The sequence below is a fragment of the Pseudomonas brassicacearum subsp. neoaurantiaca genome, assembly GCF_013608025.1.
In the GTDB taxonomy this organism is placed as follows: Bacteria; Pseudomonadota; Gammaproteobacteria; order Pseudomonadales; family Pseudomonadaceae; genus Aquipseudomonas.
This window is the reverse complement of the sequence record NZ_VDLV01000027.1, coordinates 10413-66533: the sequence shown is the minus strand read 5'-3', so window position 1 is coordinate 66533 and position 56121 is coordinate 10413. Positions and strand designations below refer to the sequence as shown.

Annotated in this window: 55 protein-coding genes (1 of these 55 cut by a window edge); 27 read left to right on the top strand and 28 right to left on the bottom strand. The window is 60.3% G+C overall.

All coding sequences use genetic code 11. The annotated features are described in order from the left end of the window. On the bottom strand, positions 1-977 hold the 5' portion of the coding sequence (locus FHK92_RS15960; protein WP_181288908.1) for an ammonium transporter. The gene continues 232 nt to the left of window position 1, outside the view; the window shows 977 of its 1209 coding nt (coding positions 1-977); the start codon lies at positions 975-977; the stop codon falls past the left edge of the window. A 339-nt stretch (positions 978-1316) separates the two neighbouring features. Between FHK92_RS15960 and FHK92_RS15955 the strand changes: the two genes are divergently transcribed. From FHK92_RS15955 to FHK92_RS15925, 7 genes are all read left to right on the top strand, one after another. Beyond that, on the top strand, positions 1317-1631 hold the full coding sequence (locus FHK92_RS15955) for a DUF883 family protein (RefSeq protein WP_030141900.1): 315 nt from the start codon (positions 1317-1319) through the stop codon (positions 1629-1631). 2 nt (positions 1632-1633) lie between these two features. Next, the gene (locus FHK92_RS15950) at positions 1634-2023 is read left to right on the top strand and encodes a phage holin family protein (RefSeq protein ID WP_181288907.1); all 390 of its coding nucleotides are present in this window, start codon (positions 1634-1636) and stop codon (positions 2021-2023) included. Further along, complete coding sequence (locus tag FHK92_RS15945) at positions 2020-2355, top strand: hypothetical protein (RefSeq protein ID WP_181288906.1); 336 nt, start codon at positions 2020-2022, stop codon at positions 2353-2355. The genes FHK92_RS15950 and FHK92_RS15945 overlap by 4 nt, the downstream gene beginning before the upstream one ends. 147 nt (positions 2356-2502) lie before the next feature. Further along, positions 2503-3831 carry a deoxyguanosinetriphosphate triphosphohydrolase gene (locus tag FHK92_RS15940; protein WP_030141897.1) on the top strand — a complete coding sequence of 443 codons (1329 nt, stop codon included), beginning with the start codon at positions 2503-2505 and terminating at the stop codon, positions 3829-3831. 363 nt (positions 3832-4194) lie between these two features. Continuing rightward, positions 4195-4821, top strand: coding sequence for a response regulator transcription factor (locus FHK92_RS15935; protein WP_181288905.1), 627 nt, complete (start codon positions 4195-4197; stop codon positions 4819-4821). Between the two features lie 11 nt (positions 4822-4832). Beyond that, on the top strand, positions 4833-8447 hold the full coding sequence (locus tag FHK92_RS15930; protein WP_181288904.1) for a transporter substrate-binding domain-containing protein: 3615 nt from the start codon (positions 4833-4835) through the stop codon (positions 8445-8447). A 74-nt stretch (positions 8448-8521) separates the two neighbouring features. Then, entirely contained in the window at positions 8522-11467 is a 2946-nt protein-coding gene (locus FHK92_RS15925) for an HD domain-containing phosphohydrolase (protein ID WP_181288903.1), read from the top strand. Here the strand turns inward: FHK92_RS15925 and FHK92_RS15920 are convergent, their stop codons facing one another. Both FHK92_RS15920 and FHK92_RS15915 read right to left on the bottom strand, forming a co-directional pair. Continuing rightward, positions 11468-11950: a GAF domain-containing protein gene (locus FHK92_RS15920; RefSeq protein WP_181288902.1), complete on the bottom strand. Its 483-nt coding sequence runs from the start codon at positions 11948-11950 to the stop codon at positions 11468-11470. Next, positions 11947-12837 carry an ATP-binding protein gene (locus FHK92_RS15915; RefSeq protein ID WP_181288901.1) on the bottom strand — a complete coding sequence of 297 codons (891 nt, stop codon included), beginning with the start codon at positions 12835-12837 and terminating at the stop codon, positions 11947-11949. The genes FHK92_RS15920 and FHK92_RS15915 overlap by 4 nt, the downstream gene beginning before the upstream one ends. Before the next feature lie 163 nt (positions 12838-13000). On the opposite strand from FHK92_RS15915, the gene FHK92_RS15910 reads away from it, so the two are divergent. Next, positions 13001-15322, top strand: coding sequence for a hybrid sensor histidine kinase/response regulator (locus FHK92_RS15910; protein WP_181288900.1), 2322 nt, complete (start codon positions 13001-13003; stop codon positions 15320-15322). On the opposite strand, the gene FHK92_RS15905 is transcribed toward FHK92_RS15910, so the two are convergent. From FHK92_RS15905 to msrB, 3 genes are all read right to left on the bottom strand, one after another. Then, positions 15306-15767: a MarR family winged helix-turn-helix transcriptional regulator gene (locus tag FHK92_RS15905; RefSeq protein ID WP_181288899.1), complete on the bottom strand. Its 462-nt coding sequence runs from the start codon at positions 15765-15767 to the stop codon at positions 15306-15308. The genes FHK92_RS15910 and FHK92_RS15905 overlap by 17 nt on opposite strands. Continuing rightward, entirely contained in the window at positions 15764-16249 is a 486-nt protein-coding gene (locus FHK92_RS15900) for a glutathione peroxidase (protein WP_181288898.1), read from the bottom strand. The genes FHK92_RS15905 and FHK92_RS15900 overlap by 4 nt, the downstream gene beginning before the upstream one ends. Before the next feature lie 248 nt (positions 16250-16497). After that, a complete protein-coding gene (gene msrB, locus FHK92_RS15895) occupies positions 16498-16893 on the bottom strand; it encodes a peptide-methionine (R)-S-oxide reductase MsrB (protein ID WP_181288897.1) in 396 nt (131 codons plus the stop codon). A 220-nt stretch (positions 16894-17113) separates the two neighbouring features. Here msrB and FHK92_RS15890 point away from each other — a divergent pair, with 220 nt between their 5' ends. Next, positions 17114-18325 carry a pyridoxal phosphate-dependent aminotransferase gene (locus tag FHK92_RS15890; protein ID WP_018603142.1) on the top strand — a complete coding sequence of 404 codons (1212 nt, stop codon included), beginning with the start codon at positions 17114-17116 and terminating at the stop codon, positions 18323-18325. 300 nt (positions 18326-18625) lie between these two features. Continuing rightward, positions 18626-19513 (top strand): protease HtpX, encoded by an 888-nt coding sequence (gene htpX, locus FHK92_RS15885; RefSeq protein ID WP_003199411.1) that lies wholly within the window; start codon positions 18626-18628, stop codon positions 19511-19513. Between the two features lie 92 nt (positions 19514-19605). Here htpX and FHK92_RS15880 read toward each other — a convergent pair whose 3' ends face one another. Next, a complete protein-coding gene (locus FHK92_RS15880) occupies positions 19606-20259 on the bottom strand; it encodes a thiopurine S-methyltransferase (RefSeq protein ID WP_181288896.1) in 654 nt (217 codons plus the stop codon). A gap of 103 nt (positions 20260-20362) precedes the next feature. Between FHK92_RS15880 and FHK92_RS15875 the strand changes: the two genes are divergently transcribed. Continuing rightward, entirely contained in the window at positions 20363-21130 is a 768-nt protein-coding gene (locus tag FHK92_RS15875) for a DODA-type extradiol aromatic ring-opening family dioxygenase (RefSeq protein WP_181288895.1), read from the top strand. 200 nt (positions 21131-21330) lie between these two features. Here FHK92_RS15875 and FHK92_RS15870 read toward each other — a convergent pair whose 3' ends face one another. Continuing rightward, positions 21331-23004 (bottom strand): DEAD/DEAH box helicase, encoded by a 1674-nt coding sequence (locus tag FHK92_RS15870; protein ID WP_181288894.1) that lies wholly within the window; start codon positions 23002-23004, stop codon positions 21331-21333. Between the two features lie 466 nt (positions 23005-23470). Further along, positions 23471-24226: a spermidine synthase gene (locus tag FHK92_RS15865; RefSeq protein WP_030141883.1), complete on the bottom strand. Its 756-nt coding sequence runs from the start codon at positions 24224-24226 to the stop codon at positions 23471-23473. 141 nt (positions 24227-24367) lie between these two features. Between FHK92_RS15865 and FHK92_RS15860 the strand changes: the two genes are divergently transcribed. Then, positions 24368-25714, top strand: coding sequence for a class II 3-deoxy-7-phosphoheptulonate synthase (locus tag FHK92_RS15860; RefSeq protein ID WP_181288893.1), 1347 nt, complete (start codon positions 24368-24370; stop codon positions 25712-25714). Positions 25715-25837: 123 nt separating this feature from the next. On the opposite strand, the gene FHK92_RS15855 is transcribed toward FHK92_RS15860, so the two are convergent. Together FHK92_RS15855 and FHK92_RS15850 are read right to left on the bottom strand one after the other, a co-directional pair. Then, positions 25838-27067 (bottom strand): winged helix-turn-helix domain-containing protein, encoded by a 1230-nt coding sequence (locus FHK92_RS15855; protein ID WP_181288892.1) that lies wholly within the window; start codon positions 27065-27067, stop codon positions 25838-25840. Between the two features lie 64 nt (positions 27068-27131). Further along, entirely contained in the window at positions 27132-27353 is a 222-nt protein-coding gene (locus tag FHK92_RS15850) for a DUF1127 domain-containing protein (RefSeq protein ID WP_181288891.1), read from the bottom strand. Between the two features lie 97 nt (positions 27354-27450). Here FHK92_RS15850 and FHK92_RS15845 point away from each other — a divergent pair, with 97 nt between their 5' ends. Continuing rightward, positions 27451-28305: a LysR substrate-binding domain-containing protein gene (locus tag FHK92_RS15845; RefSeq protein ID WP_181288943.1), complete on the top strand. Its 855-nt coding sequence runs from the start codon at positions 27451-27453 to the stop codon at positions 28303-28305. Here FHK92_RS15845 and FHK92_RS15840 read toward each other — a convergent pair. After that, positions 28295-29044 (bottom strand): sulfite exporter TauE/SafE family protein, encoded by a 750-nt coding sequence (locus FHK92_RS15840; protein ID WP_181288890.1) that lies wholly within the window; start codon positions 29042-29044, stop codon positions 28295-28297. The two genes, FHK92_RS15845 and FHK92_RS15840, sit on opposite strands and share 11 nt — an antisense overlap. A gap of 147 nt (positions 29045-29191) precedes the next feature. Here FHK92_RS15840 and FHK92_RS15835 point away from each other — a divergent pair, with 147 nt between their 5' ends. From FHK92_RS15835 to FHK92_RS15825, 3 genes are all read left to right on the top strand, one after another. Continuing rightward, entirely contained in the window at positions 29192-29653 is a 462-nt protein-coding gene (locus FHK92_RS15835; RefSeq protein ID WP_181288889.1) for a MarR family winged helix-turn-helix transcriptional regulator, read from the top strand. A gap of 526 nt (positions 29654-30179) precedes the next feature. Further along, positions 30180-30599: an organic hydroperoxide resistance protein gene (locus FHK92_RS15830; protein ID WP_181288888.1), complete on the top strand. Its 420-nt coding sequence runs from the start codon at positions 30180-30182 to the stop codon at positions 30597-30599. Between the two features lie 35 nt (positions 30600-30634). Next, a complete protein-coding gene (locus FHK92_RS15825) occupies positions 30635-31645 on the top strand; it encodes an alpha/beta hydrolase (protein ID WP_181288887.1) in 1011 nt (336 codons plus the stop codon). Positions 31646-31716: 71 nt separating this feature from the next. Here FHK92_RS15825 and FHK92_RS15820 read toward each other — a convergent pair whose 3' ends face one another. Beyond that, positions 31717-32286, bottom strand: coding sequence for an elongation factor P (locus FHK92_RS15820; protein ID WP_007955690.1), 570 nt, complete (start codon positions 32284-32286; stop codon positions 31717-31719). A 48-nt stretch (positions 32287-32334) separates the two neighbouring features. Then, a complete protein-coding gene (gene earP / locus FHK92_RS15815; protein WP_181288886.1) occupies positions 32335-33468 on the bottom strand; it encodes an elongation factor P maturation arginine rhamnosyltransferase EarP in 1134 nt (377 codons plus the stop codon). A gap of 121 nt (positions 33469-33589) precedes the next feature. On the opposite strand from earP, the gene FHK92_RS15810 reads away from it, so the two are divergent. Together FHK92_RS15810 and FHK92_RS15805 are read left to right on the top strand one after the other, a co-directional pair. Next, on the top strand, positions 33590-33973 hold the full coding sequence (locus FHK92_RS15810) for a hypothetical protein (RefSeq protein ID WP_181288885.1): 384 nt from the start codon (positions 33590-33592) through the stop codon (positions 33971-33973). A gap of 2 nt (positions 33974-33975) precedes the next feature. Next, a complete protein-coding gene (locus FHK92_RS15805; RefSeq protein WP_030141872.1) occupies positions 33976-34458 on the top strand; it encodes a GreA/GreB family elongation factor in 483 nt (160 codons plus the stop codon). Positions 34459-34465: 7 nt separating this feature from the next. On the opposite strand, the gene cysB is transcribed toward FHK92_RS15805, so the two are convergent. The 4 genes from cysB to FHK92_RS15785 all read right to left on the bottom strand — a co-directional run bounded on the left by cysB (position 34466) and on the right by FHK92_RS15785 (position 38026). Beyond that, on the bottom strand, positions 34466-35440 hold the full coding sequence (gene cysB / locus FHK92_RS15800; protein WP_003183769.1) for an HTH-type transcriptional regulator CysB: 975 nt from the start codon (positions 35438-35440) through the stop codon (positions 34466-34468). Positions 35441-35551: 111 nt separating this feature from the next. Next, positions 35552-36052: a universal stress protein gene (locus FHK92_RS15795; protein WP_181288884.1), complete on the bottom strand. Its 501-nt coding sequence runs from the start codon at positions 36050-36052 to the stop codon at positions 35552-35554. Positions 36053-36148: 96 nt separating this feature from the next. After that, the gene (locus tag FHK92_RS15790; RefSeq protein WP_181288883.1) at positions 36149-37054 is read right to left on the bottom strand and encodes a 5'-nucleotidase; all 906 of its coding nucleotides are present in this window, start codon (positions 37052-37054) and stop codon (positions 36149-36151) included. An 18-nt stretch (positions 37055-37072) separates the two neighbouring features. Next, complete coding sequence (locus FHK92_RS15785; protein ID WP_181288882.1) at positions 37073-38026, bottom strand: putative 2-dehydropantoate 2-reductase; 954 nt, start codon at positions 38024-38026, stop codon at positions 37073-37075. Between the two features lie 427 nt (positions 38027-38453). Here FHK92_RS15785 and FHK92_RS15780 point away from each other — a divergent pair, with 427 nt between their 5' ends. Continuing rightward, positions 38454-39530, top strand: coding sequence for a 3-deoxy-7-phosphoheptulonate synthase (locus FHK92_RS15780; RefSeq protein WP_030141868.1), 1077 nt, complete (start codon positions 38454-38456; stop codon positions 39528-39530). A gap of 161 nt (positions 39531-39691) precedes the next feature. On the opposite strand, the gene FHK92_RS15775 is transcribed toward FHK92_RS15780, so the two are convergent. Next, on the bottom strand, positions 39692-39973 hold the full coding sequence (locus FHK92_RS15775; protein ID WP_030141867.1) for a GNAT family N-acetyltransferase: 282 nt from the start codon (positions 39971-39973) through the stop codon (positions 39692-39694). Between the two features lie 636 nt (positions 39974-40609). On the opposite strand from FHK92_RS15775, the gene oprI reads away from it, so the two are divergent. Then, a complete protein-coding gene (gene oprI, locus FHK92_RS15770) occupies positions 40610-40861 on the top strand; it encodes an outer membrane lipoprotei OprI (RefSeq protein WP_011335311.1) in 252 nt (83 codons plus the stop codon). Between the two features lie 123 nt (positions 40862-40984). On the opposite strand, the gene FHK92_RS15765 is transcribed toward oprI, so the two are convergent. The 3 genes from FHK92_RS15765 to FHK92_RS15755 all read right to left on the bottom strand — a co-directional run bounded on the left by FHK92_RS15765 (position 40985) and on the right by FHK92_RS15755 (position 43154). After that, entirely contained in the window at positions 40985-41956 is a 972-nt protein-coding gene (locus tag FHK92_RS15765; protein WP_030141866.1) for a L,D-transpeptidase family protein, read from the bottom strand. A 242-nt stretch (positions 41957-42198) separates the two neighbouring features. After that, positions 42199-42492, bottom strand: coding sequence for a hypothetical protein (locus tag FHK92_RS15760; protein WP_003199347.1), 294 nt, complete (start codon positions 42490-42492; stop codon positions 42199-42201). A 56-nt stretch (positions 42493-42548) separates the two neighbouring features. Continuing rightward, positions 42549-43154: an arylesterase gene (locus FHK92_RS15755; RefSeq protein ID WP_181288881.1), complete on the bottom strand. Its 606-nt coding sequence runs from the start codon at positions 43152-43154 to the stop codon at positions 42549-42551. A gap of 10 nt (positions 43155-43164) precedes the next feature. Between FHK92_RS15755 and FHK92_RS15750 the strand changes: the two genes are divergently transcribed. From FHK92_RS15750 to greB, 3 genes are read left to right on the top strand one after another with little or no spacing between them, the layout of a single operon-like run. Next, a complete protein-coding gene (locus tag FHK92_RS15750; protein WP_030141863.1) occupies positions 43165-43848 on the top strand; it encodes an ABC transporter ATP-binding protein in 684 nt (227 codons plus the stop codon). Next, the gene (locus FHK92_RS15745) at positions 43848-46352 is read left to right on the top strand and encodes an ABC transporter permease (protein WP_181288880.1); all 2505 of its coding nucleotides are present in this window, start codon (positions 43848-43850) and stop codon (positions 46350-46352) included. Before FHK92_RS15750 ends, FHK92_RS15745 begins: the two co-directional genes overlap by 1 nt. A 34-nt stretch (positions 46353-46386) precedes the next feature. After that, positions 46387-46884 (top strand): transcription elongation factor GreB, encoded by a 498-nt coding sequence (greB, locus tag FHK92_RS15740; RefSeq protein WP_181288879.1) that lies wholly within the window; start codon positions 46387-46389, stop codon positions 46882-46884. Positions 46885-46895: 11 nt separating this feature from the next. Here greB and FHK92_RS15735 read toward each other — a convergent pair whose 3' ends face one another. The 3 genes from FHK92_RS15735 to FHK92_RS15725 form a co-directional block, all read right to left on the bottom strand. Then, positions 46896-47204 (bottom strand): class I SAM-dependent methyltransferase, encoded by a 309-nt coding sequence (locus FHK92_RS15735; protein ID WP_181288878.1) that lies wholly within the window; start codon positions 47202-47204, stop codon positions 46896-46898. Positions 47205-47454: 250 nt separating this feature from the next. Continuing rightward, positions 47455-47889, bottom strand: a complete 435-nt coding sequence (locus FHK92_RS15730) for a DoxX family protein (protein ID WP_181288877.1) — start codon at positions 47887-47889, stop codon at positions 47455-47457. Between the two features lie 99 nt (positions 47890-47988). After that, positions 47989-49410 carry an MltF family protein gene (locus tag FHK92_RS15725; protein ID WP_181288876.1) on the bottom strand — a complete coding sequence of 474 codons (1422 nt, stop codon included), beginning with the start codon at positions 49408-49410 and terminating at the stop codon, positions 47989-47991. A 236-nt stretch (positions 49411-49646) separates the two neighbouring features. Between FHK92_RS15725 and FHK92_RS15720 the strand changes: the two genes are divergently transcribed. The 3 genes from FHK92_RS15720 (at position 49647) to FHK92_RS15710 (ending at position 52619) form a co-directional block, all read left to right on the top strand. Continuing rightward, positions 49647-50456: a TatD family hydrolase gene (locus FHK92_RS15720; protein ID WP_181288875.1), complete on the top strand. Its 810-nt coding sequence runs from the start codon at positions 49647-49649 to the stop codon at positions 50454-50456. Between the two features lie 197 nt (positions 50457-50653). After that, positions 50654-51871: a methyl-accepting chemotaxis protein gene (locus FHK92_RS15715; protein WP_181288874.1), complete on the top strand. Its 1218-nt coding sequence runs from the start codon at positions 50654-50656 to the stop codon at positions 51869-51871. A gap of 385 nt (positions 51872-52256) precedes the next feature. Continuing rightward, on the top strand, positions 52257-52619 hold the full coding sequence (locus tag FHK92_RS15710) for an Mpo1-like protein (RefSeq protein WP_181288873.1): 363 nt from the start codon (positions 52257-52259) through the stop codon (positions 52617-52619). A 12-nt stretch (positions 52620-52631) separates the two neighbouring features. Here FHK92_RS15710 and FHK92_RS15705 read toward each other — a convergent pair whose 3' ends face one another. From FHK92_RS15705 to FHK92_RS15695, 3 genes are all read right to left on the bottom strand, one after another. Then, on the bottom strand, positions 52632-53429 hold the full coding sequence (locus FHK92_RS15705) for an acyl-CoA thioesterase (RefSeq protein WP_181288872.1): 798 nt from the start codon (positions 53427-53429) through the stop codon (positions 52632-52634). 260 nt (positions 53430-53689) lie between these two features. After that, positions 53690-54451: a CHAD domain-containing protein gene (locus FHK92_RS15700; protein ID WP_181288871.1), complete on the bottom strand. Its 762-nt coding sequence runs from the start codon at positions 54449-54451 to the stop codon at positions 53690-53692. Between the two features lie 108 nt (positions 54452-54559). Beyond that, positions 54560-54850 (bottom strand): hypothetical protein, encoded by a 291-nt coding sequence (locus FHK92_RS15695; RefSeq protein ID WP_030141851.1) that lies wholly within the window; start codon positions 54848-54850, stop codon positions 54560-54562. Positions 54851-55058: 208 nt separating this feature from the next. On the opposite strand from FHK92_RS15695, the gene FHK92_RS15690 reads away from it, so the two are divergent. Continuing rightward, positions 55059-56096, top strand: a complete 1038-nt coding sequence (locus FHK92_RS15690; RefSeq protein WP_181288870.1) for a patatin-like phospholipase family protein — start codon at positions 55059-55061, stop codon at positions 56094-56096. The last annotated feature ends 25 nt before the right edge of the window (positions 56097-56121 follow it).

The window sequence follows — 56121 nt, the reverse complement described above, 5'->3', positions numbered from 1 at the left end:
CAGACACCGCATAGGCCATGCAACGGCCAGACACCCAGTACATCATCGATTTTCCATTTGCCCTGGGCCGCCGTGAAACACCAGACAAACAGCGCGCCAGCAATCGCGCCGGTCGCCAGTGCTCCAATCGGATGCATCAAGTCGGAGCCCGCGCAAACCGCCACCAAGCCAGCCAACGGTCCGTTGTGCAAGAAGCCGGGGTCATTGCGTCCGACAATCAACGCCGCCACGGTCCCGCCCACCATCGCCATCAAGGAGTTGACCGCCACCAACCCGCTCACACCGGGCAAGGTCTGGGCGCTCATCACGTTGAAGCCGAACCAGCCGACAATCAGGATCCACGAACCCAACGCCAGGAACGGAATGCTCGACGGGGCGAACGCCACCAGGCGCCCGTCCCGGTAACGCCCGTTACGCGGTCCGAGCAGAAGGACGGCGGCCAACGCCAGCCAGCCACCCATGGCGTGGACCACCACGGAACCGGCAAAGTCGTGGAAACTGGCGTCGAAATGGCTCTGCAGCCAAGCTTGCAGGCCGAAGTTGCCGTTCCAGACCACGCCTTCGAAAAAGGGATAGACAAACGCCACGATCAGCACCGTGGCGCACAGTTGCGGCGCGAATCGAGCTCGCTCGGCGATACCACCGGAAATAATGGCCGGGATCGCAGCGGCAAATGTCAGCAGGAAGAAAAATTTCACCAGGCCATAGCCGTGGTCAGCGCCAAGGGCCGCCGCCGGCTGCACAAACGTCACGCCGTAGGAAACCCAATAGCCGATGAAAAAATAGGCCAGGGTCGAGACGGCAAAATCGCTGAGGATCTTTGATAGTGCGTTGACCTGGTTTTTTTGCCGGACCGTTCCGACTTCCAGGAACGCAAACCCGGCATGCATGGCCAAGACCATGACGGCACCGAGCAGGATGAACAGCGTGTTGGAACTATGGACCAGACTGTCCACGGCGCTTTGCATATTTTCCATGGTGATTGGCAGACCTGAAAAAGTTGAAAAAGCACCGAAGCGGTTCATTTCGCGTCGTCAGCGCACCAAATTTAAACAATCCGCCAGCCTGCCGGAGGCATTCGAACCGTCTTGGTGCAAGACAATTGGCAAACCGAGGTCCTGCTTCGTCGTGCTTTGCGTTTTTTGATTTTTTGGATCAAGGTTTTAGGGCACTCGCCCAGCTTCAGCGCACTGGCACGGGCTCACGCACCAGTACATGGCAAAAAGCCGAGCAAAAGTTGTACCAGCCAGTTTCACTGAACCTTCCTGCATGGCTCATACTCGAACGCTTCAGACGTCACCTACGGAGATCCACCCATGGCCAGAACCCAGGCAAAGACTGCTCAAGAAACGCTGATGGAAGACTTTCAGACGCTGGTCAGCGATACCGAGCGACTGCTGGATCACACCGCGACGCTGGCGGGCGACCAGGCTGACGAACTGCGCAGCCAGATCCACGAAACCCTGCTGCGCGCCCGCGAAACGCTCAAGCTGACCGAAGAATCCGTGCGCGAGCGCGGCCAGGCCGCCGTAATCGCCACCGAAGAATATGTACAGGCCAATCCTTGGCAATCGGTTGGCATTGCCGCGGGCGTTGGCTTTTTGATCGGATTGCTGGCGACACGGCGCTAATGATGGGTATCGACGAATCCGGCTCGTCCGAGACGGGCACAAAACCTACAGCACGACGCCTGGGCGCAGCATTCCTCGGATTGCTGCACAGCCACGTCGAATTGTTCGGCATCGAATTGCAGGAACAGAAGGCCCGTACCGTCAGCCTGTTGCTATTTGCCGGCCTGGCGCTGGTTTTTGCCTTGTTGCTGCTGGTCGGCCTGTCGGCACTCGTGCTGATTCTGGTGTGGGACACCTACCGCCTGGCAGGGATCATCGGCCTTTGCCTGTTTTATCTGCTGGCGGCGTTGTTTTGCGGGCTTCGGCTCAAGGCAGCGATCTACGACGAATCCTCGCCGTTCCACGCCACCCTCGAAGAATTGGCCAATGACCGGGAGCGCCTGCTGCCATGAGCCTGCCCGATATTCCTCAAGCCCGTACCCGACAGGAGATGCGCAAGGCGCTGGTGCGTTTGCGCATGGAGATGCATCGCCAGGAAATTCGCCAGGAAACGCGGCAACTCCTGCACCCGCTGCAACGGGTGCGGGGGTTCACGCAAAGTTGGCATGAGGGCTTCGGGCTCAAGCATGCCTCGCTTTGGGGCGTGGCCGCAGTCACCTTGCTGGGCTTCCTCGGCGGCAAGCGAACCCGGCGCGGTCGCGCCGGGGGCTTGTCGCGCCTGATCCGGCTGGCAACAACGTTGCTTCCGCTGATCAAGCTGGCCAAGACTACGCGTAAACCCTGATGCTGCTCGACGGGCCCTTCTCCTCGAACGGCCCGATTCGACTACCTACGCAACACCCGGGCACAACTGATCGCAGCCCTCAGGCCTTGCAGGACACCGCGCGAACCGGGAAGCTAGGGCATCGACTCAACAAACGGAGCACCGGCCTTGGATTGGCACACCCTGCTGACTCGCGAACGCCTGGGAAAAACGCTGCACAGTCCGGAAGAACTGGGCCGCAGTCCATTTCACAAAGATCATGACCGCATTATCTTCTCCGGCGCATTCCGCCGCCTTGGGCGCAAGACCCAGGTGCACCCGGTCTCCAGCAACGATCATATCCATACGCGCCTGACCCACTCGCTGGAGGTCAGCTGCGTCGGCCGTTCGCTCGGCATGCGCGTCGGAGAGACCATTCGCAGCGCGCTGCCGGACTGGTGTGAACCCAGCGACCTGGGCATGGTCGTGCAATCGGCCTGCCTGGCCCACGATATCGGCAACCCGCCGTTCGGTCATTCCGGCGAGGACGCCATCCGCTATTGGTTCCAACAGGCCGCAGGGCGTGGCTGGCTTGATGCGATGAGCGAGGCCGAGCGTAACGACTTCCTGAACTTCGAAGGCAACGCCCAGGGATTCCGGGTTCTCACCCAGCTTGAATACCATCAGTTCGACGGTGGCACCCGGCTCACTTATGCGACCTTGGGCACTTATCTGAAATACCCTTGGACAGCCCGTCACGCCGACTCACTGGGCTACAAGAAGCACAAGTTCGGCTGCTACCAGAGCGAATTGCCGCTTCTGGAGCAAATCGCCCACAAACTGGGCCTGCCGCAAATCGAGGATCAGCGCTGGGCAAGGCATCCGCTGGTCTATTTGATGGAAGCCGCCGATGACATCTGTTATGCGCTGATCGACTTGGAAGACGGCGTGGAAATGGACCTGCTGGAATATTCGCAGGTGGAATCGCTGCTACTGGACCTGGTCGGAGACGATCTGCCGGAAACCTATCGCCAGCTCGGACCATTGGATTCGAGGCGGCGGAAGCTGGCTATCCTGCGCGGCAAAGCCATCGAACACCTGACCAACGCCGCCGCCCGTGCGTTCGTTGAACAGCAGGATGCGCTGCTTGCCGGCACGCTGCAGGGCGACCTCGTGGAACACATGCACGGGCCGGCCAAACGCTGCGTGTTGAACGCCAAGGACATGGCCCGCAAGAAAATATTCCAGGACAAGCGCAAGACGCTCAACGAGATCGGCGCCTACACCACGCTGGAAATCCTGCTCAACGGTTTCTGCGGCGCCGCCCTGGAACAACACGGTGGCCGAACGCCCTCATTCAAGAATCGCCGGATCCTCGATTTGCTGGGCAACAACGCCCCTGATCCTGACGGGCCGTTGCACGGCGCGTTCCTGCGGATGATTGATTTCATCGCTGGTATGACCGACAGCTACGCCAGCGAAATGGCCCAGGAAATGACGGGGCGCACCCGCCAATGAAATGACCCGGCCAACCACCGGGATCCTGCGGGAGCGAGCGGTCGCGCTCCCGCAATCTGTGGTTTAACTATTTTTCAATAAACATTTTCCAATGCCTTGGGAAGCGCTGGCGAGTGGCTGGAAATAGCCGAGAACTGTATCCCTGCTTAGTTTCACAACTTGAAAATACATACACAGGCCAGAACATAAACATCCCCTTCCCACGCTATCCACCTACTAATTGGCTAAGTACATCGTGGTATCTCGCGCCTTTTTTTGTAGGAAAGTTCTGAAATTGATCGCGCATGCCCCGTCTCCTCGTACGAGCTGACGTTAACTGGGCTAAGGTGCGCGCTTTATTTAAGCTTGCAGGGGACTTTATTCATGAACTCCGTTTTTATTGTCGACGATCATCCGGTCATCCGCCTCGCCGTTCGAATGCTGCTGGAGCATGAAGGTTATAAAGTCGTAGGGGAAACTGACAATGGCGTCGATGCGATGCAAATGGTGCGCGAATGTATGCCGGATCTGGTCATCCTGGATATCAGCATTCCCAAACTTGACGGACTGGAAATTCTTTCGCGCTTCAATGCCATGACCACGCCGCTCAAGACATTAGTGCTGACGGCTCAATCCCCAACGCTCTTCGGCATTCGCTGCATGCAATCCGGCGCTTCCGGCTACGTTTGCAAACAGGAAGATCTCAGCGAACTCGTCAGCGCAATAAAAGCCGTACTGTCCGGCTACAACTATTTTCCCAGCCAGGCACTCACGCCCGTCGCTCATGACGACCCGCGCAGTATCGAGCTGGATCTTTTCAAGAGCGTCAATGACCGCGAGTTGATGGTTCTGCAACTTTTTGCCCAAGGCCGCACCAACAAGGAAATAGCCAAGGGCATGTTTCTCAGCAATAAAACAGTCAGCACCTATAAAAAACGACTCATGCAGAAACTTAAAGTTAAGTCGTTGGTAGACCTTATTGAAATGGCAAAGCGAAACGCGCTGGTGTGAGAAACAATAGGATGTTCAATCGCATAAGCAAATTCCTTCTGCTGTTAGGCGCAGGGGTATTTGCGCAAAATCTCATGGCAACGCCGGATATGCCCCAGCGCTACGCGCTATTGAGTCGCGCGACGACGGATCCTATCGAAATCCGTCTCGATGAGCCCCAACGCGCCTGGCTGAAAGGCCGTCGGGAATTGGTCCTCGGAACCTCCGCGCCGGATTATCCCCCTTTCGACCTTTCCACCAGCGGGCGCGACTACGAAGGCATGACCGCCGATTATGCGGGCCTCATCGCCAAGGCGACCGGCCTGCCCATGAAAGTCCTGCGCTTCGCGTCCCGCGAGGCCGCGATTGTCGCGCTCAAGCATGGGCAAATCGACCTGCTCGGCAGTGCCAACGGTTTCGAAGCCCGGACCACCGGCATCATGTTGTCGGCCCCCTATGCCGTGGACCAACCGGTCCTGGTCACCCGAACGAGTGAAAACCGGCCCCTGACCGACGATCTCGAAGGGCTGCGGTTGAGCATGGTCTATCACTACCTGCCCCTGCACGAAATCGAAAAGCTGTACCCCAAGGCGTCTATCACCGCCTACCCCTCCTACCAGAACGCGATCAATGCAGTCGCCTTCGGGCAGGCCGATGTATTTCTCGGCGATACCATTTCCACCCATTACATGATCAACAAGGGGTACTTGAGCAACATCCGCATGGCCAGCTTCGCAAAACATGAATCGTCCGGATTCGCCTTCGCGCTGCGACACGACGACACCCGATTGCTCGACATCATCAACGCCACGCTCAACCAGATCCCAATCGCCGAACAAGCGGCCATTTCCAAGCGCTGGAGTGCGGGCAGCGATCTCTATCTCACGGATCACCAGATACAACTGACCGACCGCGAACAGCGCTGGCTGGCCCGGCACTCCACAATCCGAGTGGCAGTGAACGAAACGTTCGCCCCGTTTACCTTCTTCGATCCGGACGGCGATTTTCGCGGCATCAGTGCCGACTTGCTGGAACTGGTCAGGCTACGTACCGGCCTGCGGTTGGAGATCCAGCGCCACGGTACGGACAACGGCATGATCAGCGCAGTCCTGAACGGCCAGGCTGATGTCATTGCCGCGCTTTCGCCCAGCCGTGACCGACAACAAATGCTAAGACTAAGCCGTCCCTACATGGACAGCTCTTTCGTCCTGTTGACGCGCAAGAAGTCCAACACCCCGGCGACACTGGACCAGTTCGCGGGCAAGAGCCTGGCGATCGCCAAAGGCAACCCTGTTATCGATTGGCTGCGCGGCCAGTACCCAGGCCTGCGGATCATCGAAACCAACGACGCGCTGAACGCCGTCCAGTTGCTCGCCCAAGGACAAGCCGATGGCAGCGTGAACTCGCTGATCATGGCGAATTATTTCATGTCCTCCCACACCTTGCGGGACACCTTGCAAATCAGCAGCACCGTGGGCACCCAACAGGCGATGTTCTCCCTGGCCGTTGGAAAAAACGCCACGGAGCTCAGCTCCATCCTCGACAAGGCATTGACCAGCATCGACCCGGACGAGCTGGGCGTCATCAACAACCGTTGGCGTGGCTACGTCCCGGCGTCGGAAGCAGCCTGGCGCACCTATAACCGCGTGTTTCTGCAGGTCGCTGCGGGCGCTGGCCTGCTACTCCTGCTCTCCCTGGCCTGGAATGCCTACATGCGGCGCCAGATCAGGCAACGTCAACAGGCGGAGCTGGCGCTCAATGACCAGCTCGAGTTCATGCACGCCCTGCTCAACGGCACGCCCCATCCCATCTATGTGCGGGACCGCAACGGTTTCCTGCAAAGCTGCAACGACAGCTATCTTGAGACATTCAATGCAAGGCGCGAGGACATCATCGGCAAGGGTGTCATGCCCGGTTCCATGAGTAATGCCTTCGAGGCGCAGGAATATCAGGCGGACTATCAACGCGTGATGACCGAAGGCGTTCCCCTGATCGTTGATCGGCCGCTGCACATCGGTGACAGGAAGCTCACGGTCTATCACTGGATCCTTCCCTATCGTAATTCGGCGGCACAAGTGCAAGGCATCATCGGCGGTTGGATCGACATCAGCGATCGGCGGGAGCTGTTCGATGAACTGCGTGCCGCCAAGGAGCAGGCCGAGAACGCCAACCGCGCCAAAAGTACCTTCCTGGCGACCATGAGCCACGAAATCCGCACGCCGATGAACGCCGTGATCGGCATGCTCGAGCTCGCCCTCAAGCACGCCGACAAAGGCCATGTGGACCGCTCGGCGATAGAAGTCGCGTACGAATCGGCCTCCGGCATGCTGGAGCTGATCGGCGACATCCTCGATATCGCCCGGATCGAGTCAGGCCATCTGAGCCTGGCGCCCGAACGTGTCGACCTGAGAGCCCTTTTACAGTCGGTCATCCGGGTGTTTGCAGGATTGGCCCGGCAGAAGAGCGTGGTGTTGGCATTGCACTTCGAGCCTGCCGAAGGCAATCCGAACGTGTACATCGACCCGATGCGATTCAAGCAGGTCATCTCGAACCTGATCAGCAACGCCCTGAAATTCACCGAGCGAGGTGAGGTCAAGGTGAGCGTGAAACTGTCACCCACCGTCCAACAAGAGACGCTGCACCTGCAATTGGAGGTCAGCGACAGCGGTATCGGTATCAGCCCGGCGGACCTGCGGAGGTTGTTCGAGCCGTTTGCCCAGGCCGATAACAGCAGCCGGATGGCGCGCAAGGGCGCGGGCCTGGGCCTGGTTATCAGTCGTCACCTTTGCCGCATGATGGGAGGCGATCTGCGGATGAACAGCCAGCCGGGCGTTGGCACCCAGGTCCGGGTCTCCTTGCAATTGACCGCCCTGACCGGGGCCCCGCCGCGCCCTGACGCCGAAACCATGGTCGAAACCGCCGCCTGTGCATTGAGCGTCCTGGTCGTGGACGATCATCCGGCGAATCGTTTACTGATGTCCCAGCAATTGGACTACCTCGGTCATCGCCACCACCTCAGCCACGACGGCGCGCAAGGGCTCAAGGCCTGGCTGAGCGGGCATTTCGATCTGGTGATCGCTGATTGCAACATGCCCATCATGAGCGGCTACGAACTCGCCAGGGCGATCCGTCTGCACGAGATGGAACATCAACTACCGCCCTGCACCATTCTGGGATTCACCGCCAATGCACAACCCGAGGAGAGACAGCGCTGCAAGGATGCCGGCATGAACGATTGCCTGTTCAAGCCGATCAGTCTGAGTGCGCTGAATCAATGGATGAACCAGATCAAACCCGCCAAGCGTCCCAACGCATTCAACGTTCAATGCCTGCAAACCCTGACCGGAGGCGACCCCGTGTCGACGCGACGCCTGCTGGCGGAGCTGTTCAGCAGCAATCGTTCGGACCGGCAGGAGTTGCTTGACGCCGCTGAAAACGGAGACAGGCGAGCATTGGTCGAGACGGCACATAAAATCAAAGGCGTCGCCCGCATCGTACAGGCAACCACGTTGGTTCAACTTTGCGAGGCATTGGAGCAGGCCTGTCATCAAGCGCCAAGAAGAGTCGAAGAGCACACCCAGGCCCTCGAACAGGCAATGACAGAACTGGAGCAGGCCCTGCAAACGGAGATCATCAAGGCAGAATAACCCAGTGTTTACTATGCTGTTCGCTCAGCAGTGCGTAGCGGGGGCGATCCCCCCGAACACTTGGAGTGACGGAAATGCCCAGCGCACCGCGTCCGGAAAAACGCCGGTTTCCCCTGCATGTCCATATCAGCGTGATGTTCACGCTGCTCTTGCTCCTGACGAGCGTGGTGTTGGGCGTATTTAATTACCAGCAAACCACCCAGATCATCCTGTCCAGCAGCGAAAAACTGTTCAATCGCGTCGAACAGGACGTGCGCGTGGACCTGTACGACACCTACGCACCGATCCGTCACCTGCTGGGCCTGCTGGCTGATTATCCGGCAACCCGCGAGCCGCGGATGGCGGAACGATTGGCCTTGCTCGCGCCTTTCAGCCGGGCGCTGCGGGACAACCCGAACCTGGCGTCGTTGTACCTCGGCGATCGCAATGGCAACTTCCTGATGGTTCGGCCATTACGCACCGAGACCTTGAGAACCGCCCTCAAGGCCCCGGCCGACGCGACGTATCAGGTCTGGACCGTGGAACGCACGAGCGAGGGCCAGGTTCACTCCCGATCGCTGTTCTATGACCAGGCCCTGACGCTCATCGGCCAACAGGACAATCCTGACGAAACCTTTGATCCACGCGGCCGGGGCTGGTTTCGCAGCGCAATGGAAACAGCGGAGCAGATTACAACCGAGCCCTATGTGTTCTTTTCCACTCGAAACATCGGCACGACCCTCGCCCGACGCAGCGGCGAGCATGCGGTCATCGGTGCTGACCTGACCCTGGCCGCCCTGTCCCAGACGCTGGCAAAGCACAAGGTCACCGCCGGCACCGAGATCGTCCTGATCGACCCCCAAGGCAACACGGTGGGCTACCCCGACAGCAGCCGACTGATCGCTGATATCGAATCATCAAGGCTGATCAAGGCCCGCGACCTGAACCCGGCGATTGCCGCCGCGCTCGATGAAAACAGCGACACGCCGCGCCTGGAGGCGGCGGGTCGCCAATGGATCGTTTCCCGCAGCCACATGCAGGAAGGTGGGCCACAAGGCCTGGAACTGGCTTTGCTGGTGCCGGAAGACGAGTTACTCGCCGATGCCTATCGCATGCGCTGGCAAGGCGCCTTGATTACCCTCGCCACCTTGCTGCTGTGCCTGCCCTTGGGCTGGCTGACCTCCAGGATCCTGGTCAAGCCGTTACGATCCCTGGTTCAGGAGGCCGATGCGATTCGCAGCTTCGACTTCGATTATCCGGCGTCCCGTCGCTCCCCGGTGCTAGAGGTCGATCAGTTGGGCGTTTCCATGGCCCGCATGAAAGAGACCCTGGCGAGCTTTTTCGAGATCACCGCCAGTCTGCGTGCCGAAACCCGCTTCGCCCCGCTTTTGGAACGCGTGTTGTTCGAGACCGTGAAAATCGGCCAGGCCCAGGCCGGGCTGATCTATCTTCGCGAAAGCGATGGCGAGCAAATCAAGCCGTATGGACTGGTCATCGACGGAACCCCTCGGGATCTGCAAAGGTTCGAACTGCAAGGCTTTTCGCTGAATGCTCCGGGCGGCCCGCATTGGTTTCAACGATTGACCGTCGCGGAAACATTGGTGTTCTCCCTCGGCTTCGAACAGGCCGGCGATTTGCGTGGTGTCCTGCTGGCGATGGACGCGCCACGCGTCCACCTGATCGGCATCCACCTGCGTAACCGTCATCAGGAAACCGTCGGAGTGCTGGTGCTGTTGATCAGCGACAGCGGCACCGACGCCGATCTGGAAAAACTCCAGCCAGACCGCATCGCGTTCCTGCAGGCCGTGTCCGGCGCCGCGACGGTGAGCATCGAAAGCCAACGCTTGCAAGCCAGGCAGAAGCAACTGCTGGACTCGTTCATTCAACTGCTCGCCGGCGCGATCGATGCGAAGAGCCCTTACACCGGCGGCCATTGCCAGCGAGTGCCCGCGCTGACACTGATGCTCGCCCAAGCGGCAGCCGCCAGCCAAGCGCCTGCGTTCGAAGGGTATCGACCAACGGAAGACGAATGGGAGGCGCTGCACATAGCGGCCTGGCTGCACGACTGTGGCAAGGTCACTACACCTGAGTACGTGGTGGACAAAGCCACCAAGCTGGAAACCTTGAACGACCGCATCCATGAGGTCCGGACCCGCTTCGAAGTCCTCAAGCGCGATGCCTGGATCGATTACTGGCAGGCGGTGGCAAGCGGTGGCGAAGCGTCATCCCTGGCTCGGCAACGCGATGCGACATTGATCGCCCTGGATGATGACTTCGCCTTCGTCGCACATTGCAACCTGGGCTCCGAAGCCATGGCCGACGATGACTTGCAACGTCTGCAACACATCGCCCAGCGCACCTGGACCCGCACCCTGGATGATCGGCTGGGCGTCTCCTGGGAGGAAAACCGCCGCCAGGCACGCGCTCCCAAACCGACGCTGCCCGTCACCGAATCATTGCTGGCGGACAAACCCGAGCACCTGTTCGAGCGGCATGAGGCCGAGCTGATTCCGGCGGACAATCCGTGGGGCTTTCAGCTCGACGTGCCCACCTGGAAATACAACCGCGGCGAACTGTACAACCTCAGCGTCACGCGCGGCACGCTGACCCGTGAAGAGCGCTACGTGATCAATCACCACATGGTCCAGACCATCCTGATGCTCAGCCAGTTGCCCTTCCCCAGCCACTTGGAAAACGTCGCGGAGATCGCCGGCGGCCATCACGAGAAAATGGACGGCACCGGTTATCCCAAGCGACTCAAGCGCGAACAGATGAGCCTGCCGGCTCGAATGATGGCAATCGCCGACATCTTCGAAGCCCTGACCGCGGCGGACCGACCGTATAAGAAAGCCAAGAAACTGAGCGAGGCCCTGGGCATCATGGCCACCATGTGCCGTGACGCCCATATCGATTGCGAACTGTTCAAGCTGTTCATCGACGAGCGAATCTACATGCGCTACGCCGAGGAATATCTTGATCCGCGCCAGATCGACGAAATCGATCTGGGCAGCCTGTTGGCCAAGGCGGGGTTGAAAGCGTGATCAGCACTCGGTCAAACGCAGGAATATTGCTGCCAATTGCTCGATGCCGGCCTGGTCATGCTCGGTGAAGCGCGCCAGTTTCGGACTGTCCAGGTCCAGCACGCCGATAAGGCGTCCGTCCTTGACCAGCGGCACGACCAATTCGCTGTTCGAAGCACTGTCACAAGCGATGTGCCCGGGGAAGGCGTGGACATCTTCGACGCGCTGGGTCTGGAGTGTCGCCGCGGCGGCACCACAGACGCCGCGACCGAAGGGAATCCGTACACAGGCGATCTGCCCCTGGAATGGGCCCAGCACCAGTTCTTCGTTGCGATTGAGGTAAAAACCGGCCCAGTTCAGGTCCTCCAGCTGATTGAACAGGAACGCCGAAAACTGCGCCGCGTTGGCGATGAAATCGCGCTCATCCGCGAGCAGCGATTGCAGCTGTGCCGACAGCAGTCCGTAGCCTTCAAGACCGGCGCCGGTGTTCGTCAAATCGATCATGCGTTGTGCTCCAGAAGCTTGAGGCCCACCCAATAACGGGCAAATTGATAGGCGCAACGTCCATTGCGGTTGCCGCGCCCGGTCGCCCAGCGGACCGCCTGGATGTCCAGCGCTTCGTCACGTTGCCAGGCCAACCCGGCCTTGGCGGCGAGTGTGCCGATCCAATGCTCTACCACGTCGAGGAAATGCTCTTGGGTAAAGGGATAGAACGACAACCACAAGCCGAAACGGTCGGACAGGGCGATCTTGTCTTCGACGGCCTCGCTGGGGTGAAGCTCGCCGTCGACCCGCTTCCAGTTCTCGTTGTCGCTTTCCTTTTCCGGCACCAGGTGACGCCGATTGGAAGTCGCATACAGCAGCACGTTATCCGGCGCCTGTTCGAGGGAACCGTCCAATACGCTCTTGAGCACGCGATAATCGCCTTCACCGGACTCGAACGACAGATCGTCGCAGAACACCACGAAGCGCTGGGGCAGCTTGGCGACCTGTTCGACCACCCGGGGCAGATCGGCCAGGTGATCACGCTCGATCTCGATCAACCGCAGGCCATTCCCGGCGTGTTCAGCCAGCAAGGCTCGTATCAGGGAGGACTTGCCCGTGCCACGCGATCCCCAGAGCAGCGCATGGTTGGCTGGCATGCCGTCGATGAACTGCCGGGTATTGCGGCCCAACTGTTCAACCTGGCGATCCACGCCGATCAGGTCCGACAGCCGCATGTCGAGACTGACTTCAAGCGGCAGCAGGAAGCCGCTGCGCCCGTCACGTTGCCAGCGTGCGGCCAGGGTCTGCGTCCAGTCGACGGCAGGCCGTGGCGCAGGCAACAAGGGTTCTATGCGGGCCAACACCGCATCGGCGCGGTCAAGAAAAGCAATTAATCGAGCGTCCACGTCTTCTCCTCGGACAGGTTCACGGTAATGATGACGCTACAGCGACGAAACGACGAAGCCGATGGCGGGTCTGTTTCACACACTACACACCGGTCGCACCGGTATTCAGAGATGATCAGCTATGCTTGACCAGCGAAGGGAAACGTAAGTGGTTCACCATTCCATGGACATCAGGTTCACCCAACGGCTGTCGTACAAACAGGCCCGACTGACCGTCCTGGTGGGTTTCGTGCTGGGCACGTTGTTGAGCCTGGTGCAGATCGGCATCGATTATGCCAGCGAAGACGCGTCGATCAACCGTGAAATCCTGTCCCTGCTGGAAATCAGCCACAACCCGGCATCACGCATCGCCTACAACATCGACGCCGAACTCGCCCAGGAACTGGCCCTGGGCCTGTTGCGTTCCCCAGCCATCATCGGCGCCGAACTGATCGACAACAACAATACGGTGCTGGCGAGCGTCAAGCGCCCTGAACTGCAAAGCAGCTACCGGTTTATCAGCGACTTCCTTTTCGGCGCCCAACGCCAGTTCGAAGACCGGCTCTATTTGAACCATTTGCCTGACGAGTCCTTGGGTATCTTGCGACTGGAGGTCGATACGTACTCGTTCGGCAGTCGCTTCCTGCGCCGGGCCGAAGTCACCCTGCTCAACGGTTTCGCCCGCAGCCTGATCCTGACCGGCCTGCTGCTCGCCTTGTTCTACGTCATGCTGACCAAGCCGCTGGTACGGGTCATCCGCGAGCTGAGCAGCCGCGACCCGAGCAGCAGCGAGCAAAGTCCCCTGGAATGCCCCACCGGCCACCAATACGACGAAATTGGCGTGCTGGTGTCGGTTGCCAACCAGCAGTTTGAAAACATCTCGACCGAAATACAGCAACGGCGCACGGCTGAAAATCGCCTCACCGATTACCTGGCGCAGCTGGAAAACATCGTTTCAGCGCGCACCGCCGAACTCAAGGCCATCAATGCCCGCCTCAGCCAGTCCAACGATGAACTGGAGATTGCCCGGCGTACCGCCCTGGACATGGCCGAAGCCCGCTCCGCGTTCCTGGCCAACATGAGCCATGAAATCCGAACGCCACTCAACGGACTGCTCGGCATGATCGCGTTGTCCCTTGACGGTCCATTGACCGCCGAACAGCAGCAACAGCTGTCAATCGCCCATGACTCAGGCAAGGTATTGGTGGAGCTGCTCAACGATATCCTCGACCTGTCCAAGTTCGACGCCGGCCAACTGGAACTCGAACGGATACCGTTCGACCTCGGCTCGCTGATCGAGGACACCGCCAACCTGCTTTCCCAAAATGCCGCCCCAAGCGTCGAACTGGCGTGCCTGATCGAGCCGCAGTTCCCCGCCCAGGTATTGGGCGATCCGACCCGCGTTCGCCAAATCGTCAGCAACCTGCTGTCCAACGCCCTGAAATTCACCCGCTTCGGCCGGGTCGACGTGCGTTTGAGCCAACACGAAGGCGGCGTGCGGATCGAGGTCTGCGACACAGGCATTGGCATACCCCAGGAGGCCCAGGCCCGAATTCTCCAGCCGTTCACCCAGGCTGGCGCCGGCATCACGCGCCAGTTCGGCGGCACCGGGCTCGGGCTGGCACTGACCTACAACCTCTGCGAAGCCATGCAAGGCCGCTTGACGATCAGCTCCGAGGCTGGCTTCGGCAGCCAATTCTGCGCGGACCTGCCACTGCCTTGTCACACCCCCGCGCCCCCCATCGAACCCTTGCATGGCAATGTCGTCGCCATTACCACCGCTAATAGCGGATTGGCCGAATTGTTGGGCATGCTGGTGCCAGGCTGGGGATTGGACTACGTACAACGTTCCGTGGATGACGGATTGCTGGGGCTCAATCCCGACATCCTGATCACCGATTGCCCGGAATGCCTGTTCAATCTGCGGCCAACCTTCGCGGCGCCGATCCTGCTGGTGACGGCCTACGGCAGCTTCATGCCCAGCGAAGAGGCGGCCGCCCTCGCCCCCTTGCTGCAACAAGCCCGGCCGCTGGCGCGCCATGCGCTTTATCAGATCTTGCGGCGCGCCCTGCAAAGCGAGGCGACCACCATCAACGACGCGCAGATCGAAGCGCTGGCGCCTTCGCGCCGCGGGCGAGTGCTGCTCGTGGAAGACAACCCCGTCAACCAACTGGTGGCCAAGGGCATGCTGGTGAAGCTGGGCTGCGAAGTCGTCGTCGCGGCCCACGGCATCGAGGCCCTTGACCAGCTCGAACAGCAGGATTTCGATCTGGTGTTGATGGACTGCAACATGCCGGTCATGGACGGTTATGAAGCCAGCCGGCAAATTCGTCGCAGCGGGCGCTGGCCAAACCTGCCGATTGTCGCGCTGACCGCCAATGCGATGCCCGAGGAGCGCGAACGCTGCCGCGCCGCCGGCATGAGCGATTATCTGTCCAAGCCATTTCGTCGCGAAGAACTCGCGGCATTGCTGGATCAGTGGGTGCCCACTACGTCAGCGCTTTGATCTGAGCCAACAAATGATCCAGGCTGTCTCGCAGGTCACCCACGCGATCCAGGTCGATGCCGCTGTCGCAAAGCAGACGGGCCTTGAGCGGGCCGACCTGCTCGCGCAAGGCCTTTCCGCTGTCCGACAGGCTCAAATGCACCTCGCGTTCATCACGGGCTGAACGCTGGCGCTGGACCAACGCCAGTTGCTCCAAACGCTTGAGCAGCGGCGTCAGCGTGCCGGAATCAAGCAGTAGGCGCTCCCCCAGGGCCTTGACCGTGGGTTGCTCCGGAGCGTTTTCCTGCCATTCCCACAGCACCAGCATCGCCAGATACTGCGGGTAGGTCAGGCCGAGCTGATCCAGCATCGGCTTGTAGCCACGAATCACCGCCCGCGATGCGGCGTACAGCTTGAAGCACAACTGGCTGTCGAGCTTCAGCGAATCGACTGACAGATCATTCATTTGAGCAGGGCTTCGATCTCGGCGGTGAGGTCCTGGGGCTTGGTAGTCGGGGCAAAGCGCTTGACCACCTGGCCATCCTTGCCAATCAGGAACTTGGTGAAATTCCATTTGATGCCTTTGGACCCCAGCACGCCAGGCGCCCGCTGCTTGAGCTGGACGAACAGCGGATGGGCATTGGCGCCGTTGACTTCGACTTTCTTGAACAGTGGAAAGCTCACGCCGAAGTTGAGTTCGCAAAACTCGGAAATCGCCCCCTCATTCCCCGGCTCCTGCTTGCCAAATTGGTTGCAGGGAAAGCCCAGCACCACCAGTCCACGGTCCTTATAAGACTGCCACAACGCCTCGAGCCCCTTGTATTGCGGAGTGAAACCGCACTGGCTGGCGGTATTGACCACCAGCACAGCCTTGCCGGCGAAATCGGCAAGGGTCTTTTGCTCGCCCTTGATGGTGATACACGGGATGCTCAGTAGATTGTCGGTCATGGGGCAGCTCCTGAAGAAGTTAGGACGCTGAAGATAGCGAGCAATTAAATTGTGTGCAATTTAATTATCGGGACACACCGACGTGCCGAGAGGCTTTTGTGGCGAGAGAGCTTGCTCCCGCTCGACGGCGCAGCCGTCGTAACCCCGGCGGACGCGGTCTATCTGGCAAACTCCGGCAAATCGGTTTTGGGGCGGCTGCGCCGCCCAGCGGGAGCAAGCTCCCTCGCCACAAAGGACCGCGCAGAACTTTACTCGCGCGGTACGAGATCCAGGCACACCGAGTTGATGCAGTAACGCAGCCCGGTCGGCGGCGGGCCGTCCGGGAAGACATGACCCAAGTGCGCATCGCATTTGGCGCAGACCACCTCGGTGCGGATCATGCCATGGCTCACGTCCCGCACCTCCACCACCGCGCTGCCTTCGATCGGCGCGTAGAAACTCGGCCAGCCACAGCCCGAATCGAATTTGGTCTGCGAATCGAACAGCGGTTCGTTGCAGCAAATGCAGTGGTACACACCGTCGGTCTTGGTCGCGTTGTATTTCCCGGAGAACGGTCGCTCGGTGCCTTTGAGCCGGCAGACGTTGTATTGCTCCGGGTCGAGCATGTCACGCCATTCTTCAAGGGTTTTCTGCAACTTTTCCATCGTCCTACCTCGGCAATTGAAAAAGCCCGATCCGACGCTTTTCCGCAGATCGGGCGGCACGTATGATTGCGCCTCGTCAGGCGCCAGTCTGGCAGTCACGTCATGCGCATTCAAATGGATTGTGGCGCATCTACCGCGTCCGGCCCGGGCACAGACGCAGGATCCCCAGTACGGTAGTTCATATGCCGCCTGGATCGTTCATTTTCGGGAACACATCGCCATGCAGGTCAGCAAATCGAACAAGCTCGCCAACGTCTGCTACGACATTCGCGGCCCGGTGCTCAAGCACGCCAAACGCCTGGAAGAGGAAGGCCACCGTATCCTCAAGCTGAACATCGGCAACCCGGCACCCTTTGGTTTCGAAGCGCCCGATGAAATCCTCCAGGACGTCATCCGCAACCTGCCGACCGCCCAAGGCTACAGCGACTCCAAAGGCCTGTTCAGCGCGCGCAAGGCCGTGATGCAGTACTACCAGCAAAAGCAGGTAGAAGGCATCGGGATCGAAGACATCTACCTGGGCAACGGCGTGTCCGAGCTGATCGTCATGTCCATGCAGGCCTTGCTCAACAACGGCGACGAAGTCCTGGTGCCGGCACCTGACTACCCGCTCTGGACCGCTGCCGTGAGCCTGTCCGGCGGTAACCCGGTGCATTACCTGTGCGACGAGCAAGCCAACTGGTTCCCTGACCTGGCGGACATCAAGGCCAAGATCACCCCGAACACCAAGGCCCTGGTCATCATCAACCCGAACAACCCGACCGGCGCCGTCTATTCCCGGGAAGTGTTGCTGGGCATGCTGGAACTGGCCCGCCAGCACAATCTGGTGGTGTTCTCCGACGAGATCTACGACAAGATCCTGTACGACGACGCCGTTCACGTCTGCACCGCCTCCCTGGCGCCGGACTTGCTGTGCCTGACCTTCAATGGCTTGTCCAAATCCTACCGGGTGGCGGGTTTCCGTTCCGGCTGGATCGCCATCTCCGGGCCCAAGCATCACGCCCAAAGCTACATCGAAGGCATCGACATGCTGGCCAACATGCGTCTGTGCGCCAACGTGCCGAGCCAGCACGCGATCCAGACCGCTCTGGGCGGCTACCAGAGCATCAACGACCTGGTCCTGCCTCAGGGTCGACTGCTGGAACAACGCAATCGCACCTGGGAATTGCTCAACGACATTCCTGGCGTCAGCTGTGTCAAGCCGATGGGCGCCTTGTATGCCTTCCCACGGATCGACCCGAAAGTCTGCCCGATCCACAACGACGAAAAATTCGTCCTCGACCTGCTGCTCTCGGAAAAGCTGCTGGTCGTCCAGGGCACGGCGTTCAACTGGCCATGGCCGGACCATTTCCGTGTCGTGACCTTGCCGCGGGTCGATGACCTGGACCAGGCCATTGGCCGTATCGGCAACTTCCTCAAGTCCTACCGCCAGTAATCCAGCCCGCGTGCGAGGCCCCTCACCTCGCACGCTGTCTGATTCAGCAACATATCCGTCCGATCAGCGCCACCAGGCCTTCTACACTGGGATTCGAGAGCTGATAGTCGACGCAACTCAACGTTCGCGGGGCGCGGATGCCGAATCTCATTTCCATAGTCACTTTCAGAAAAGTCCTTCAAACATTTAGGACGGCTGTAGGACACAGTTTGAAATAGTAGGCGAGTTGAATAGCCCGCGGCAGCACCTTATATACCCCGCATAACGCTACATCTTTAGCATGAGGAGATTGCTACCACCATGATGCGCATCCTGCTGTTTTTGGCCACTAACCTGGCGGTCGTGCTGATTGCCAGCATCACCCTGAGCCTTTTTGGCTTCAACGGGTTCATGGCGGCCAACGGGGTTGATCTCAACCTCAATCAGCTGCTGATCTTCTGTGCGGTGTTCGGTTTCGCCGGTTCGCTGTTCTCGCTGTTCATCTCCAAGTGGATGGCGAAGATGAGCACCAGCACCCAGATCATCAGCCAGCCGCGCACTCGCCACGAACAATGGCTGTTGCAGACCGTCGAGCAGTTGTCTCGCGAAGCCGGGATCAAAATGCCCGAAGTCGGTATCTTCCCGGCCTACGAGGCGAACGCCTTCGCCACCGGCTGGAACAAGAACGATGCACTGGTCGCCGTCAGCCAGGGCCTGCTCGAGCGCTTCTCGCCGGATGAAGTCAAGGCCGTGCTGGCCCACGAGATTGGCCACGTTGCCAACGGCGACATGGTTACGCTGGCGCTGATCCAGGGCGTGGTGAACACCTTCGTGATGTTCTTTGCCCGCATCATCGGCAATTTCGTCGACAAGGTGATCTTCAAGAACGAAGAAGGCCAGGGCATCGCCTACTACGTGGCGACCATTTTCGCCGAACTGGTTCTGGGCATCCTCGCCAGCGCCATCGTCATGTGGTTCTCGCGCAAACGCGAGTTCCGCGCCGACGACGCCGGTGCACGCCTGGCCGGCACCAGCGCAATGATCGGCGCCTTGCAGCGCCTGCGCGCAGAACAAGGCCTGCCGGTGCACATGCCCGACACCTTGAACGCCTTTGGTATCAACGGTGGCATCAAGCAGGGCCTGGCTCGCATGTTCATGAGCCACCCGCCGCTGGAAGAGCGAATTGACGCACTGCGTCGCCGTGGTTGATCGCTAGAGTCTCAAATGGAAAGCCCGCAGCAATGCGGGCTTTTTTTGGCTGGCCATTCACATGCCGCCTCACCTGTTACAACCACAACAGATCAAAACCTGGAAATCAGATACACCCGCTCATCCAGCCGCTTCACCCCCGCCTGCAAGAATTTCCAGCTCTCCCCAAGCACATCCTGCTCCTGCAAGACCTCCAGACGCCAAGCGCCACCCAGCAGCCGCTGCACTTCCTCGTGCCCAACGGAAAACGGCGGCCCAGGCATTTCGTCCTGGTTGTAATCGAGGGTAATTAACAGCCCGACGCAGTCAGGCAATATTTTCAGTAGATGCGCCACGTACCGCTCGCGCATCGGCCCAGGCAAGGCGATCAATGCAGCGCGGTCATACAACGTCGCGCAATCGGCCACGTCCAAAGGCGTCAACGCAAAGAAATTACCGCAGCGGATTTCGATGGCACCGGAACGAAATATCTTGAAAGCGCCCTCCTCACTCACGTTCGGCTCAAGCTGATGTTCCTGAAAAAAATCAGTGACGGCTTTCTCTGACAGCTCAATCCCCAGCACGGAAAAACCTTGTTGCGCCAACCACAGCAGATCCAGAGTCTTGCCGCACAAGGGCACCAACACTCGAGTCTCTTCAGGCAATCCCAATTGGGGCCAGAAACGCTGCAGATAAGGGTTCACCTCCGGCAGATGAAAGCCGATCTGGTTGGTTGACCAACGCTTGTGCCAAAACTCGGGGTCCATGGGTTCGCTCCATAAATTCGATCAAAACAGGTTAAAACTTATATTAGATTTTGATCATTGACCTGACAGAAGATGGCACATCTTAACGCTCAGGAGCCCGTCCATGCTGCCCAGCCTGTTTATTTCCCATGGCTCACCGATGCTCGCCCTGGAGCCCGGCGAAAGCGGCCCAGCGTTGGCTCGCCTGGCCGCGCAATTGCCCAGGCCAAAGGCCATTGTCATTGTCTCGGCTCATTGGGAGAGCGACGAGCTCCTGGTCAGCGCCAACCCGCGACCACGCACCTGGCATGACTTCGGCGGGTTTCCACCGGACCTGTACAAGGTGCAATACCCCGCGCCAGGCGAACCCCAGCTGGCAGCACAGGTAGCCGAGTTACTCAACGCCGCGCATCTGCCAGCACGCCTCGACACGGGACGCCCTTCCGATCACGGCGTCTGGGTGCCGCTGTCCTTGATGTACCCCGAGGCCGATATCCCCGTGGTGCAGGTCTCCTTGCCCAGCCATCAAGGCCCGACACTGCAAACGCAAGTCGGCCGCGCATTGGCGGAGCTGCGGGAACAAGGCGTGCTGGTGATCGGTTCCGGAAGCATTACGCATAACCTGCGGGACCTGGACTGGAACGCCAGCCCTGAAAGCGTCGAACCCTGGGCCAAGGCGTTTCGCGATTGGATCGTCGAGCAACTGGTCGCCAACGACGAGGCGGCCCTGCACGATTATCGCCGCCAGGCGCCCAATGCCGTGCGCAGCCATCCTAGCGATGAACATTTGTTGCCGCTGTATTTCGCCCGGGGGGCTGGCGGGACATTCAGCGTTGCCCATGCGGGGTTCACGATGGGGACGCTGGGGATGGACATCTATCGGTTCGACTAATCGCAAACCGAGTCGCGCCAATCGCGAGCAAGCTCGCTCCCACATTGGGTCTTCGGCGCTCACAAATCCCCTGTGGGAGCGAGCTTGCTCGCGATGGGTCTCCCCGCCGCTCGCACTGAAAAAACACCACACGACAGGCAAAAAAAATCCCCGAACCAGTCGGGGATTTTTCATGCTCGATCAATCAACCCGCAGGTCGATTAATCTTCGCGGTAGCGACGCAGCTTGAGCTGCTTGCCGGCCACGCGGGTGTCCTTGAGCTTGGTCAGCAACTTCTCCAGGCCATCTTCCGGCAGTTCCACCAGGCTGAAGCTGTCACGCACTTGGATGCGACCGATGGCTTCGCGGGCCAGGCCGCCTTCGTTGAGGATCGCGCCCAGCAGGTTCTTGGCGGCAATGCCGTCACGAGCGCCCAACGCGGTACGGCAACGGGCACGGCCTTCGGCCAACGGGATCGGCGCGCGACGCTCGCGATCACCACGGTCCGGACGATCGCCGGTGCGCTCAGGACGGTCGCCACGCGGTGCGTTGTTCGGCACCAGGGGACGTTCCTTCTCGATTGCAGCCAGGTTCAGCGCTTGGCCATTGGTGGCCTTGCGCAGCAGGGCAGCGGCCAGGGCACGCGGGGTGCATCCGATGTCGGCGGTCAGGCGATCGAGCAGATCACCGTGGGTCGATTCGGCGTCAGCCACCAGCGGCGACAGGCTGTTGGTCAATTTCTTGATGCGTGCATCGAGAACAGCCTGGGCGTCCGGCAGGCGAACTTCAGCCACCTTCTGGCCAGTCACACGCTCGATCACTTGCAGCATGCGGCGCTCACGCGGGGTAACCAGCAGCAGCGCGCGACCTTCGCGACCGGCGCGGCCAGTACGGCCGATACGGTGAACGTAGGATTCCGGATCGTACGGCATGTCCACGTTGAACACGTGGGTGATGCGCGGAACGTCCAGGCCACGGGCAGCGACGTCGGTCGCCACAACGATGTCCAGGCGGCCATCCTTGAGGGAATCGATCACGCGCTCACGCTGGTTCTGGGCGATGTCACCGTTCAGCGCAGCGGCTTTGTAGCCTTTGGCTTCCAGGGCGCTGGCCAGGTCCAGGGTCGCTTGCTTGGTGCGCACGAACATGATCAGGGCGTCGAAGTCTTCGACTTCCAGCAGGCTCAGGACAGCAGAGGTCTTCTGGTCGGCGTGAACCAGCAGGTGAGCCTGCTCGATCGCGGTGACGGTCTGGGTCTTGCTCTGGATCTTCACGTGCTTCGGATCGCGCAGATGGCGTTCGGCAATGGCACGGATCGATTGAGGCAAGGTGGCCGAGAACAGGACGGTCTGGCGAGTTTCAGGCATGGCCTTGAAGATGACTTCCAGGTCGTCCATGAAGCCCAGCTTGAGCATTTCGTCCGCTTCGTCGAGAACCAGGTGGTTCACGGTGGCGAGGACTTTCTCGTCGCGACGCAGGTGGTCGCACAGACGGCCCGGGGTGGCGACAACGATCTGTGCGCCATTACGGATTGCTTTCAGTTGTGGGCCCATCGGCGCGCCGCCGTAGACAGCCACAACAGTCACGCCTGGCATTTGCTTGGCGTAGGTTTCGAAAGCGGTTGCAACTTGTAGCGCCAACTCACGAGTTGGGGCCAGGATCAGAGCTTGCGGCTCGCGCTTGGACGGATCAATGCGGTGCAGGATCGGCAGTGCGAACGCGGCGGTCTTACCCGTACCGGTTTGCGCCTGACCAATCATATCGTGACCGGCGAGAATGATCGGGATCGACTGCTGCTGAATGGCCGAAGGCTCTTCATAGCCGGTAGCGACTACTGCAGCGACAATATTGGGATGAAGTTCAAGAGCGGCGAAGCCGCCGATTTCCTGGGTCATGGGTCTGCCTCTAAGTGCATCCGCAAAGACCCATGCTCCAAAGCTGCGCATGCCGTGTTGAGACTCAAGAGTCGCCCTGGCAGCTTTGTCGGCGGGGATTTGCGAAAACGAATGAATGAAAAAGAACGTCGCGGAAGCATCCGTTGTGCGGACATGCAACCGAAGCTGGCTTCGGGGAATTGCGCTACCTTGACGCGGCCCGGCTAAAGGCCGGCGCGCACTATACCGGAATTCGCCAAAAAAGGGAGATTTTTTTACTGAAAACACCGTTGTAGGGCTCGCCATCAAAAGCCTATGGGCGGCCGGCTAAAACGGTTCACTTGCGCTGGCGTCCCCTGTGGCGAGGGAGCTTGCTCCCGCTGGGTCGCGAAGCGGCCCCCATCGATTCCAGACTACTGACCCAGGCGTCTGCTTCGCAGCCGAGCGGGAGCAAGCTCCCTCGCCACAAAAACCCTTGCAGTCCTGATCACGTCGCCGGCCGGATCGCCTTGATCAACGACTGCAACGAATAACCCAACCGCGGTGCCAGCCCTTCGGCCCGGGCAACCAGGCCGTCCATATCCAGTTCCTGGTCGAGGTCCGCCGGCACAATCAGGATCACGTTGCCCTCTTTCACCGGCAGCTCCCAGTAATGCCGATGATAAAGACCGCGCAACAGCGCGGCGCCCAGGGGCTTGCCGTCATCGGTCGCCCATTGGTTGATCACCAGCCAGCCACCGGGATTGAGGCGCTTCTGGCAGTTTTCCAGGAAACCCCAGGCCAGATGGCCTACGCCGGGACCGACGTCGGTGTAGAGGTCGACAAAAATCAGGTCCGCCGGCTCCGCCGTTTCAAGCAATTCCAAGGCGTCGCCGACACGGATGTACAAACGCGGATCGTCGTCCAGCCCCAGGTATTCGATGGCCAGGCGCGGCACGTCGGGGCGCAGCTCGATCGCCTCGACGTCTTCCAACGGCAGGAACTTGAGGCAGGCCTGGGTCAAGGTGCCTGCGCCCAACCCCAGGAACAGCGCGCTTTCCGGCTGCTCATGACACAACGCACCGATGAGCATGGCACGGGTGTAGTCATATTCGAGCCAGCTCGGATCGGCTGTGAACACGCAGCTCTGCTCGATGGCATCGCCGAATTCGAGAAACCGGTAATCGGCCACTTCGAACACGCGAATCATCCCGAACTCGTCGTGCACCTCGGCGAGCAAATGCTCGACGCGCTCCTCTGTCATTTCATCTCCTGATGTTGCCGGGCGGGCATTAGCCTGCGTATACGGGGCAAAGGCGCGATTGTCCGCGAAGCAAGCGGAACAGGTCACGCACTAATTTGCTGATAACATGAGCGCCCGAGCGTAAACCACCTAGAGATCATGATGAGCCAACCCTGGAGCCCTGACAGCTGGCGCGCCCTGCCGATCCAGCAACAACCCCGCTACCCCGACACCGCGCACCTGTTGCAGGTGGAGCAGACCCTGGCCAGTTATCCGCCATTGGTGTTTGCCGGTGAAGCCCGGGAGTTGCGCCGTCAGTTCGCCGAGGTCACCCAGGGCCGGGCCTTCCTGCTGCAGGGTGGCGATTGCGCCGAAAGCTTTGCCGAATTCTCGGCTGCCAAGATCCGCGACACCTTCAAGGTGCTCTTGCAGATGGCGATCGTCATGACATTTGCCGCTGGTTGCCCGGTGGTCAAGGTCGGGCGAATGGCCGGGCAATTCGCCAAGCCACGCTCGGCCAATGATGAAACCATCGACGGCGTGACACTGCCGGCCTATCGCGGCGACATCGTCAACGGTATCGGTTTCGACGAAAAAAGCCGCGTACCGGATCCGGAGCGGTTGCTGCAGTCCTACCACCAGTCCACCGCGACCCTGAACCTGCTGCGCGCCTTCGCCCAGGGCGGCTTTGCCGATCTGCATCAGGTGCACAAGTGGAACCTGGATTTCATCGCCAATTCAGCCCTGGCGGAAAAATACAGCCATCTGGCCGACCGCATCGACGAAACCCTGGCATTCATGCGCGCCTGCGGCATGGACAGCTCGCCGCAACTGCGCGAAACCAGCTTCTTCACCGCCCATGAGGCGCTGCTGCTCAATTACGAAGAAGCGTTCGTGCGTCGCGACAGCCTGACCAATGATTATTACGACTGCTCGGCCCACATGCTGTGGATCGGCGACCGGACCCGTCAGCTGGACGGCGCCCATGTCGAGTTCCTGCGCGGGGTGAACAACCCGATCGGGGTCAAGGTCGGCCCGAGCATGAACCCTGACGACCTGATCCGCCTGATCGACGTACTCAACCCGGACAACGACCCGGGCCGACTGAACCTGATCGCGCGCATGGGCGCCAACAAGGTCGGCGATCACCTGCCGCAACTGCTGCGCGCGGTGCAGCGCGAGGGCAAGCAGGTGCTGTGGAGCTCCGATCCGATGCATGGCAACACCATCAAGGCCAGCAGCGGCTACAAGACCCGGGACTTTGCGCAGATCCTTGGCGAAGTGAAGCAGTTCTTCCAGGTCCACGAAGCCGAAGGCACCTATGCCGGCGGTATCCACATCGAGATGACCGGGCAGAATGTCACCGAATGCATCGGCGGCGCCCGGCCGATTACCGAGGACGGCCTGTCGGATCGCTACCACACCCATTGCGACCCACGGATGAATGCCGACCAGTCGCTGGAGCTGGCGTTCTTGATTGCCGAGACGTTGAAGCAACTCCGGCGGTAGGTTCTTCTTCGCCGGTTAGAATGCTATCGCGAGCAAGCTCGCTCCCACATTGGATCTATTCTGGACACAAATCCGTGGTCACCGAAGCCCCTGTGGGAGCGAGCTTGCTCGCGAAGGGCCAGCTCAGTCACTATCGATTCGCGCCAATGCCGCCGCCAACCGAACCCCACTCGCCCTCCCACAGTTGAGCTGAACCCGCTCCAACCCCAACCACCGGGCCATGCGCCCGAGACTCACCGCCAACGCTTGCATCCCCTCTTCGTCCAACCCCGGCGATTCCTCGTGCACTGCATGCACGGCCAATTGCCCCAACGCCCGCTCCGCACGCAAGTCCACCCGCGCCGCAATCCGCTCGTTGTGCAGAAACGGCAAGACGTAATAGCCATACACCCGCTTGTGCACCGGCGTGTAGATCTCCAGCCGATAGCGAAAATCGAACAGCCGCTCGGTACGACTGCGCTCCCAGACCAGCGAATCGAAGGGCGACAGCAGCGCACTGGCGGCGACCTTACGGGGAATTTTCACGCCAGGTCGGCACCAGGCTGGCTGCTTCCAGTCCTGAATCTCGCAACGGAGCAATTCGCCCGCCTCCTCAAGTTCGGCGAGCCGCTCACGGGAGTCCGCCGGACTCAGGCGAAAGTAGTCGCGCAGGTCCTTTTCAGTAGCGACACCCAAGGCTTCGGCGGCGTGGATCAGTAAAGCGCGCTGGGCCTGGGCTTCGTCCGGCAGAGGTTGTTGCAGCACGGAGTTGGGCAGGACCCGTTCCGGCAGATCGTAAAGCCGCTCGAAGCCCCGCCGTCCCGCCACCGTCACTTCACCCGCAGCGAACAGCCATTCCAGCGCATGTTTTTCCGCGCTCCAGTCCCACCACGGGCCGGCCTTTTCCTGGCGGGTGGACAAACTGCCCGCGCCAATTGCGCCCTGGTCCCGGACCGCCTGCAGGACGCGGTGAATCACGTCTTGCTGCTCCTGGCCGAAACGCGCCAATTGCTGATAGATACCTTCGCCGCGCGCTGCACGGGCCATGCGCCAGCGCATCAACGGGTACATCGCCACCGGCAGCAGCGAGGCTTCATGGCCCCAATATTCAAATAGCGTGCGACGGCGGCCCTGGCTCCAGGCGGCTTGATCGAGCAAATCGCGGTTGTAATGACCGAGGCGGGAAAACAGCGGGAGATAATGCGAGCGCACCAGCGCGTTGACGGAGTCGATCTGCAGGACGCCGAGGCGTTCAATCAAGCGGTTGAGACGCGAGGGTTGCACCGAAGCTGGCGATAGCCGCCCATCGAATCCTTGGGCGGCCAACGCCAGACGCCGGGCCTGTTTGAGGGTAAAGGATACAGTCGCGGGCATGGAGATCTCCTTGTCTGCTCGCAACCTACCTCACCATTGGACGGTTTGTGTAGGGAAGGATGGCTCATTTGTGCATCGGGTCATCCCAGAATGGCCGAACCACTTCCTGTTCCACATCAGCACGACTCACGCCGATGTCCTTGAGCGCCTCGTCGCTCATCGAAGCCAGCAATTCACGTTCATGGTGCAATTCGTACCAGCGGCTAAACTTGTGCAACAGCGCGCCGAGCGAAAAACCATGGGATGAGAATTTGTCGATCAGTAAATACCCTTTTTGACCTTTCATCGTGATGTCCTCCGTTGGGGATGGCTCTAGTCTCGCGCCGAGGCTAAGATCAATCCAACGAATGTTTCTTATGCAATACATCTCGGAGATTGATCAATTGTCGAGTTACCCGAGCATCGATACCGAAGTGCTGCGCACCTTTGTCGCCATTGCCGACCAAGGGGGGTTCACCCGCGCCGGGGAACTGGTCAACCGCACGCAATCCGCCGTCAGCATGCAGATGAAGCGCCTGGAGGAGGACGTGCTGCAGCGCCGGCTGTTCGAACGCGACGGGCGCCAGGTCAAGCTCACCGCCGAGGGCCAGGTATTGCTGGGTTATGCCCGGCGGATCCTCAAGCTGCACAGCGAAGTGTTCAATACGTTGCGTGAACCGCACATGGTCGGCACGGTACGCATCGGCACGCCGGATGATTACGTGATGCGGTTCCTGCCGGGCATCCTGCAGCGCTTCGCCCAGTTCTATCCATTGATCGAAATCGAAGTGCACTGCGAATCGTCCAAGCAGTTGCTGTTGCGCCAGGATCTGGACTTGTCCATCGTCACCCGCAAGCCGGGGGATGAGATTGGCCAATTGCTGCGCAAGGAGCGCTTTGTCTGGGCCGAAGCCGCCTGCTTCAATGTCCATGAACAAACACCGCTGCCGCTGGCGATGTTCAACAGCGATTGTTTCTGTCGGCAATGGGCGTGCAATGCGTTGGATGCCATGGGCCGCGATTATCGCGTGGCCTACAACAGCTCGAGCCTGTCGGCGCTGATGGCCGTGGTGGGCGCGGGCCTGGCGATCACCGCGCAGCTGGAAAGCCTGCTGACCCCGGACATGCGTGTCCTCGGTGAGGCGGAGAACCTGCCGGAGCTGCCCGAGGCCAGCATTATGTTGATCCGCAACTTGCACAACCCGTCGCCGATCACCGAATGCCTGGCCGAACACATTATCGAAGGCTTCAAGCTTTAAAGATAAGCAACACCGCGCACAGCACCAGGAAACCGCAGAACAGCCCGCGCAGCAGTCGCTCCGGCAAGGCGTAGGCGACTTTTACGCCCCAACTGATGCTCATCAGGCCACCGAGGGCCAGCGGCAGGCCGATCCACCAATCCACCTCATGGTGAAACGCATAGGTGGCGAGGGTCACGCCGGTGCTGGGCAAGGCCAGCGACAGCGACAATCCCTGGGCAACGACCTGAGTGGTGCCGAATACACTGGTGAGGATCGGCGTGGCGACAACCGCCCCGCCGACACCAAACAAACCGCCCATCGTTCCTGACGCCGCCCCCAACACGCCGAGCCATGGCCAGCCGTGGCGCATCTGCGCCGAAGCGGGCGCCGTCGCGGCGAACATTCGGATGAGGTTGTAGGCCGCCAGCACCACCAGGAACACCACGAAGCCGATTCGCATGCTTTGCGCGTCAATGCCCACGGCCCAGATGGAACCGAGCCACGCGAAGCAGAACCCCATGGAGGCCAACGGCAGGACATGTCGCATCTCGATGCGATTGCGTTGGTGATAACGCCACAGCGCCAGCATCACGTTGGGAACCACCATCACCAGCGCCGTGCCTTGGGCGATCTGCTGGTCCAGACCGAACCATACGCCCAACACTGGTATCGCGATCAATCCGCCACCAATGCCAAACAATCCCCCCAAGGTGCCCAGCGCGGCGCCCAACAGCAAATACAGCACGACCTCGACCACAGACGATTCTCCCTTTATCAGGGCGCCTATCCTACGCAGTTGGCGACAACGAGGAAACGCAACAGCTGATCAGGTCGTCAGAATTATCTGGTGCATTAAAGATTCGTCCGCTAGATTTGTAGCCATTATTGATTGAAAGGTTTCGCCATGAGCACCCAACACGACAGCCCCGACCCTTGCGACGCCCTGTTACTGGACAACCAGGTCTGTTTCGCCCTCCACTCCACGTCGCTGCTGATGACCAAAGTCTACAAACCGCTGCTTCAAGCGTTGGGCCTGACCTATCCGCAATACCTGGCGATGATGGTGCTGTGGGAAAAAGACGGTTTGACCGTCGGTGAAATCAGCAATCGGCTGCTCACCGACCCAGGTTCGCTGACGCCACTGCTCAAACGCCTGGAGGCAGAAGGTTTGCTGAGCCGCACCCGCAGCCGGGAAGACGAACGCGTGGTGATCGTCGAGCTCACTGAGCAAGGCCGCGCCCTGCAGAAAAAAGCCCTCGATATCCCGCAATGCATCCTTGCCGCCAGCGGCCAGACACTGGAGCAATTGAAGAAGCTGCAACTTGACCTGCAAGAGCTGCGCGGGCATTTGCAAGACAGCCTCTAAATCACCGAAACACCGCTAATTCCTGTGGGAGCGAGCCTGCTCGCGAAAGCGGTGGATCAGCTTGCAATGATGTTGGATATGCCGACGTCTTCGCGAGCAAGCTCGCTCCCACAATAGTCCTGCGCTGAATGCAAAGCTCATGGAAACCCAAGATCCCTGTGGGAGCGAGCCTGCTCGCGAAAGCGGCGGCAGATCCGACATCCTCTGTTCAGATCCACCGCTATCGCGAGCAAGCTCGCTCCCACATTGGATTTCTGATGTGAGCAAGGTCTCGTCATCCAGCAACCTCTGTGGAACGAGCCTGCTCGCGATAGCGGCAGCCCTGTCTACCCTCCCCCCTCGAAAAATTTCTACTCTCAAAAACCGCTCTAGCTAAAGGCTTTCAGGCCTTTTCAGCTTGCCGACTCCATCTTGTCCCGAAAATTTATCTTGCGTACAAACTATTAGCGCATTACATTCTCTCCACGCCTACTTAGCGCGCAAACATTTAGCGCAAAAAAACTCAACCTGAAACGAGGCCTCCACCATGAAAACTCTCTATATCGCAATCGCAACCTCCACCGGCGGCCGTGACGGTCGTGCCATCTCCAGCGACAACATCCTCGACGTCAAGCTCGCCACGCCCAAGGAACTCGGTGGTGCAGGCGGTGCAGCGACCAACCCTGAGCAACTCTTCGCCGCGGGCTACTCGGCCTGCTTCATCGGCGCGCTGAAATTCGTCGCCAGCCAGACCAAACGCAAAATCCCTGACGACGCCTCGATCACTGCCCATGTCGGCATCGGCCAGATCCCTGGTGGTTTCGGCCTCGACATCGACTTGCACATCAGCTTGCCGGGCCTGGATCAAGCCGAAGCCCAGAGCCTCGTGGACGCCGCTCACCAGGTTTGCCCGTACTCCAACGCCACCCGCGGCAACGTTGATGTGCGCCTGCACGTAGCCGTTTAACCCCCACCCCCCGACCGAATTTCAAGGAGATAGACATGAACATCAGCAAAACCCTGACCGGCGCCCTTCTCGCCCTGAGCATCAGCAATGCCTTCGCCGGCGATATCGTCGAACACAACACCCAGGCATTTCTCGACGCACTGAACGCCGGCACCGGCAAGCCCCTGGAGCAGTTGTCGCCCAAGGATGCCCGCGCCGTACTGGTCGGCGCCCAGGCAGGTGTGAAATTGACACTGCCCAAAGCGGATGTCAGCGAGAAGACCATCAAGGTCGACGGCCAATCGATCAGCCTGACCATCGTTCGTCCGGCCGGGGTCAAGGGTGAGCTGCCCGTGTTCATGTTCTTCCACGGTGGCGGTTGGGTGCTGGGGGATTTCCCGACTCACGAACGACTGGTTCGGGATCTGGTAGCGGGTTCGGGCGCCGTCGCGGTGTTCGTCAACTACACGCCGTCACCCGAAGCGCATTACCCAGTGGCGATCAACCAGGCTTACGCCGCGACCAAATGGGTGGCCGAGCACGGCAAGGAAATCGATGTCGATGGCAAGCGCCTGGCCGTAGCGGGTAACAGCGTGGGTGGCAACATGGCGGCGGTCGTGGCGCTGATGGCCAAGGACAAGGGCACCCCGGCAATCCGCTTCCAGGCCTTGTTGTGGCCGGTGACCGATGCCAGCTTCGAGACGGCGTCCTACAACCAGTTTGCCGAAGGACATTTCCTCAGCAAGAACATGATGAAGTGGTTCTGGGACAACTACACCACCGATGCCGGGCAGCGTAACGAGATCTATGCCTCGCCATTGCGGGCAACCACCGCGCAACTCAAGGGCCTGCCGCCCGCGCTGGTGCAGACTGCCGAGGCCGACGTACTGCGCGACGAAGGCGAAGCGTACGCTCGCAAGCTGGACGCGGCCGGCGTCCCCGTCACAGCGGTTCGCTACAACGGCATGATCCACGACTATGGTTTGCTCAACGTCGTGAGCCAGGTGCCAGCGGTGCGTTCGGCGATGTTGCAAGCGTCGCAAGAGCTCAAGGAACACCTGAAGTAACAGGGCCTCAAGTAGGCAGAAATAAAAAAGCCCGACTCAATGGTCGGGCTTTTTCATACAGAAGACTTCGCTTATTTAGCGCGGCCTTTGTAGGAACCGCCTTCGCGGGTATCGATCTCGATCATGTCGCCGATTTCGATGAAGTCAGCAACCGACAGCTCGGTACCGTTCTTCAGTTTGGCAGGCTTCATCACCTTGCCGGAAGTATCACCGCGAGCGGAGCCTTCGGTGTAGTCAACCTGACGCACGATGGTGGTCGGCAGCTCTACGGAAACCAGGCGGCCTTCGAAGAATACGGCTTCGCAGACGTCGGTCATGCCTTCTTCAACGAATGGCAGAACGCTTTCGATGTCTTCGGCGTTCAGCTCGTACATGGTGTAGTCAGTGGTGTCCATGAACGTGTAGGAGTCGCCGCTGATGAAGGACAGGGTCGCTTCTTTGCGGTCGAGGATCACGTCGTCCAGCTTGTCGTCCGCACCGTAGACGGTTTCGGTCTTGTAGCCGGTCAGCAGGTTTTTCAGCTTGGTCTTCATGATCGCGCTGTTGCGACCCGACTTGGTGAATTCAGCTTTCTGAACCAGCCAAGGATCGTTGTCGATACGAATCACGGTACCGGGTTTGAGTTCTTTACCAGTTTTCATTGCGAATATCCGAATTTGGATGGGATTTACAAAAATCTAGGCCGCGTATCATATCCAATTTCGGTAAAACTTCACCAGCGCCGTGGCAAGATCGGCTCGTGACGCCTGTTCCAGGCACCACGACTGGGCATGTTCGGCCAACTCCCGATCCGTCTCGCAGGCGGCTTTCCAGTGTTCGGCCATGTCTTGACCGGCATTCCAGGCCCGCCATAGACCGCTGATCGCTTTTTCCGCTGGTTCGGAAAGTCCTTCGGTGTACAGCTTGAGAAATGCCTCGAGTTTCTCCAGGTGGACATCTTCTTCCTGTTGATAAATGTGCCAGAGCAGCGGCCGACCCGCCCATTGTGCCCGCACGAAGGAGTCTTCGCCGCGCACGGCGTTGAAATCACAGCACCATAACAAGTGGTCGTATTCATCCTGACGGACGAAAGGCAATACCTGCACCGTCAGGGCGCCACGGCGATGCGAGGCACCAGCCCCAAGGCCGTCGATGCCCGCCCAACGCTCGACATCCCCCAGGATGCGACCTTCCGGAACCAGTACCTGCCACGGACGGGTATCCGTCGCCATCGCGTCAAACCAGCTCGCCAGTCCCGCATTCTCATAGGCGAACAACGAAATCAGACGTGCCCCGGGCTCCCGCTCGACGCCCAGCCCTCGCAGGAACGCCTGTTGCGCCGCGCCGTCCTGCTGGAATTGTCGACGACGCTCCAACAGCCCAGCTTCGCGCAGCAAGCCTCCGGTGCCCTCTTGGAAGCCTGGAAAGAAGAAATACTTCTGCACATGCTTGTATTTCACCGACGGCAGACCGTGACAACCGATCACCCAGCCCTCGGCGCTCAGGTAATCGAGGTTCATCCACAACGGCGTTACCTGACGCTCGGCCATGGCATCCATGTAGGCGCTGGGCAACTGGCAGGCAAACGCAGCGATCACCACATCGGCAGCCTCGGTAGACGGCCAGTCCTTGGGCCAATGACGCACCTGTACGCCCTGCTGCCACTGTTCGCAGAGCGCCGTGTCTATTTCCGGACACAACCGTTCAAACGCACGCAGGTCATCGACCCAAAGCCGAACCGCGACCCCATGCTCGGCCACCAGTTGCCGAGCCAGGCGCCAGGTGACGCCGATGTCGCCGAAGTTATCCACGACGGTGCAAAAAATATCCCAACGCACGGTCATTCCCGACTCCCTGTGGCAAAGCCTGATTGTCCCGTATTCAACCCATGATGCAGAAGGGCCGACGGCGATTAATCTTCATGCGACAATCAGCGCCTAACCGTGCCCCTGCCAGGAAGCAGTCATGCCTGAACATCCAGCCCCGCGCCTCGGCGCCTTGCAATTGACCGTCAGTATTGCCCTGGGCCTGTGGCTGGGGTTTGTCGCCATCGTTCTGACGAGTTGGTTGTTGTCCAGGTTCCTCTTCGCTGAGCAACTGGCCCCGGTGGCCGCCGCGGTTCATCAACTGGCGCAACCGCCAGCGGTGCAACCGGCGCCCGAGCCGCCCACGCCGATGTTCGAGCAATACCAGCAGAATCTACAGAAGAACGAGCAGCGCCAGGCGCTGGACCAGGTGCGCAGCAACCCGCGCAACCTGTCGAACCCCAAATGCCAGTTCTGGCTGCAACAGGACCAGAACGCGCCGAGCGAGAAAAGCCGCGCCAACGTCCTGCAATTCTGCGAGTGATCATGAATAAACAGACTGTCCACCAGTTGATCCTCGACAAACTCAAGATTGACCTCGACATTGCCGAGCGCGCCGCGCAGACCGCGTACGAAACCGCGACCCACGAAGAAAATATCGCCGAGAACAAATACGACACCCTTGGCCTGGAAGCCTCGTACCTTGCCGCAGGGCAAGCCCGGCGCGTCGAAGAAATCCGCCAGGCGCTCGCGCTTTGCCAGAACCTGACACTAAGACCTTACGATGAAGAGCGCGGTATCCAGGTCGGCACCTTGATCGGGCTGGAAGATGAGGACGGTCGCCAACAGTGGCTATTCCTTGGGCCGGACGCAGCGGGGCTGAAGGTCTCGCTGGTGGGTCAGCCGATCACCGTCATCACCCCTCGCTCACCGCTGGGCCGAAGCCTGTTGGGCAAGTTCGAAGGGGATGAAGTGGAAATCGTCGTGGCGGGTGCCCGGCAACAGTTCGCAGTCACCGAGGCTATTTAGCGATCGGTCAGTGCACCGGCAATTCGACGCCGTCGAACAGCTCTTCGAGTTCCTGCTTGTTGTGGCACTGGATGGCCTTGGCCATGACTTCGCGCGTCAGGTGCGGTGCGAACTTCTCGATGAAGTCGCACATGAAGCCCCGCAGGAAGGTGCCACGACGGAAGCCGATCTTGGTCACGCTGGACTCGAACAACTCACTGGCGTCCAACACCACCAGATCATTGTCGAGCTTGGTATCGACGGCCATTTTCGCGACGATGCCCACGCCCAGGCCCAGGCGAACGTAGGTCTTGATCACGTCGGCGTCGGCGGCGGTGAACACTACTTTCGGGGTCAGGCCGCGATGGCTGAAGGCTTCGTCGAGTTTCGAACGACCGGTGAAACCGAACACGTACGTCACGATCGGATATTCAGCCAACGCTTCGAGCGTCAACTTCGGCAGCTTGGTCAAAGGATGGCCCTGGGGCACCACCACGCAGCGGTTCCAGCGGTAGCACGGCATCATCACCAAGTCGCCGAACAGCTCTAGGGCTTCGGTGGCAATGGCGAAGTCCACGGTGCCATCTGCGGCCATCTCGGCGATCTGCATCGGCGAGCCCTGGTGCATGTGCAGCGCGACATCCGGGTATTGCTTGATGAAATTGCTGATCACCGGCGGCAGGGCATAACGGGCCTGGGTGTGAGTGGTCGCGATGGACAGCGTGCCTTTTTTCTCGTTGGAAAATTCCTGGGCAATCTGCTTGATGCTCTCGACCTTGCGCAGGATCTCGCCAGCCGTGGTGATGATGCGTTCACCGGCCGGGGTCACGCGGGTCAGGTGCTTGCCGCTGCGGGCGAAGACTTCGACGCCCAGTTCGTCTTCCAACAGGCGGATCTGCTTGCTGATGCCAGGTTGCGACGTGTAGAGGCTTTGTGCGGTAGCGGAAACGTTGAGGTCGTGGTGCGCCACTTCCCAGATGTAGCGCAATTGTTGAAGCTTCATATGAATCCCTCAAAGCAGTTGGATGCGACGGGCATCAGCGACGGCATATAACTATATGAATGGTCGCAGCAATAAATCTAGAACTTTTTATAAAAAAGCCATCATTTAGCCTTAGGCCTCTCCTTGCCGCCGGCGCTGGACCAGCGGCACCAGGTAGACCGGCACCCGGGATAACTGCAATACCCGTGCGGCGGTCCTGCCCAAAGGAGTCTCTCCATTCGCCCCCTGGCAGTGACTGCCTACGATCAACAAATCGACGGAGAGTTTCGCAGCCTGCTCAAGAATGACCTGGGAAGGATCACCCTGGAACACCCTCACCGACTTGATCAACTGCAAGTCTTGCTGCCCCTCCCCCAGCTCCTCGCGAAAGCTGTCCAACACGCGCTGCTCGATATTGGCCATCACCGTATTCAGACCCTGGCGATGAAATTCGTTCAGCGCGTGCTCGTCCAGATAGCTTTGCAACACCGACTCGGCGAACAGCCCCATCGGTTCCACCGCATGCACCACATACAACTCGGCTTCAAACGTCCGTGCCAACGCCAAGGCATGCTGCATCACATAAGGGGCATAAAGCCCCAGGTCTGTGGCGTACAGCATCGAACGAATCATGTGACCTCCTCGAATGCCAGAATGGCGGAGATTGATTCAGCTTAGCAGCGCGCCAACGAGCGTGACGTGTGGCGTAACGCCTCAAAGTACGGGCGGTCAGAGCTTCACTTCGTTGCTGATGCCGTGGGGTACGTGGCCAGTGGCGACCACCTCGCGGGCGAGCTCGCAGTGGCCGGTCTGGTCATCGAAAAACACGTCGGCGGCAAAGGCTTCGAGGAATGCCGACTTGGTCAGGCCGCCCAGGAACAACGACTCGTCCAGACGAATATCCCATTCACGCAGCGTACGGATGACCCGTTCATGGGCCGGCGCCGACCGAGCCGTGACCAGCGCCGTGCGGATCGGGCAGGCATCCTCTGGAAATTCACGCTGCAGGGCATTGAGCGCCGCCAGGAACCCCTTGAACGGCCCGCCTCGCAGTGGCTCGCGCGCGGCCTGGCGTTCACTGGCCTGGAAGGCTTCGAGGCCACCGCTCTGATAGATGCGCTCCGACTCATCGGAAAACAGCACCGCATCACCGTCAAACGCAATGCGCAGCTCCTCGCTGGCGGCACGGCTGGCCCCGCCCGACAGAATCGTTGCCGCCGCAAATCCGGCGTCCAAAGCGCTGCGCACGTCTTCGGCATGGGTGGAGAGGAACAGGTCGCAGCCGAACGCCTTGAGGTACGGATAAGGACTTCGACCGCCAACGAACGCGGCGCGGGAAATCGCCAGGCCGTAATGATGAATCGAGTTGAACACCCGCAGGCCAGTGTCGGCGCTGTTGCGCGACACCAGGATCACCTCGACACGGGCTCGCCCCAGGTGCTGGTTTAGGTTGAGCAATTTCTGCACGAGGGCGAAAGCATCCCCGGGTTCCAGCACCTCGTCTTCATGCTCGATCTGGTATTGCCGATAGGCCTCGACACCACTGGAAAGATAGACCTTGTGGCTTTCCCTCAGGTCGAACAAGGCACGCGATGAAATCGCCAGCACCAGTTTGTCGTCGATGTTGTTCGCCATGCTGTCCCCCTTCATCCATCAACGATTGCGGCGGTCCAGGAACGCCAGCGCCTGATACAAGGCTTCGATCTTCGGCAAATCGCAGCCCGCCGCCTTCGCCGCTGCCAGTGGCCGGCCGTAGATCGCATCCAGCTCCAACGGCCGTTCATGGGAATAATCGTGATACATGCTCGGCCAATAGTCGGGCATCTTTTCGGTCATCGTAAAGAGATAGTCGGCATACCCTGGTGCGATTTGATGCCCGCAGGCTTGCGCACCGCGTACCACCTCCGCCATCAACGCCTGGATCAGACCGCGACTGTGGTCGTTGGCCATCAACGGCGTGGTGCTCGCGCCCAGCAGCACCGAGAGGCCGTTGTACGGTACGTTCCATACCAGCTTTTGCCAGCGAGCCTTTTGCAGGTCGGGCATGGGCTGGGAGTCGATACCGGCGGCACGAAACAACCCAGCCCCCTCTTCGACAATCGCCATGCGCTCGGCCTGGTCCTGACAAGGACCGCTGTGATAACCGATATTGACCGCGCCGAGGGCCTGATGGGCAACGATGCCCGGCCCGACGCGATGAACGCAGACCAGGCACAGGCCGCCCAACAAGTGCAGTGAGTCGGGCAGTAGCGGCCGCAGGTCGTCCTCGACATCGAGCCCGTTCTGCAGCAACAGGACTTTCGCGCCATTGGCGGCAGCCTGGATGATGGCCGGGGCCAGGTCGGCATTGCTGGTGGTCTTGGCGCCCACCAGCAGCCAGTCGCAAGGCGGCATTTCGTTCGCCGAACGGTAGGCCTGGACCGGGTTGAGGGCCAGCGTGCCATGGACTGCGCTGTCGACTCGCAGGCCGCCTTCGGCCACAGCGGCAAATTCACTGCGCAGCAAGAAGTGCACATCGAAGCCGGCACGAGCCAGCATCACGCCGTAGAAGCCGCCAATCGCCCCGGTGCCGATCATTCCTATCCGCGCTTTTACGCCTGCCTGCATGACCGTAGTCCTCTTGAAAACAATCCGTGCACACTATCAACGGGGGCCAAGTGGCATGCAATCCTCATTGCAAGCAGCCGTGAAATCAATCCCCGGCCTGCCTTCGTAATCAAGGTCATCCAAACACCTGTGGCGAGGAGCTTGCTCCCGCTGGGCTGCGGAGCGGCCCCAAGACTTTGCGGTCGCTGCGCAACCGAGCGGGGGCAAGCTCCCTCGCCACAGGTCCATCGTTTTTCTTATGAGCACCTCATTACAGCCAGCCTTCGGGCTCGATGGCCAGACAAATAGGGGATTAAACCCATGCCTGCCCATTGTCGAGCCACCTCCTAACGCGCTAAGGTTCGGCTCCCCGACGCGCTTAAATCCGCTGTGCACCGCCGCGCGGGGATCGCTGGCGGCCGGCACCCGTGACCTGACGAGTAACACGATGGCTGATTTACCGATCAACGACCTTAACGTCGCCTCCAACGAGACCCTCATCACGCCTGACCAGCTCAAGCGCGACATTCCCTTGAGCGACGCTGCCCTGCGCACCGTGACCAAGGGCCGGGAAGTCATCCGCAACATCCTCGACGGCACCGACCATCGCCTGTTCGTGGTCATCGGGCCTTGCTCGATCCATGACATCAAGGCTGCCCACGAATATGCCGAGCGCTTGAAAGTGCTCGCCGCGGAAGTCTCCGACACCCTGTACCTGGTGATGCGGGTGTATTTCGAGAAACCTCGGACGACCGTGGGTTGGAAAGGCCTGATCAACGACCCGTACCTGGACGACTCCTTCAAGATCCAGGACGGCCTGCACATCGGCCGTCAGCTGTTGCTGGACCTGGCCGAAATGGGCCTGCCCACCGCCACCGAAGCGCTGGACCCGATCTCCCCGCAATATCTGCAGGACCTGATCAGCTGGTCGGCCATCGGCGCGCGCACCACCGAATCCCAGACTCACCGCGAAATGGCCTCCGGCCTGTCGTCGGCCGTCGGCTTCAAGAATGGCACTGACGGCGGCCTCACTGTCGCCATCAACGCCTTGCAGTCGGTTTCCAGCCCCCACCGTTTCCTGGGTATCAACCAGGAAGGCGGCGTGTCGATCGTGACCACCAAGGGCAACGCCTATGGCCACGTCGTGCTGCGCGGTGGCAATGGCAAGCCGAACTACGACTCGGTCAGCGTCGCGCTATGCGAACAGGCGCTGAACAAAGCGAAGATCAAGCCGAACATCATGGTCGATTGCAGCCACGCCAACTCCAACAAGGACCCGGCGCTGCAACCGCTGGTAATGGAAAACGTCGCCAACCAGATCCTGGAAGGCAACCAGTCGATCATCGGCCTGATGGTGGAAAGTCATCTGAACTGGGGCTGCCAGGCGATTCCGAAAGACCTCGCTGATTTGCAGTATGGCGTCTCCATCACCGATGCCTGCATCGATTGGAGCGCGACCGAGAAGACCTTGCGCGGCATGCATGCCAAGCTCAAGGATGTATTGCCTAAGCGTCAGCGTGGCTGAAAAGATCGCAGCCTCGTTGCACTCGGCAGCTCCTGCATAGCTCATACACTTTGGAGCGGGGGATGTAGGAGCTGGCGAAGCGTGCGATCTTTTGCTTCCTTCAGACACAAAAAAACGCCGGGCTTTGCAGTCCGGCGTTTTTTATTGGGGAATCCGTTTTCTCAGAGTTTCGCCGCGTGGCGCTGGTGGCGCTCCATGTAGCGCTCTACATAGGAGCAGGACGGGATCACCGTATAGCCCATTTCTTCAGCGAACCGCAGCGCTTCTTCGGTCAATTTCGCCGCTATCCCCCTGCCACGCAACGCGTTGGGCACGAAGGTGCGATAGATGTCCAAGGTCTGCTTGCCCAGGTCCATATAGGTCAGATAGGCACGATGACCGTCCACAATGGTCTCGAACTGATGACCAGCCTGGTCATGGTGGATGGAAACCGCCTCGCTCATCACTACTCCTCGCGGGTCTGAATGCCGACCCCTACCTTACCGATGTTTTTCCGGCGAAGGAACATCTACGCCACCCCGTGCCAATCCGGTCACCGAGGGCAAAAAACCAGCCGCCCAAACCTGAGCACGTCGTGAATAGTAGGCACCAATGACGCAAATGCTCAAGATACGCCTGTCACTGAAGTGGTAAACCTCGACGGGTTTATCGGTTGAGCTGCACTTTCAAGCGCTAGTCGGTCCAGACGCTATAGCTGAACATCGCCAGTTGTTGAGTCTTGAGACGAGCGCCCGCAGTTAAAGTCACCGCCATAAGCAATAAAAGATGCCTGGTGGGCTGCACAAAAAATGAACAAAAGTCTAGGAGAATCAATAAGCAGCGACTTTTAGCGCCTTCGGTTGAGTTGACAGGTCCGCGGAACTTTTTTTCAGCGGCACGCTCCATTCCCACGGTTGAGGCTGTGTATTTTTTAAACAACCAACAGAAAAGTTGCCTGAAAAAGAATCACCGCCTACAATTTTTTTGCTTCTTGCGCTACGTCAGTTTACTTACTACAAGTAATGAGTAGTATGTACGCCGGCTAACTCCTCACTCTGGGGAGACAGTCACTAAATAGAAAGTCCTTGAAGGGGAACACGATGAACAACGTTCTGAAATTCTCTGCTCTGGCCTTGGCCGCAGTTCTGGCTACCGGTTGCAGCAGCGCATCGAAAGAAACCGAAGCACGTCTGACTGCCACCGAAGACGCAGCAGCTCGCGCCCAAGCTCGTGCAGACGAAGCCTACCGTAAAGCTGATGAAGCTCTGGCTGCTGCTCAAAAAGCACAACAGACTGCTGACGAAGCTAACGAGCGTGCTCTGCGCATGCTGGAAAAAGCTAGCCGCAAGTAATAGTCCTTCGGGATTGTTATCGAGCCGACCCACTAGTGGGTCGGCTTTTTTATTGCCCGGTATTCTCCAGGCGATAAAAAACCCGCCGACATCGTGGATGTGGGCGGGTTGTCGTAGAGGGGCTTATTGGGTCAGATCGACCGGCGCGCTCGATACCATCGGTGCAGAAGTATTCGGAACGGCAACCTCTACCGGTAGGCCGTCTTCGGCAGCCACAACGTCACGCACCACGTCCCAGTTCATGCGCAAGTTGCTGGTGATGTCTTCACGCTTGAGCATCGCGTTGATGACCGCGGTGTGCTTGTCCACCACGGACGGGTTGCCCTTGTCGTCCAACGGTGTATGGGCTTCCAGGTAAACCTTGCCGCCGCTTACGCCCAACTTGTACGGGTCGTTGATGATTCGCACCGAAGTACCCACCGGCACCATGCTCGCCATTTCCAATACATTGTTGTTGAACATCCGGAAGCAGCCGTGGCTGGTACGCATGCCGATACCGAACTTCTTGTTCGAACCATGGATCAGGTAACCCGGGGTGCCCAGGGTGAACTTGAACGGGCCCAGCGGGTTGTCGGGGCCGGCCGGTACGACATTCGGCAGCGGATCGCCATCGGCGGCGTGTTCAGCCTTGATCGAAGCTGGAGGGGTCCAGGTCGGGTTCGGCGTCTTGGCGATAATGCTGGTGTGGGCGATAGGCGAGCCCCAGCCTTCACGGCCGATCCCCAGCGGGAAGGTGTAGACCACGTTCCGCCCCTTTGGGAAATAGTAAAGACGGTATTCGGCGAGGTTGATCACGATTCCTTCGCGCGGGCCCGGCGGCAGAATGAAACGGGTCGGCAGGACGATTTCAGTGCCTGCGCCCGGCAACCACGGATCGACGCCGGGGTTGGCCGCGACCATCTCGCTGTAGCCCAGGTCATAGGTGGTACCCAGGTCGGCGAAGGTATCTTCGTATTTGGCCTTGATGACCTGCACCTGGCCGACGATGTCTTCACCCGGCGGTGGCAGAGGCAGCTCCAGGGCGGCAACGGGACCAGCCATACACAGGGCGGCAAGAGACAGGCAGCGGGCGACGGCAGGCAAACGCGGCAACATCCGGGAAATCCTTCGCAGATCGAACAGAGGGTGTGGAAGCGGCGATTGTACACTGCCACCCGTTATTTCGGGGAGAGCGGCGCTGAAGCGCCCGATGCGCAGCATCTTTCAGACGAGAACAGGCCCGTGTGGGAGCGAGCCTGCTCGCGAAAGCGGCGGATCAGCTTGTATCGATGCCGTATGTGCAGGCGCCTTCGCGAGCAGGCTCGCTCCCACACAGGTCATGTTCAGAGCCTTGCGGATCACAACTCGAACCGCAACTCAGGCCAGATCGGCGACGTCCCGCGTTTCTGGGATTCCAGGATTGCTCGGCACAGCGAGCACAGGCGATGATCCTGGAAAATCTTGCGATCGACGCTCGACCAGCGCGGCTGGGCCGGCAGCAGGCTGCCACACAGGGTCCGGTCGGCCGAACCGCCAAGCTCCAACTGCCGGGTCACCAAGTGCACCCGTACTTCCTGACAGGCGAACAGATCCAACTGCTCGTCGGGCTCGATCAGTTGGTAGGCAAACAGGGACCAGGCTGGACGCGGCATCGGGGGCTCCAAATCGGGGGCGCCACATTAGCCGAAACACCGCCTGTAGAAAAGCGTCAAAGCAGCGGTTTCAGCGTCGGCCAGACATTTTCCAGCAACTTGCCCTGGGCCGCGACGGACGGGTGCAATCCGTCGCCTTGCATCATCCCGGGTACACCCCCGACTTCCTTGAGAAAAAACGGCACCAGCGGCACGTTTTTCTCCTCTGCCAACGTGCTGTAGACCCGCGCGAAAGCATCGGTATAGCGGCGTCCATAATTGGGGGGCAGTTGCATCCCCAGCAAAAGCACTTTCGCACCACTGGCGCGGGAGCTGTCGATCATCGCTGCAAGGTTTTGTTGCAATTGTGTTGGCGGTTGTCCACGCAAGCCATCGTTGCCTCCCAGTTCCAGGATGACCAGCTCCGGCTTATGGGCTGAAAGCAGCGCCGGCAGCCGCGCCAGCCCTCCTGCGCTGGTATCGCCACTGATCGATGCATTGATCACTTTATCGTCGAAACCCTCGGTCTTGAGCCGTTGTTCGAGCAACGACACCCAGCCTTGCCGGGTATCCAGGCCGAAAGCCGCGCTGATACTATCGCCAACGATCAGGACTGTACCCGCCGCTGCGTTCTGGGCCATGCACATCAAGGCCAGGCCGGCACTCAAAAACCACACTCGCATCGGATTCTCCATGGGCTCAAGCATTCTCACCGCGACGGACCTTAGCAAAGTGGTTCCCAGCGCGGAAGGTGAACTGACCATCCTGCACGAACTCAGCCTGGAACTGAACAAAGGCGACAGCCTCGCCATTGTCGGCGCGTCCGGTTCCGGCAAATCCACCCTCCTCGGCCTGCTCGCCGGCCTCGACCTGCCCAGCGGCGGTGAAGTCACCCTTGCCGGCCAAGCCCTCAGTACACTGGATGAAGATCAACGGGCCCGCGTGCGCGCCGAACACGTCGGCTTCGTCTTCCAATCGTTCCAGTTGCTCGACAGCCTCAACGCGCTGGAGAACGTCATGCTGCCGCTGGAGCTGGACGGCCGAAAGGACGCCCGCGAGCGCGCCACGCAATTGCTGCAACGGGTGGGGCTTGGCCAGCGGCTGACCCATTCGCCACGCCAGCTCTCCGGCGGTGAACAGCAGCGCGTCGCGATTGCCCGTGCGTTTGCCGCCGAACCCGACGTGCTGTTTGCCGACGAACCCACCGGCAACCTCGACAGCCATACCGGCGAACGCATCAGCGATCTGCTGTTCGAGCTGAACAAGGAACGCGGCACCACCCTGGTGCTGGTCACCCACGACGAACGCCTGGCCCATCGCTGCCGGCGCCTGATCCGACTTGAAGCCGGCCAGATGGTCGCGCCCCTGGAGCCTTGATGGCACGCTTGCCCCTGTTGCGCCTGTTCAGTCTTGCCATCCGCCAGTTGCTGCGCGATGCCCGCGCCGGTGAGCTGCGCGTGCTGTTCTTTGCCCTGTTGGTGGCCGTGGCGGCGAGCACCGCCATCGGTTATTTCGGCGCCCGGCTCAACGGCGCGATGATGATGCGCGCCACCGAATTTCTCGGCGCCGACCTTTTGCTCGAAGGCAGTTCCCCTGCCCGCCCGGAACAGATCCGCAGCGGCACCGACCTGGGCCTGGAACATGCTCGTGTGGTCGAGTTTTCCAGCGTGGTCGCCACCGACAACGGCATCCAGCTGTCCAGCGTCAAGGCAGCCGATGACATCTACCCCTTGCGTGGCGAGCTGAAAAGCGCCCCGGCCCCTTTCGCCCCGGAAGAAACCGGTGGACGACCGGCCCCGGGGGAAGCCTGGGTAGAAGCACGCCTGTTGACGGCACTGGACCTGAAGATTGGCGACAGCATTGATGTCGGCAACAAGACACTGCGCCTGAGCCGGGTGCTGACCTATGAACCGGATCGCGCCGGTAATTTCTACAGCCTGACGCCTCGGGTCATGATCAACCTGCAGGACCTGGATGCCACAGGCGTGGTGCAACCGGGTAGCCGAGTCAGCTATCGCGACCTGTGGCGCGGTCCGGCGCCAGCGCTGCAAACCTATCGCGACCTGGTCAAGCCGGGCCTGGAACCCAACCAGCGCCTGCAAGACGCCCGGGATGGCAACCGACAGATTGGCGGCGCCCTCGGCAAGGCCGAGCGCTACCTGAACATGGCCAGCCTGGTGGCGGTGTTGCTGTCCGGCGTCGCCGTCGCCCTCTCGGCCAACCGCTTCGCCACCCGCCGCTTCGATGCGAGTGCGCTGTTGCGCTGCCTGGGCCTGTCCCGCCGCGAAACCATGGTGTTGTTCAGCCTGCAACTGGCAATGCTGGGCCTGTTGGCGAGCATCAGCGGCGCGCTGCTTGGCTGGATCGCCCAGTTGGGGTTGTTCGCCTTGCTGCATGACCTGTTGCCCACCACGGTGCCGCCGGGCGGAATGTTGCCGGCCATTGCCGGCATCGGCACCGGGCTTGTGGCCTTGGCGGGGTTCGCCTTGCCCCCACTCGCCGCCCTGGGTCGGGTACCACCGCTGCGCGTATTGCGACGGGACATGCTGCCGATACCGTCCAGCAGTTGGGTCGTTTATGGCGCCGCATTGGGCGCGCTGGGGCTGATCATGTGGCGCCTGAGCCTGGACCTCGTGCTCACCTTCGCCTTGCTCGGTGGTGGCGTGATTGCTGCGCTGGTGCTCGGCGGCCTGCTATTGCTGGCGTTGCAAAGCCTGCGCAGGATGCTGGCCCGTGCCTCGCTGCCCTGGCGGCTGGGACTCGGCCAACTGCTGCGTCATCCCCTGGCGGCTGCCGGCCAAGCGCTGGCGTTCGGCCTGATCCTGCTGTCCATGGCCTTGATTGCGCTGCTGCGCGGCGAGTTGCTGGACACCTGGCAAAACCAGCTGCCGAAAAACGCGCCGAACTATTTCGCCCTGAACATCCTGCCCAACGACAAGCAGGCGTTCACCGACAAACTGATCGCTCTGTCGGCGCAGTCGGCCCCTCTCTATCCCGTGGTACCCGGGCGCCTGATCAGCATCAATGGCGAGCCGGCCACGGAGTTTGTCACCAAGGACTCGGCAGGTGACCGGGCACTGCAGCGAGACCTGAGCCTGACCTGGGCTGAGGACTTGCCGGCGGGCAACGTCGTGACCGCAGGGACCTGGTGGTCGCAGCAACCTGCCGACGATATCCCGGGGGTTTCGGTCGAAGGCAAGGTTGCCGAAAACCTCAAGATCAAGTTGGGCGACCGCCTGGTGTTCAGCGTTGGCGGCGTCAATCGGGAGGCGAAGGTCACCAGCTTGCGGGAGATCAACTGGGACAACTTCCAGCCGAACTTCTTCATGATCTTCCAGCCCGGTACCTTGAAGGATCTGCCGGCCACCTATCTCACCAGTTTTTACCTGGCTCCCGGTCACGATCAACAGATCGTCGACCTGTCCCGGGCCTTTCCGGCGGTAACGATCCTGCAAGTCGAAGCGCTGCTGGAACAGCTGCGCAGTATCCTGGCCCAAGTGACGCTGGCCGTGGAGTATGTATTGCTGTTTGTGCTGGCGGCGGGGATGGCCGTGCTGTTCTCGGGTTTGCAGGCAACCCTCGACGAAAGGATCCGGCAAGGCGCATTGCTACGTGCGCTGGGCGCCGAGCGGCCGCTGCTGACCAAGGCCCGGCGTATCGAGTTCGGATTGCTGGGTGCGGTCAGCGGCTTGCTGGCCGCCTTGGGCTCGGAACTGGTGAGCCTGGTCCTCTACCGATATGCCCTCGACTTGCCTTGGCACCCACACCCGTGGCTGCTGGTGCTGCCGTTGGTGGGTGCATTGCTGATCGGTGGCGCAGGTGTATTCGGTACCCGTCGAGCGCTCAACGCCAGCCCGCTGACAGTGTTGCGCGAGGGTTGATAGACTTCGGGCCTCGTCATCACAAGAAGCTGCCATGAGTCGCTATCGCCCTCCCCGCACCGCTGGCACCGCGCTGATCACCCCCGAGGGTGAAGCGCGGATGCGCGCCGAACTTCATGAACTCTGGCACGTACGTCGTCCCCAGGTGACTCAGTCCGTCAGCGAAGCGGCAGCCCAGGGCGATCGCTCGGAGAACGCCGAGTACACCTACGGCAAAAAAATGCTCCGGGAAATCGACAGTCGCGTGCGTTTCCTCACCAAACGCCTCGAAGCGCTGAAAGTCGTCAGTGAAAAGCCCAGTGACCCAAACAAGGTTTATTTCGGCGCCTGGGTCACTGTGGAGGACGAGGATGGCAACGAATCGCGCTATCGCATCGTCGGGCCCGATGAACTGGATTTGAAACAGAACCTGATCAGCATCGACTCGCCGCTGGCACGGGCCCTGATTGGCAAGGCCCTGGACGCCGAAGTCAGGGTCCAGGCACCGACGGGAGAAAAGCTGCTCTACATCGTGGACATCAGTTACCCCTAGGCCGACTCCCTTCAACGGCGGGTGATCAGTCCCTGCCGGGCCACACGAGTCAGTTGCCGGATCATTTCAGGGGCATCCGTCTTGGTCGGCGACTGGATGACCGCCAGATCGAAGCTGTCGTTGGCGAAACGCGCCAGGGATTCGCCGTCCTCGACAAACTGGATGAGGAAAGCCGCCGGGCCATGGCTACGCCGCGGCCAGCCGTCGAGATAACGCAACAGCGTTGGCTGGTGAGTACCGCCGAGGAGAATTTTTGGATTGCGTCGGACAAGATTCGCCGTGATTGGCGCAAGACGTACAAGGGGGCTGGGTGTGTTCATCGTGTCGTGTCTCTGCCTCAAAAGTCTGCATGGCAGGTGAGAGGCAACACCGAACCAGCGCTTTAGCGGTATTTCGAAGCCGTGTTTCCTGGCTTCTATCGGCAACTGGATAAGTCACCTGGCGCCCCGCAAGTAGCTGTTTAAATCGGCGCATGAGCGGCATCCTAGAGAAGCCAAGCGGGCAGTGTCAAGAATCGCCGCTCACAAAAAAGGCCCGTACTGGACGGGCCTCGATGATTCAAGCAAGCGATCAGCCAGCGATGGAGCGATCCACGGACAGCTTGCCTGCGCCTTCGATCAGCACCGCGACACTGCCCGCCAGCAAGGCCAAGGCAAACTCGTAACCGTTGTTGGCCATGAACAGGCCATTACCGATGTGCACGGAGAAGATCGCGACCACCGACAAGATCGCCAGCCCCAGCGCCGCCGGGCGCACCAACAGACCGATGATCAAGGCCAGCCCGGCAAAGAACTCAGTGCCGCCAGCCAAGGTTGCCATCAGGTAACCTGGAGCCAGGCCAATGCTTTCCATCCATTGCGCCGTCCCTGCCAGACCATATCCGCCAAACAGACCGAACAGCTTTTGCGAACCGTGGGCAGCGAAGATGATCCCAACGACGATGCGCAAAACAGTCAGGCCGTAGCCAGCACGGGAGGACAGTACTTTATTGATGAGAGTGCTCATGGATGCATTCCTTGGTGTGTATGTGGTTGGACGCCATATTAATCAAATAATCTTATCGGAATAGCGCAAAATATCCGCTATAACAATCAGTTTATTTGATTACTTCCGTAAAACCACCTCTCGTTCCTGGGACTCCAGCGACTCTCGCTCCCGGTCAAACGCCAGATAGTATTTATTCACACTATTAACGTAGCTGACGGCGCCCATTCCCACCTGCTCCATGGCGATTCGCTCGACTTGGAAAAACCACTGGTCAGGATTCAGGCCTCGCCGCCGTGCCTCGGCACGCATGCCTTGCACGCGCTCGGGGCCCATGTTGTAGGCGGCGAGGACAAACGCCATCCGCTCGCGCTCGTTGAGCTTGGAGCTGGCGAAGAATTTGCGGCGGATCATGGCCAAGTACTTGGCGCCGGCCTGCACATTGGCGTCCAGGTCCTGGATGTTATCGACCCCAACACGTTGGGCCGCGGACGGCGTGATCTGCATCAGGCCCGTTGGGGCGCCACCGCTGCGCGCCTTGGGTTGCAGGGCTGATTCCTTGAACGCCAGGGCCGCCAGGTTGAGCCAGTCCATGCCTTGGGCCTGGGCGTGCTTTTGCAGGACCGGACGCAGTTTTTCCAGGCGCTGGCGATCGGCCCGGGCCAGCGGATAGTGGACCTGATACAAGCGGCGGTAGATGCGCAGAAATGCAGCATCTTCATTGGAGGGGACTTTATAGGTTGCCAGGAACCGGTCGATGCTCGCTCGCAACATCGCGGCGTCGCGGCGAACGAACCAATACTCGTCACTTGGCTCGCCGATGACCACTTGGCGATCAAAGCGCAGCTTAGGGAGGATCTTGCCCCAGCGTTCGGCGATCGGCTGCTCGACGATGGTCAGGTGGAAAATTCCGCCCTGGACCATTTCCAGCACATCCTCCACTGCCAGCGTGGGATCGACCCATTCGATCTTCACCGCAGGCAACTTCAGCAACGCCAGCTTCTGGTTGATCTGGCTGACCGCGTCACCCGCCGCGCTGCCGTTGGGCAAGGCCAGGGTCTTGCCAGACAATTGTTCGACGCGGGTATAACGCTTCTCGCCCTTGATGCCCACCAGCAGCAGGGGCACATCGGTGCGGATCGGATCACTGGCGCTGACCGCATGGCCCGCTTGTGGCTCAAGCAATTCGCCGGGGGCGACCAGGTCGCCTTCCCCACGCTGCAAGGCACCGAGCAACTGATCCTTGGCCTTGGGAATGATCTTGAGGGTAATTTCCTGGCCATCCCGGGCATGGCCATTGAGGTATTGCTCGAAAGCACGCAACCGATGATATTCGACGCCGATGGGTTGGCCCTGGACTTCGCCGGAACTGTTGCGGCTCTGATTGACCAATACTCTCAATACCCGGCTGCTGCGAATTTGCGCCAGGTCGCGCGCCGTCCCCGGCGCAACGGCCTGCACCGGCCCAGGCAGCCGGGCGTCGGCCGGCATCGGCAACAGCAGCGAACAACACAACAGTAGCAACACCTGGGGACGTGTCATCCACTCTCCGGAACGATACTGGCGAGCCGATTGCCTCGGAAAAGCGAGACTGGGTCGACAGAAGCAGAGCACCTTGGGGCCTGAAAAGTGCGAAAGACTGGCACAGCGATGGCGTTTGCACCACCCCGACCTGTCTCGTGGCCTCAACAGACAGCTCCAACTTGTTGTAGTTCTTGGCTTTTCTTGTATATCCACAGCTCTGATATGCTTTCCGCCCTTTGGGCCGAGGTAGCACCATGCAACTCATCGATATCGGCGTCAACCTGACCAACCCCAGTTTTGCCGACAAACACCAGGCGGTGCTTGAGCGCGCGTATGAAGCCGGGGTCTGTCAATTGGTGCTGACCGGCACCAGCATCGAGGGCAGCGAACAGGCGCTCGAACTGTGCCATCACCTCGATGAAGACGGGCAACGACTGTTTTCCACCGCCGGTATCCATCCCCACAGCGCCAGCGACTGGACGGCCGACAGTGCCCGGCACCTGAAGGATCTGCTCAAGCAGGACCGCGTCCGCGCGGTGGGCGAATGCGGATTGGACTTCAACCGTGATTTTTCTCCGCGCCCCCAGCAGGAAAAAGTCCTGGAGGAGCACCTTGCCCTGGCCGTCGAGTTGCAATTGCCAGTCTTCCTTCATGAGCGCGACGCCGACCAGCGCCTGCTGGAAATCCTCCGGGATTTCCGTGACCGATTGCCCGCCGCGGTGGTGCATTGCTTTACCGGCGAGAAAAAAGCGCTGTTCAGCTACCTCGACCTGGATCTGCACATCGGTATCACCGGATGGATCTGCGATGAGCGCCGGGGCACGCATTTGCACCCCTTGGTGCGCGAGATTCCCCGCGGCCGGCTGATGCTCGAAAGCGATGCTCCGTATTTGCTGCCACGCACCCTGCGGCCCAAACCGAAGAACGGTCGCAACGAACCGGCCTACCTGACGGAGGTGTTGCGCGAAGTGGCCTTGCACCGAGGCGAAACCCACGAAGACCTGGCGGCCCACAGCACGGCCTGCGCCCGGGCGTTTTTTGGGTTGCCGACCCTCTCCAATTGAATGGAGGGTCCCTTGTGGGAGCGAGCTTGCTCGCGATGGCGGTGCATCAGTTGCATGCATGTGACTGACCTACCGCTATCGCGAGCAAGCTCGCTCCCACAAGGGTTCGTTGACCCACATCAAAAGCCGGTCCTCTGAATAGCAGCAAAATAATGGCACCTTGCCAAAACTGTTTCCGCTATCAGAGAAGACCTTCCATGGGTGCCTGGCTTAGCAATATTTCGCTGAAATACAAATTCTGGGCGGTCAACGCCGTCGCCTTCGCCACCACGTTGCTGTTGGTGCTCTATGCCATGCACCTTGAACAGCAGGTCCGAGGCGTGAGCCTGGGCCAGGTCTTTGGCGAGCGCTTCGGCCAATACGCCATGGCCGTGTTCGTGCTGATGCTGGCGATGCTCGGCGCGTCGCAATTGCTGATCCGCTTTCTGCTCAGCCAGCTCAACACCTTGAAAGACGTAATGCTGCACGTAGAGAAAACCGGTGACCTGTCTGCCCGCGTGCCGTTGGCCTGCAAGGACGAAGTGGGCCAGATGGCCGCTGCGTTCAATGCAATGCAGGCCGGTTATCAACGTGTGGTCGATACCGTTGCCAGCACCGCGCGGCAACTGGACAGTGGCGCGGCGCGACTGGCGTCGAGCATGAACGAAGTGCGTCATGGCATGCTCGGCCAGCAGAGCGAAACCGATCAGGCCGCCACGGCGATCAACGAGATGTCCGCCACGGTTTACCACATCGCCCAGCACGCCGGCGCCACCCGCGACCTGTCGAAAACCACCGACACCTTGGCCGGAAATGGCCGCGAAGTGGTCAGCCGCGTACAGCAATCGATCACTGGGCTGTCGACCGGCGTCCAGCAAACCGCCGAAATGATCCAGCGCCTTGCCGAAGACAGCCAGAAGATCAACGGCGTGGTCAGTGTGATCCATAGCATCGCCGAGCAAACCAACCTGCTGGCGCTCAATGCAGCCATCGAAGCCGCACGTGCCGGCGAGATGGGACGGGGCTTTGCGGTGGTGGCCGACGAGGTACGCAACCTGGCCAAGCGGGTCCAGGCCTCGACGGATGAGATCACTACCATGGTCTCGGCCCTGCAGGCGGGAACCCGCGACGCGGTGGATTTTATGCAGGAAAGTTCGCACAAGGCCGACGACTGCGTGCAACAGGCATGCGAGGCCGGCGACGCCTTGGCGCAGATCACCGAGGCGGTGGCGCAGATGCGCGAGAGCAACACCCAGATCGCCGTCGCGGCCGAACAGCAGAGCCATGTCGCCGAAGAAATGAACCGGGCGGTGGTGAGCATTCGCGACGTGACCGAAAACACTGTGCGCCAGACCGTGGAGTCGGCGGCCACCAGTCACGAGCTGGCGACGTTGGCGGGTGAATTGAACAAAGCGATCGGGCAGCTCAAGCTTTAAACCTCGATGAACCTCCTGTGGCTTGAATACCCTTGTGGCTGAACACCCTTGTGGCTGTGAATATTCTTGTGACTGTGAATATTCTTGTGACTGTGAATATTCTTGTGGCGAGGGAGCTTGCTCCCGCTGGGCTGCGCAGCAGCCCCTTGAGGCCTCTCTAATCATCCCCGGCAGGCTGGGCCGGCAGTTTTTGGGTCCGCTTCGCGGCCCAGCGGGAGCAAGCTCCCTCGCCACAAGGGCAGGTCACATAACCAGAGCAACCTTCACCACAAAAGCCCTTATGGCTATGGCCACTATCGCCACGATAGCCAACCGCGATTCGCCGCCCTGCCCGGCCCGACCTATCCTTGAGTTATTCGGTTTCACGGACTCAAGGAATAGCATCATGGGCAAACGTCACCCCAACCTCCCGGCCTGGCAATGGCGCGCCTACCCTGAAAATCATCGGCACCCGACCAACCTGGTCTTGCACCTGATTGCGGTGCCGCTGTTCATCGTTGCGTTTCTGCTGATCGTGTCGGGGGTGTTCAGCCTGAGCCTGGGCGATGTCGCCATCGGTGTAATCGGCGTACTCGCCGCGCTCGGCTTGCAACGCCACGGCCATAGCCTGGAAACGCAGGCTTCCGAGCCGTTCAGTGATCGCAAAGACGCGGCATCGCGCCTGCTCGTGGAGCAATTCCTGACCTTTCCCCGGTTCTTCCTCAGCGGCGGATGGTGGCGCGCCTGGCGCGATCGCCACCGTCACTGAAGGACCGCCTGATCAGCCGAAAATCGTCACTGTCTGCCGGCTCATGGCGATCAACCGGCCATCCGCGCTCCAGAATTTCGCCGCGACATGGCCATAGCCGTCCTGGGCATGTTCGATCTCGGCGAGATACTGGCACCAATCCAATGTCGAGAGTTCCAGCAATGGCTGGACGAATTCGATAGTCCAGGTAAGCGTGCTGCCCGGCGCCATCTGGGTGAGGTGTGGCAGCAGCGCCGGCGGCCAGGCGTCCACCAATGCCAGGATGTGACCTTCGTCCAACGGCTCTTCCTTGACATCCCCGCGCAAGCGCACCCAGCCTCCCATGCTGCGGGATTTGTTGCCGGTGAACGGCAGTCCGCCAACGCTCCAACGCATCGCCAGGTGACGCATGAACTCCGGGGTTCCGCCCTTGATGTAAGGCAATTCCTGGCACTGCTCGACATCCTTGAATTCAGGCGCGGGGTCGGCCTGCACCGCCACGACGGAAGATCGCGACGCGCCGAAGCTGCCTTGCACCACCGTCACGACTTGACCGTTCTGTACGGCACGGCCCAACACCTGGCTGACGGCCTTGCCTTCGCGCAACACGTCGACTTGAAAACTGACGGGCACGTCGGGCTCGACCGGGCCGACGAACGTGATCGCCAGCGAACGCACCGGGCGATCAGCCGGGACGCATGCACGCATCGCGTCGTATTGCAGCGCCGCGACCAAGCCACCAAAACTGGCACGCCCCTGGCCCCATTCAGGCGGGATTACCACGGCGTCTGGCTGATTGCGCACGGCATCGATCAAATCGGAAAAGCGCATGTCGACCTCGGAAACAGGAAAAAAGATGAAGGGATCTTAACCAGCCCGGACGGGCAGTACAGCGCTCATTCCGGCCAAAGAGACTGACAGAAAAGCCGCGGGCCACGAATCCACCGCTAATATCCTGTGGGAGCGGGCTTGCTCCGGGCGGCGATCCGACGATCGCGGTGTATCAGCCTGGACATTGATTGACTGATATTCCGCCATCGCGAGCAAGCTCGCTCCCACACAGGCTCGCTCCCACAGGGGAAAGAGTGACGTCAGGATTTATCGAAGCAACTGGCAATCAGTTTATCCAGCACCCGATCGGACTTGGCCTCGGCTTTTTCCATGGTGATTTTCCAGACCGGTACACAGGGCTTCAGGTCGGTTTCCTGATCGGCCCGCGCCAGCCACTGCCAGCAATCGTGCCAATCGCCCAATGCGCCCTGGGCGGATTTGAGCCTTGGCATGGCCGCTTCCGGCAAGCGATCGAGTTCAGGGTAGGCTTCGATGGCGTAGCGCACGCGCTTGATCAACAGGCGTAGGCGATGACGATCATGGGCCGGATCACGCAAGGCCTCGCCGAGTGTTTTCCATTGCTTGTCGAGGCGTTTTTCGATGCGTTTGCGCAGCCCGTCGAGCAAGCCCTGGCGCTGGGCTGCACGGATGAAGCGAGGGAACGCGTCGAGAATCATCAACAGCTGCGCCAGCTCAGGGCTGCCGGCCACGGCGGGATACGCCTCGGCCATTTGCACCTGGCGCCGCTGCGCCGCCTCGGTCTTGCCGTGCTTCTCGAGATAGGCCGCCAGCACCTCACGGTCGCGCAAGGGCGTGGTCAGGGTACCGACTGCCGACGCGGCCGCTTCCAACTGCTCGACGCCGGGCAATCCGCGCAACGGACGAAGCAGGCTGCGCAACCGACGGACCGTGGTCCGCAGGTCATGCAATGCTTCACTGTCGGTTTGGGCATTCAAGCGGGCCTGGCAGGCCAGCAGGCGGACTTCCAGGCCCAGTATCCGGGCCATCAGCCGATCGATCATGGGAGCTTACTCCGTGCGCAGCGTCGAGTTGCAAGCTTCAAGCTTCAAGTAAGAAGCGACGTGGATTGCCTCTTGCCGCTTGAAGCTTAAAGCTTGCAACTGCCTTTATCATCTTCCTGCGCGGGATTCACGAATGTAGAAGCGGGCCTTCTCGGCTTTTTTGGTGCAGCCTTCATACGCTTCGAATTGCTGCTGGGTCTTGGCACCGGTCAGCAACGACAGGGCCTTGGAGTAGCTGACGGTACCGGCGAATCCTTCGGCCTTGGCCAGGTCAAGTTCTCGCCATGCACTGTCGAGCTGGCTGCCGCAACTGTCGCGGTAGGCGGTCTTGCCGGCGCAACCGGCCAAGGCCAGAACCATCAGGGATGCCATCAGGGGCAGGCAGATCCGGGCTTTCATCGATAACACCTCAAGTCAGGTAAACAGTCGTGCTGGTATGACGGCTTTGCCGATAAAAAGTGCCTCGGCTCGACCGGTATATTCAAGTGTGGACGAGAATACGCAAATGCCGTCGTGGCGTGTCAAAAAACGACGTCCAAGCCACAACGATTTGAGCCGGGCCGTCGATCAGTGCATTGTTGACGTCTGTTCGACGAGAGGCCTGCTCATGACAAAACGTGTCGCATTGGTATTGGGCTCGGGCGGCGCCCGGGGCTACGCCCATATCGGAGTGATCGAGGAGATCGAACGGCGCGGCTACGACATTGCCTGTATCGCCGGCTGTTCGATGGGCGCTGTCGTGGGCGGAATCTACGCCGCCGGCAAGCTCGAGGAATACCGCAACTGGATCGAAAGCCTCGACTACCTGGACGTGTTGCGGTTGGTGGACGTCAGTTTTCGTCTGGGGGCGATTCGTGGTGAGAAGGTGTTCGGACAGATCCGCAAGATCGTCGGTGAACTCAATATCGAAGACCTGCGCATTCCCTATACGGCAGTCGCCACCGACCTGACCAACCAGCAGGAAATCTGGTTCCAGGAAGGTTGCCTGCACCAGGCGATGCGCGCCTCGGCGGCCATTCCCAGCCTCTTCACACCGGTCATGCAGGGCAACCGCATGCTGGTGGACGGCGGTCTCCTCAATCCGTTGCCGATCGTGCCGGTGGTGTCGAGCCATTGCGACTTGATCATCGCGGTCAACCTCAACGCCACCAACCAGAAACAATACAGCCTGCCTGTGATCCAGCGCCCCGCGGCGTTCCGGCGTCGCTTCGATACTTTGGTCAGTTCCCTGGGTTCACGGCTGCCGTTTCGCCGCAAACAGGCCGAGCAGTTGCTGCTGTTGGAACAGGAAGCGCTGAAGGCCGAAGCGGCCGATATCAATCCGTGGATCGACTCCGCCGAGCCCGAAGGCCAGCAGCCTGCCGCCGCGCCGGAAACCGAAGGCGCACCGAGATCCGCCACCGGCTCGTTCATCATCGACAACGTCGGGCCGGCGTCCTTGCTGGACTTGATCAACCAGAGTTTCGAGGTGATGCAGACGTCGTTGGCCCAGTACAAGATCGCCGGTTATCCGCCGGATGTGCTGATCAACGTGCCGAAGCGAGTGTGCCGGTTCTTCGAGTTCTACAAGGCGCCCGAGCTGATCGCCCTGGGTCGGGAGATTGCCCGGGATACGCTGGATCGGTATGAGAGTGAGCAGAGCTGAAGGACCGCGAAATCTCCGTGGCGAG

What these genes read in the sequence shown, in the direction of transcription:
- FHK92_RS15955 (WP_030141900.1), top strand. Translation starts at nt 1,317, where the DNA reads ATGGCCAGAACCCAGGCAAAGACTGCTCAAGAAACGCTGATGGAAGAC.
- FHK92_RS15950 (WP_181288907.1), top strand. Translation starts at nt 1,634, where the DNA reads ATGGGTATCGACGAATCCGGCTCGTCCGAGACGGGCACAAAACCTACA.
- FHK92_RS15945 (WP_181288906.1), top strand. Translation starts at nt 2,020, where the DNA reads ATGAGCCTGCCCGATATTCCTCAAGCCCGTACCCGACAGGAGATGCGC.
- FHK92_RS15935 (WP_181288905.1), top strand. Translation starts at nt 4,195, where the DNA reads ATGAACTCCGTTTTTATTGTCGACGATCATCCGGTCATCCGCCTCGCC.
- FHK92_RS15930 (WP_181288904.1), top strand. Translation starts at nt 4,833, where the DNA reads ATGTTCAATCGCATAAGCAAATTCCTTCTGCTGTTAGGCGCAGGGGTA.
- FHK92_RS15925 (WP_181288903.1), top strand. Translation starts at nt 8,522, where the DNA reads ATGCCCAGCGCACCGCGTCCGGAAAAACGCCGGTTTCCCCTGCATGTC.
- FHK92_RS15920 (WP_181288902.1), bottom strand. Translation starts at nt 11,950, where the DNA reads ATGATCGATTTGACGAACACCGGCGCCGGTCTTGAAGGCTACGGACTG.
- FHK92_RS15910 (WP_181288900.1), top strand. Translation starts at nt 13,001, where the DNA reads ATGGACATCAGGTTCACCCAACGGCTGTCGTACAAACAGGCCCGACTG.
- FHK92_RS15905 (WP_181288899.1), bottom strand. Translation starts at nt 15,767, where the DNA reads ATGAATGATCTGTCAGTCGATTCGCTGAAGCTCGACAGCCAGTTGTGC.
- FHK92_RS15900 (WP_181288898.1), bottom strand. Translation starts at nt 16,249, where the DNA reads ATGACCGACAATCTACTGAGCATCCCGTGTATCACCATCAAGGGCGAG.
- msrB (WP_181288897.1), bottom strand. Translation starts at nt 16,893, where the DNA reads ATGGAAAAGTTGCAGAAAACCCTTGAAGAATGGCGTGACATGCTCGAC.
- FHK92_RS15890 (WP_018603142.1), top strand. Translation starts at nt 17,114, where the DNA reads ATGCAGGTCAGCAAATCGAACAAGCTCGCCAACGTCTGCTACGACATT.
- htpX (WP_003199411.1), top strand. Translation starts at nt 18,626, where the DNA reads ATGATGCGCATCCTGCTGTTTTTGGCCACTAACCTGGCGGTCGTGCTG.
- FHK92_RS15880 (WP_181288896.1), bottom strand. Translation starts at nt 20,259, where the DNA reads ATGGACCCCGAGTTTTGGCACAAGCGTTGGTCAACCAACCAGATCGGC.
- FHK92_RS15875 (WP_181288895.1), top strand. Translation starts at nt 20,363, where the DNA reads ATGCTGCCCAGCCTGTTTATTTCCCATGGCTCACCGATGCTCGCCCTG.
- FHK92_RS15870 (WP_181288894.1), bottom strand. Translation starts at nt 23,004, where the DNA reads ATGACCCAGGAAATCGGCGGCTTCGCCGCTCTTGAACTTCATCCCAAT.
- FHK92_RS15865 (WP_030141883.1), bottom strand. Translation starts at nt 24,226, where the DNA reads ATGACAGAGGAGCGCGTCGAGCATTTGCTCGCCGAGGTGCACGACGAG.
- FHK92_RS15860 (WP_181288893.1), top strand. Translation starts at nt 24,368, where the DNA reads ATGAGCCAACCCTGGAGCCCTGACAGCTGGCGCGCCCTGCCGATCCAG.
- FHK92_RS15855 (WP_181288892.1), bottom strand. Translation starts at nt 27,067, where the DNA reads ATGCCCGCGACTGTATCCTTTACCCTCAAACAGGCCCGGCGTCTGGCG.
- FHK92_RS15850 (WP_181288891.1), bottom strand. Translation starts at nt 27,353, where the DNA reads ATGAAAGGTCAAAAAGGGTATTTACTGATCGACAAATTCTCATCCCAT.
- FHK92_RS15835 (WP_181288889.1), top strand. Translation starts at nt 29,192, where the DNA reads ATGAGCACCCAACACGACAGCCCCGACCCTTGCGACGCCCTGTTACTG.
- FHK92_RS15830 (WP_181288888.1), top strand. Translation starts at nt 30,180, where the DNA reads ATGAAAACTCTCTATATCGCAATCGCAACCTCCACCGGCGGCCGTGAC.
- FHK92_RS15825 (WP_181288887.1), top strand. Translation starts at nt 30,635, where the DNA reads ATGAACATCAGCAAAACCCTGACCGGCGCCCTTCTCGCCCTGAGCATC.
- FHK92_RS15820 (WP_007955690.1), bottom strand. Translation starts at nt 32,286, where the DNA reads ATGAAAACTGGTAAAGAACTCAAACCCGGTACCGTGATTCGTATCGAC.
- earP (WP_181288886.1), bottom strand. Translation starts at nt 33,468, where the DNA reads ATGACCGTGCGTTGGGATATTTTTTGCACCGTCGTGGATAACTTCGGC.
- FHK92_RS15810 (WP_181288885.1), top strand. Translation starts at nt 33,590, where the DNA reads ATGCCTGAACATCCAGCCCCGCGCCTCGGCGCCTTGCAATTGACCGTC.
- FHK92_RS15805 (WP_030141872.1), top strand. Translation starts at nt 33,976, where the DNA reads ATGAATAAACAGACTGTCCACCAGTTGATCCTCGACAAACTCAAGATT.
- cysB (WP_003183769.1), bottom strand. Translation starts at nt 35,440, where the DNA reads ATGAAGCTTCAACAATTGCGCTACATCTGGGAAGTGGCGCACCACGAC.
- FHK92_RS15795 (WP_181288884.1), bottom strand. Translation starts at nt 36,052, where the DNA reads ATGATTCGTTCGATGCTGTACGCCACAGACCTGGGGCTTTATGCCCCT.
- FHK92_RS15790 (WP_181288883.1), bottom strand. Translation starts at nt 37,054, where the DNA reads ATGGCGAACAACATCGACGACAAACTGGTGCTGGCGATTTCATCGCGT.
- FHK92_RS15785 (WP_181288882.1), bottom strand. Translation starts at nt 38,026, where the DNA reads ATGCAGGCAGGCGTAAAAGCGCGGATAGGAATGATCGGCACCGGGGCG.
- FHK92_RS15780 (WP_030141868.1), top strand. Translation starts at nt 38,454, where the DNA reads ATGGCTGATTTACCGATCAACGACCTTAACGTCGCCTCCAACGAGACC.
- FHK92_RS15775 (WP_030141867.1), bottom strand. Translation starts at nt 39,973, where the DNA reads ATGAGCGAGGCGGTTTCCATCCACCATGACCAGGCTGGTCATCAGTTC.
- oprI (WP_011335311.1), top strand. Translation starts at nt 40,610, where the DNA reads ATGAACAACGTTCTGAAATTCTCTGCTCTGGCCTTGGCCGCAGTTCTG.
- FHK92_RS15765 (WP_030141866.1), bottom strand. Translation starts at nt 41,956, where the DNA reads ATGTTGCCGCGTTTGCCTGCCGTCGCCCGCTGCCTGTCTCTTGCCGCC.
- FHK92_RS15760 (WP_003199347.1), bottom strand. Translation starts at nt 42,492, where the DNA reads ATGCCGCGTCCAGCCTGGTCCCTGTTTGCCTACCAACTGATCGAGCCC.
- FHK92_RS15755 (WP_181288881.1), bottom strand. Translation starts at nt 43,154, where the DNA reads ATGCGAGTGTGGTTTTTGAGTGCCGGCCTGGCCTTGATGTGCATGGCC.
- FHK92_RS15750 (WP_030141863.1), top strand. Translation starts at nt 43,165, where the DNA reads ATGGGCTCAAGCATTCTCACCGCGACGGACCTTAGCAAAGTGGTTCCC.
- FHK92_RS15745 (WP_181288880.1), top strand. Translation starts at nt 43,848, where the DNA reads ATGGCACGCTTGCCCCTGTTGCGCCTGTTCAGTCTTGCCATCCGCCAG.
- greB (WP_181288879.1), top strand. Translation starts at nt 46,387, where the DNA reads ATGAGTCGCTATCGCCCTCCCCGCACCGCTGGCACCGCGCTGATCACC.
- FHK92_RS15735 (WP_181288878.1), bottom strand. Translation starts at nt 47,204, where the DNA reads ATGAACACACCCAGCCCCCTTGTACGTCTTGCGCCAATCACGGCGAAT.
- FHK92_RS15730 (WP_181288877.1), bottom strand. Translation starts at nt 47,889, where the DNA reads ATGAGCACTCTCATCAATAAAGTACTGTCCTCCCGTGCTGGCTACGGC.
- FHK92_RS15725 (WP_181288876.1), bottom strand. Translation starts at nt 49,410, where the DNA reads ATGACACGTCCCCAGGTGTTGCTACTGTTGTGTTGTTCGCTGCTGTTG.
- FHK92_RS15720 (WP_181288875.1), top strand. Translation starts at nt 49,647, where the DNA reads ATGCAACTCATCGATATCGGCGTCAACCTGACCAACCCCAGTTTTGCC.
- FHK92_RS15715 (WP_181288874.1), top strand. Translation starts at nt 50,654, where the DNA reads ATGGGTGCCTGGCTTAGCAATATTTCGCTGAAATACAAATTCTGGGCG.
- FHK92_RS15710 (WP_181288873.1), top strand. Translation starts at nt 52,257, where the DNA reads ATGGGCAAACGTCACCCCAACCTCCCGGCCTGGCAATGGCGCGCCTAC.
- FHK92_RS15705 (WP_181288872.1), bottom strand. Translation starts at nt 53,429, where the DNA reads ATGCGCTTTTCCGATTTGATCGATGCCGTGCGCAATCAGCCAGACGCC.
- FHK92_RS15700 (WP_181288871.1), bottom strand. Translation starts at nt 54,451, where the DNA reads ATGATCGATCGGCTGATGGCCCGGATACTGGGCCTGGAAGTCCGCCTG.
- FHK92_RS15695 (WP_030141851.1), bottom strand. Translation starts at nt 54,850, where the DNA reads ATGAAAGCCCGGATCTGCCTGCCCCTGATGGCATCCCTGATGGTTCTG.
- FHK92_RS15690 (WP_181288870.1), top strand. Translation starts at nt 55,059, where the DNA reads ATGACAAAACGTGTCGCATTGGTATTGGGCTCGGGCGGCGCCCGGGGC.